This window comes from uncultured Roseobacter sp. (assembly GCF_947499265.1).
Lineage (GTDB): Bacteria > Pseudomonadota > Alphaproteobacteria > Rhodobacterales > Rhodobacteraceae > Roseobacter.
The window spans coordinates 1-57027 of record NZ_CANMNK010000001.1; the positions used below are offsets into that span (position 1 = coordinate 1).

General features: G+C 58.2%; 51 protein-coding genes and 2 pseudogenes (1 of these 53 only partly in view). 15 read left to right on the top strand and 38 right to left on the bottom strand.

The window, feature by feature from the left end:
• Positions 1-83: 83 nt before the first annotated feature.
• Positions 84-1100 (bottom strand): annotated as a pseudogene (locus Q1A63_RS00005) (IS1182 family transposase); the annotation flags it as partial.
• 351 nt (positions 1101-1451) lie between these two features.
• On the opposite strand from Q1A63_RS00005, the gene Q1A63_RS00010 reads away from it, so the two are divergent.
• The 4 genes from Q1A63_RS00010 to Q1A63_RS00025 all read left to right on the top strand — a co-directional run bounded on the left by Q1A63_RS00010 (position 1452) and on the right by Q1A63_RS00025 (position 5547).
• Positions 1452-1916 carry a GFA family protein gene (locus Q1A63_RS00010; protein WP_298968199.1) on the top strand — a complete coding sequence of 155 codons (465 nt, stop codon included), beginning with the start codon at positions 1452-1454 and terminating at the stop codon, positions 1914-1916.
• 206 nt (positions 1917-2122) lie between these two features.
• Entirely contained in the window at positions 2123-3265 is a 1143-nt protein-coding gene (locus Q1A63_RS00015; protein ID WP_299630224.1) for a serine hydrolase domain-containing protein, read from the top strand.
• A 387-nt stretch (positions 3266-3652) separates the two neighbouring features.
• Positions 3653-4414: a YHYH protein gene (locus Q1A63_RS00020; protein WP_298968203.1), complete on the top strand. Its 762-nt coding sequence runs from the start codon at positions 3653-3655 to the stop codon at positions 4412-4414.
• A gap of 113 nt (positions 4415-4527) precedes the next feature.
• Positions 4528-5547, top strand: coding sequence for an IS110 family transposase (locus tag Q1A63_RS00025; protein ID WP_298968205.1), 1020 nt, complete (start codon positions 4528-4530; stop codon positions 5545-5547).
• Between the two features lie 529 nt (positions 5548-6076).
• Here the strand turns inward: Q1A63_RS00025 and Q1A63_RS00030 are convergent.
• From Q1A63_RS00030 to Q1A63_RS00060, 7 genes are all read right to left on the bottom strand, one after another.
• A complete protein-coding gene (locus Q1A63_RS00030) occupies positions 6077-6973 on the bottom strand; it encodes an alkaline phosphatase D family protein (protein ID WP_298968207.1) in 897 nt (298 codons plus the stop codon).
• A 530-nt stretch (positions 6974-7503) separates the two neighbouring features.
• Positions 7504-8379, bottom strand: coding sequence for an isoaspartyl peptidase/L-asparaginase (locus Q1A63_RS00035; protein ID WP_298968209.1), 876 nt, complete (start codon positions 8377-8379; stop codon positions 7504-7506).
• A 701-nt stretch (positions 8380-9080) separates the two neighbouring features.
• Positions 9081-9482, bottom strand: coding sequence for a bacterioferritin (locus Q1A63_RS00040; RefSeq protein WP_298968210.1), 402 nt, complete (start codon positions 9480-9482; stop codon positions 9081-9083).
• Between the two features lie 63 nt (positions 9483-9545).
• A complete protein-coding gene (locus Q1A63_RS00045; RefSeq protein WP_299630228.1) occupies positions 9546-10196 on the bottom strand; it encodes an SDR family oxidoreductase in 651 nt (216 codons plus the stop codon).
• Positions 10197-10339: 143 nt separating this feature from the next.
• Complete coding sequence (locus tag Q1A63_RS00050; protein WP_299630230.1) at positions 10340-11656, bottom strand: aldehyde dehydrogenase family protein; 1317 nt, start codon at positions 11654-11656, stop codon at positions 10340-10342.
• Positions 11657-11735: 79 nt separating this feature from the next.
• Entirely contained in the window at positions 11736-12488 is a 753-nt protein-coding gene (locus tag Q1A63_RS00055; protein WP_298968216.1) for a hypothetical protein, read from the bottom strand.
• A gap of 29 nt (positions 12489-12517) precedes the next feature.
• Positions 12518-13312 (bottom strand): CmcJ/NvfI family oxidoreductase, encoded by a 795-nt coding sequence (locus Q1A63_RS00060; protein ID WP_299630233.1) that lies wholly within the window; start codon positions 13310-13312, stop codon positions 12518-12520.
• Between the two features lie 160 nt (positions 13313-13472).
• Between Q1A63_RS00060 and Q1A63_RS00065 the strand changes: the two genes are divergently transcribed.
• Entirely contained in the window at positions 13473-14363 is an 891-nt protein-coding gene (locus Q1A63_RS00065) for a LysR family transcriptional regulator (protein WP_298968219.1), read from the top strand.
• Between the two features lie 29 nt (positions 14364-14392).
• The gene (locus Q1A63_RS00070) at positions 14393-14890 is read left to right on the top strand and encodes a hypothetical protein (protein ID WP_298968222.1); all 498 of its coding nucleotides are present in this window, start codon (positions 14393-14395) and stop codon (positions 14888-14890) included.
• Positions 14891-15400: 510 nt separating this feature from the next.
• Here Q1A63_RS00070 and Q1A63_RS00075 read toward each other — a convergent pair.
• Together Q1A63_RS00075 and Q1A63_RS00080 are read right to left on the bottom strand one after the other, a co-directional pair.
• Complete coding sequence (locus Q1A63_RS00075; protein WP_298968223.1) at positions 15401-15745, bottom strand: copper-binding protein; 345 nt, start codon at positions 15743-15745, stop codon at positions 15401-15403.
• Positions 15745-16269 (bottom strand): DUF4142 domain-containing protein, encoded by a 525-nt coding sequence (locus Q1A63_RS00080; RefSeq protein ID WP_298968224.1) that lies wholly within the window; start codon positions 16267-16269, stop codon positions 15745-15747. Before Q1A63_RS00080 ends, Q1A63_RS00075 begins: the two co-directional genes overlap by 1 nt.
• Before the next feature lie 136 nt (positions 16270-16405).
• Here Q1A63_RS00080 and Q1A63_RS00085 point away from each other — a divergent pair, with 136 nt between their 5' ends.
• From Q1A63_RS00085 to Q1A63_RS00095, 3 genes are all read left to right on the top strand, one after another.
• The gene (locus Q1A63_RS00085; protein ID WP_298968226.1) at positions 16406-17362 is read left to right on the top strand and encodes an AraC family transcriptional regulator; all 957 of its coding nucleotides are present in this window, start codon (positions 16406-16408) and stop codon (positions 17360-17362) included.
• 109 nt (positions 17363-17471) lie between these two features.
• On the top strand, positions 17472-17840 hold the full coding sequence (locus tag Q1A63_RS00090; protein WP_298968228.1) for a hypothetical protein: 369 nt from the start codon (positions 17472-17474) through the stop codon (positions 17838-17840).
• A gap of 60 nt (positions 17841-17900) precedes the next feature.
• The gene (locus Q1A63_RS00095; protein ID WP_298968229.1) at positions 17901-18482 is read left to right on the top strand and encodes a uracil-DNA glycosylase family protein; all 582 of its coding nucleotides are present in this window, start codon (positions 17901-17903) and stop codon (positions 18480-18482) included.
• A gap of 426 nt (positions 18483-18908) precedes the next feature.
• Here the strand turns inward: Q1A63_RS00095 and Q1A63_RS00100 are convergent, their stop codons facing one another.
• Entirely contained in the window at positions 18909-19373 is a 465-nt protein-coding gene (locus Q1A63_RS00100; RefSeq protein ID WP_298968230.1) for a DUF2269 domain-containing protein, read from the bottom strand.
• A gap of 44 nt (positions 19374-19417) precedes the next feature.
• On the opposite strand from Q1A63_RS00100, the gene Q1A63_RS00105 reads away from it, so the two are divergent.
• A complete protein-coding gene (locus Q1A63_RS00105; RefSeq protein WP_298968232.1) occupies positions 19418-20032 on the top strand; it encodes a DUF4166 domain-containing protein in 615 nt (204 codons plus the stop codon).
• A complete protein-coding gene (locus Q1A63_RS00110) occupies positions 20025-21137 on the top strand; it encodes a saccharopine dehydrogenase NADP-binding domain-containing protein (RefSeq protein ID WP_298968234.1) in 1113 nt (370 codons plus the stop codon). The genes Q1A63_RS00105 and Q1A63_RS00110 overlap by 8 nt, the downstream gene beginning before the upstream one ends.
• Positions 21138-21294: 157 nt before the next feature.
• On the opposite strand, the gene Q1A63_RS00115 is transcribed toward Q1A63_RS00110, so the two are convergent.
• Positions 21295-21492 carry a DUF393 domain-containing protein gene (locus tag Q1A63_RS00115; protein ID WP_298968236.1) on the bottom strand — a complete coding sequence of 66 codons (198 nt, stop codon included), beginning with the start codon at positions 21490-21492 and terminating at the stop codon, positions 21295-21297.
• Positions 21493-22103: 611 nt separating this feature from the next.
• On the opposite strand from Q1A63_RS00115, the gene Q1A63_RS00120 reads away from it, so the two are divergent.
• Complete coding sequence (locus tag Q1A63_RS00120; protein ID WP_298968238.1) at positions 22104-24125, top strand: EAL domain-containing protein; 2022 nt, start codon at positions 22104-22106, stop codon at positions 24123-24125.
• Positions 24126-24444: 319 nt separating this feature from the next.
• On the opposite strand, the gene Q1A63_RS00125 is transcribed toward Q1A63_RS00120, so the two are convergent.
• Complete coding sequence (locus Q1A63_RS00125; protein WP_299630239.1) at positions 24445-25083, bottom strand: glutathione S-transferase family protein; 639 nt, start codon at positions 25081-25083, stop codon at positions 24445-24447.
• Positions 25084-25372: 289 nt separating this feature from the next.
• Here Q1A63_RS00125 and Q1A63_RS00130 point away from each other — a divergent pair, with 289 nt between their 5' ends.
• A complete protein-coding gene (locus Q1A63_RS00130) occupies positions 25373-25738 on the top strand; it encodes a MerR family transcriptional regulator (protein ID WP_298968242.1) in 366 nt (121 codons plus the stop codon).
• A complete protein-coding gene (locus Q1A63_RS00135; protein WP_298968243.1) occupies positions 25735-26445 on the top strand; it encodes a transporter substrate-binding domain-containing protein in 711 nt (236 codons plus the stop codon). Before Q1A63_RS00130 ends, Q1A63_RS00135 begins: the two co-directional genes overlap by 4 nt.
• 266 nt (positions 26446-26711) lie before the next feature.
• Here the strand turns inward: Q1A63_RS00135 and Q1A63_RS00140 are convergent.
• The 9 genes and pseudogenes from Q1A63_RS00140 to Q1A63_RS00180 form a co-directional block, all read right to left on the bottom strand.
• A pseudogene (locus tag Q1A63_RS00140) lies at positions 26712-27179 on the bottom strand (peptidylprolyl isomerase); the annotation flags it as partial.
• Positions 27180-27200: 21 nt separating this feature from the next.
• Positions 27201-27509, bottom strand: a complete 309-nt coding sequence (locus Q1A63_RS00145; RefSeq protein WP_299630242.1) for a hypothetical protein — start codon at positions 27507-27509, stop codon at positions 27201-27203.
• A 5-nt stretch (positions 27510-27514) separates the two neighbouring features.
• The gene (gene narI, locus Q1A63_RS00150; protein ID WP_298968247.1) at positions 27515-28261 is read right to left on the bottom strand and encodes a respiratory nitrate reductase subunit gamma; all 747 of its coding nucleotides are present in this window, start codon (positions 28259-28261) and stop codon (positions 27515-27517) included.
• Between the two features lie 12 nt (positions 28262-28273).
• Positions 28274-28978, bottom strand: a complete 705-nt coding sequence (gene narJ, locus Q1A63_RS00155) for a nitrate reductase molybdenum cofactor assembly chaperone (protein WP_298968249.1) — start codon at positions 28976-28978, stop codon at positions 28274-28276.
• Complete coding sequence (gene narH, locus Q1A63_RS00160) at positions 28978-30498, bottom strand: nitrate reductase subunit beta (protein ID WP_298968251.1); 1521 nt, start codon at positions 30496-30498, stop codon at positions 28978-28980. The genes narJ and narH overlap by 1 nt, the downstream gene beginning before the upstream one ends.
• Positions 30495-34226: a nitrate reductase subunit alpha gene (locus Q1A63_RS00165; RefSeq protein ID WP_299630245.1), complete on the bottom strand. Its 3732-nt coding sequence runs from the start codon at positions 34224-34226 to the stop codon at positions 30495-30497. The genes narH and Q1A63_RS00165 overlap by 4 nt, the downstream gene beginning before the upstream one ends.
• 69 nt (positions 34227-34295) lie before the next feature.
• Positions 34296-35903 carry an antiporter gene (locus Q1A63_RS00170; RefSeq protein ID WP_298968253.1) on the bottom strand — a complete coding sequence of 536 codons (1608 nt, stop codon included), beginning with the start codon at positions 35901-35903 and terminating at the stop codon, positions 34296-34298.
• Positions 35904-35969: 66 nt separating this feature from the next.
• Positions 35970-37619: an MFS transporter gene (locus Q1A63_RS00175; protein WP_298968255.1), complete on the bottom strand. Its 1650-nt coding sequence runs from the start codon at positions 37617-37619 to the stop codon at positions 35970-35972.
• Positions 37620-37662: 43 nt separating this feature from the next.
• Complete coding sequence (locus Q1A63_RS00180; protein WP_298968256.1) at positions 37663-38127, bottom strand: universal stress protein; 465 nt, start codon at positions 38125-38127, stop codon at positions 37663-37665.
• Positions 38128-38377: 250 nt separating this feature from the next.
• Here Q1A63_RS00180 and Q1A63_RS00185 point away from each other — a divergent pair, with 250 nt between their 5' ends.
• Positions 38378-39073: a helix-turn-helix domain-containing protein gene (locus Q1A63_RS00185; protein WP_298968258.1), complete on the top strand. Its 696-nt coding sequence runs from the start codon at positions 38378-38380 to the stop codon at positions 39071-39073.
• 76 nt (positions 39074-39149) lie between these two features.
• Here the strand turns inward: Q1A63_RS00185 and Q1A63_RS00190 are convergent, their stop codons facing one another.
• The 16 genes from Q1A63_RS00190 to Q1A63_RS00265 form a co-directional block, all read right to left on the bottom strand.
• Positions 39150-40757, bottom strand: a complete 1608-nt coding sequence (locus Q1A63_RS00190) for an isochorismatase family protein (protein ID WP_299630249.1) — start codon at positions 40755-40757, stop codon at positions 39150-39152.
• 81 nt (positions 40758-40838) lie between these two features.
• Positions 40839-41687: an N-acyl homoserine lactonase family protein gene (locus tag Q1A63_RS00195; protein WP_298968263.1), complete on the bottom strand. Its 849-nt coding sequence runs from the start codon at positions 41685-41687 to the stop codon at positions 40839-40841.
• Between the two features lie 21 nt (positions 41688-41708).
• Entirely contained in the window at positions 41709-42584 is an 876-nt protein-coding gene (locus tag Q1A63_RS00200) for an amidohydrolase family protein (protein ID WP_298968265.1), read from the bottom strand.
• On the bottom strand, positions 42584-43678 hold the full coding sequence (locus tag Q1A63_RS00205) for a VWA domain-containing protein (RefSeq protein ID WP_298968267.1): 1095 nt from the start codon (positions 43676-43678) through the stop codon (positions 42584-42586). Before Q1A63_RS00205 ends, Q1A63_RS00200 begins: the two co-directional genes overlap by 1 nt.
• Positions 43675-44556 (bottom strand): MoxR family ATPase, encoded by an 882-nt coding sequence (locus Q1A63_RS00210; RefSeq protein ID WP_298968268.1) that lies wholly within the window; start codon positions 44554-44556, stop codon positions 43675-43677. The genes Q1A63_RS00205 and Q1A63_RS00210 overlap by 4 nt, the downstream gene beginning before the upstream one ends.
• Positions 44557-44558: 2 nt before the next feature.
• The gene (locus tag Q1A63_RS00215; RefSeq protein WP_298968270.1) at positions 44559-45581 is read right to left on the bottom strand and encodes a molybdopterin cofactor-binding domain-containing protein; all 1023 of its coding nucleotides are present in this window, start codon (positions 45579-45581) and stop codon (positions 44559-44561) included.
• 1 nt (position 45582) lies between these two features.
• Positions 45583-47379 carry a molybdopterin cofactor-binding domain-containing protein gene (locus tag Q1A63_RS00220; protein ID WP_299630252.1) on the bottom strand — a complete coding sequence of 599 codons (1797 nt, stop codon included), beginning with the start codon at positions 47377-47379 and terminating at the stop codon, positions 45583-45585.
• Positions 47379-47879, bottom strand: a complete 501-nt coding sequence (locus Q1A63_RS00225) for a (2Fe-2S)-binding protein (RefSeq protein WP_298968274.1) — start codon at positions 47877-47879, stop codon at positions 47379-47381. The genes Q1A63_RS00220 and Q1A63_RS00225 overlap by 1 nt, the downstream gene beginning before the upstream one ends.
• Entirely contained in the window at positions 47879-48658 is a 780-nt protein-coding gene (locus Q1A63_RS00230) for an FAD binding domain-containing protein (protein WP_298968276.1), read from the bottom strand. The genes Q1A63_RS00225 and Q1A63_RS00230 overlap by 1 nt, the downstream gene beginning before the upstream one ends.
• Positions 48659-49102: an SRPBCC family protein gene (locus tag Q1A63_RS00235; protein ID WP_298968278.1), complete on the bottom strand. Its 444-nt coding sequence runs from the start codon at positions 49100-49102 to the stop codon at positions 48659-48661.
• 3 nt (positions 49103-49105) lie between these two features.
• Positions 49106-49543, bottom strand: coding sequence for an SRPBCC family protein (locus Q1A63_RS00240; protein ID WP_298968279.1), 438 nt, complete (start codon positions 49541-49543; stop codon positions 49106-49108).
• Positions 49543-52719: a flotillin family protein gene (locus Q1A63_RS00245; protein ID WP_299630255.1), complete on the bottom strand. Its 3177-nt coding sequence runs from the start codon at positions 52717-52719 to the stop codon at positions 49543-49545. Before Q1A63_RS00245 ends, Q1A63_RS00240 begins: the two co-directional genes overlap by 1 nt.
• A 24-nt stretch (positions 52720-52743) precedes the next feature.
• A complete protein-coding gene (locus Q1A63_RS00250; protein ID WP_299630257.1) occupies positions 52744-53568 on the bottom strand; it encodes a phosphoenolpyruvate hydrolase family protein in 825 nt (274 codons plus the stop codon).
• A gap of 5 nt (positions 53569-53573) precedes the next feature.
• Positions 53574-55712, bottom strand: a complete 2139-nt coding sequence (locus tag Q1A63_RS00255) for an ABC transporter permease (RefSeq protein WP_299630259.1) — start codon at positions 55710-55712, stop codon at positions 53574-53576.
• Complete coding sequence (locus tag Q1A63_RS00260) at positions 55705-56502, bottom strand: ABC transporter ATP-binding protein (RefSeq protein ID WP_298968283.1); 798 nt, start codon at positions 56500-56502, stop codon at positions 55705-55707. Before Q1A63_RS00260 ends, Q1A63_RS00255 begins: the two co-directional genes overlap by 8 nt.
• Positions 56499-57027, bottom strand: the 3' portion of a protein-coding gene (locus Q1A63_RS00265; RefSeq protein ID WP_298968284.1) for a branched-chain amino acid ABC transporter permease. It continues 542 nt past the right edge of the window; the window shows 529 of its 1071 coding nt (coding positions 543-1071); its start codon lies off the right edge, out of view; the stop codon is at positions 56499-56501. Before Q1A63_RS00265 ends, Q1A63_RS00260 begins: the two co-directional genes overlap by 4 nt.

Genomic DNA, 57027 nt, shown 5'->3' on the forward strand with positions numbered 1-57027 from the left:
TCAACATGCGTCCACCCGTCCCAGAAACCATTTTAGAGAAAGCCCAAATTTGTGGCCCAGGATCAGGGGGCTAGACAGTTTGGATCAGAGTAGTTCCGGCGGAACTGCTTGAGCGCTTCGCCCTCAGGGCAGATGTACTGATTGTTCTCAGCATCCCATTCGAAGTCGGCGCAGGACCATGTGCCGTCGGTACGGCCAGCCTTGTCGATGAAGGGGATGTGCGGTGCGATGTTGCGCTTCACCAGCCAGTCCAGCATGGGACCAGAGCCGTAGGCGATGTCCGCGATCAGCCGTTCCGGGTGCAAGCCGAACTTGGCTTTAACGCGGTTCAGCATGGTCTTGGTTGAACCCACCTCAGCCTACCGGATCGATCTGGTCGCCTCAACATCGACGATGACACCATGATCCGTGTCGATCAGATAATTTTCTGAATAGGCAAAGAACGCAGGGCCTTTGCGTGCTGCTGTCCATTGGCTGGCAGGATCGGAAAAGGACATGAACTTGGGCTGCACTTCGCTGGCGGTCCCAAAGGCGGTCTCATCCAGCGTGTCGAGATACTCGCGGACTGCGCGAGGGACAGCTTCCACATCAATGCGGGTGGTGTCCCATTCTTCTTTGGGTGCTGAGAACTGTTTGTTGGCATCCGCCTCTATCAGGCTGGCATCAACGGCCATGCGCTGGCCACTGACAAGACCTTCCTCAATACAGCGTACAACCGTCGCCTCAAACAGATGGCGCAACAGTTCGCTATCCCGGAAGCGGCCGTGCCGGTTCTTAGAAAAGGTAGAATGATCCGGGATGCGATCGTTCAGATCGAGGCGACAGAACCAGCGATACGCTAAGTTCAAATGCACCTCTTCGCACAGCCGGCGCTCGGATCGGATGCCAAAGCAATAGCCCATAAGAAGCATCCGGATCAGCAGCTCTGGGTCAATCGATGGGCGGCCAGTGTGGCTGTAGAAATCAGACAAATATGCGCGGATGCTACTCAGATCGACAAACCGATCAATCGACCGCAGCAGATGATCTTGCGGGACATGATCGTCCAATGAGAACTCATAGAACAATGCCGCCTGTGCTTCCTGCCTTGGTCCCAACATCGCCAATCCCTCCAACTCATTGGATGAATTGAAGCAGCTACTTAGGTCTCGATCAAGGATGAGTTTTTCAACAGAATACGCCGCGAGGTGCAGGATGACCAGTCCGCTTTGGGCTACGAGCAGCCTAATCCACCGCAGCAGCAGTAACGTTTTGCATGGAACTCTGAGCCCAAAGTCACTGATGCTGCGCATCTTACCAATGTCCGTCCTTCAAGACTAACAGCGCGTTTTTTGTCTCGCTATTTACCGATCCGGCGATGATTGCTAATATGCGACTTAGCTGGTCGCGATCTACTGCTCGAAATTCGCTAGTAGTTCCGAAACGGCCTTCCCCTAAAATGGAGACTTGGCATGCGCCAACCAAATCTGCCTGCTGGCGGCACCTGTCGCTGTTCCGCGACCCAATTTGAAATCCTAGCCCCCCCTCTAATGACACTTGCTTGTCATTGTGTGGATTGCCAAAGGATGTGCGCCAGTACGTTTTCGCTGGGGGCGATGATCCCGGCGGACGGCTTCAAGATTGTGAAAGGTACGCCGGTTGCAAGACCGTTACCCGGCTCGCCGCGGCATCATTTCTTTTGTCCTATCTGTATGACTTTGATGTTTACCAAAGTCGAAGGGGCTGAGGCGCGGGTGAACGTGCGCGCGACGCTTTGTCGGGACAGTTCTTGGCTCACGCCCTTTATCGAGATTATGACCAAAGACAAGCTGCCTTGGGCTGTTACCCCTGCCATTCACAGCTATGATGCTTTCCCGTCACCAGCGGAATTCAAGAGACTTCTTGCTGAATTTGCAGGCTGGGTTGACCTCAGCTGAGACGACTTGCTGCTTGGCAATTCCCGAGCGCTTGTTGGACTGGTGGATAGGGCCATTTTTCGTCGGGACGCCTGGGCCGTCCTCTTCGGAGCAAGGGCGGCTCATCAACAAGATGCTGCGACGCCTCCGAGGTCGGCTTGGAGACGTCCCTTGACAATTAATTGTAGGCCAGCGGAAACTCTAAAGATGGGCAGGGAGGGCCTTTTATGTCAAAAAAAATAGATGGCATTCTGCAAAGCGCTGTTGATGCAGGGGACGTCCCATTTGTCGTTGCTATGGCCGCAAACGCTTCGTCGGTGGTGTATTCCGGGGCATTCGGGCCAGCATCACAGGGGCGCGTAGCGCAGGAAAACACAGTGTTCCGCATCTTCTCAATGACGAAATCTGTTGGATCAGTTGCAGCAATGGTTCTGATCGATCGCGGTGCGCTTTCCATGGACACACCAGTTGCAGATATCCTGCCGGAGTGGAACGATCTCCGAGTTCTTGAGGGCTGGGATGGCAACACACCGATGCTTCGGACGCCAGAAGTAGCTGCCACCGTTCGGCATTTGGCCACTCACACAAGCGGTCTGGAATACGAGTTCTGGAACACCGATATGGCCAAGTTTCTCGAGGTGACAGAGGCCACGCCAATCTTATCTGGGCTAAAGGCCGGTTTGAAGTATCCGCTGATGACGGATCCCGGGACAAGATGGGGTTATGGACCAAGCATAGATTGGTTGGGGCAAATCGTAGAGAAAGTCGATGGTCGCCGGATTGATGCGTTCTGCCAAGCTGAGATTTTCGATCCTCTTGGCATGTCCAGCACGGCTTTCGAATCTGATGGCATGGAGGATCGTCTGGCCGACGTCTCCATTCGTGACGAGAATGGTAGCTTCGGTCCGTTTGAAATTGCGCCGCCGGCAAAGCCCGAGGTCTATGGCATGGGCCACGCCTTGTATTCGACTGCACCCGATTATCTAACATTCCTCCGCATGGTCCTGAACAAAGGCGCATTGAACGGGAATCGTATTCTGTCTGAGGGGGCGGTTGCACAGATGACAGCCGATCAGATGCAGGGACTGACGTTCCAAGATATGGTAACGGCTGCGCCGCCCTTGACAGCAGATGTTGCCATGCCTGAAGGCACGACCCACAGCTTTGCATTTGTGCGCGCCGAAGCCGATGTGCCGCACGCGCGGCGGGCCGGGTCTCAAAGTTGGGCAGGCGTCTGCAACACCCATTATTGGATTGATTCAACTTCCGAGCTTGCTGCAGTTATTATGACCCAGTCTTTGCCATTTGTGGAAGAACCTTACATGCGCACATACCGCGCTTATGAAGAAGGCCTGTATGCAATGGCGTAAACTCGTTCGTATTGTTGCTTCGCCAATCGAAAGGACGTGAAGCGACCGGAAGCAAATCACAATTATTGGAACTCAGGGAACCCTTGGTCCGCTGTGGACTTCCAAGCCTCAGACGATTTGTGCCTGCAGCTAAAGTCCGTCTGACGGGCGGCACCGCGGCATCACTGGTCGTTGACGGAAGGCAGCTAAGGGTCGTCCTCGCCTGAGCAACACTGAGCTGCAAATCTGATGATGCGCTTGCCCTCAGGTCGACATGAAGCCCAAATTTGACCGATGCTGTGGTGGCCATGAAGGGCATCCTTGTCGCGCCCATATCCTGCGACACAAAGAACGACGGAAATATCCTTCGCGCCCGTTAAACTCTTAACCAAGCACCCGGAGGGTATCATGAAGACACTAGGCACCACGCTCGCTCTGACGCTGTTTACCGCCGGTGCGGTTCAAGCGCATGTGACTATCACAGTGGATGGGGATCAGCGCTGTATCACATCCGATGGCGTACCCGATCACGAAACCGGTCCATGGCGGGCCGGTGCCACAGTGGAAGAGCAGCACCATAGGTTCTGCATAGATGCTACGCCCGAACTCACGGACACCATCACCCGTGACGCTCGGATCTCGGGTATAACCCTGACCGGGATTCCATTGCGTCCGGGCACCGCGGAATACTATGACCCGACGTCCGAACGCGGGTATTCGCGCGATCCGTCTTCGGGATGGAATGTCGAGGGTATGGGCGGACTCATCATGGATGCACAGAACGCGCATGTGGACGGTCAGGGCATGTACCACTATCACGGCATTCCCTCCGTAGTGACAGGCGAACTCGACAGCACGCTGTTTGGTTATGCGGCGGACGGGTTTGAAATCCACTACGTGGGCGACGAAGCGCAATCGTCATGGCAGTTGAAGAGTGGGGAGCGAGCCTCCGGTCCAGGTGGCGTACATGACGGCACCTACGTGCAGGATTACGAATTCGTTGCGGGCTCCGGAACTTTGGATGAATGTAATGGGGCAATGCTCGACGGGCAGTATGTGTATTTCGCCACCGATACCTACCCGTTCTTTCCGCGCTGTTTCAAAGGCACGGTGTCGAGCGACTTCATCGGTGGGCGTGGCGGTCGTCCCGCGTCGGATGGCGACGGCTGATCCGGAGCAACCCGAAATTCAAAAAGCTGATGGGTTGGATGGCTCCTGCTCAAACCGGCGTCGCAATGCGCCAACTGCGGATGTCCATATCTGCTTTTGATAGGAGCCACCCCATGCAAGTTACCACAATCGGCCTTGATCTGGCCAAGAACGGTTTTCAAGTTCACGGAATTACAGAAGACGAAGAGGTTGCCTTCAACCGGCCTTTGAGCCGCGGGCAGTTATTGCCGTTTTTCTCCAAGATCAAACCTTGCTTGATCAGTATGGAGACCTGCAGCAGTGCGCACCACTGGGCGCGGGAACTGACAGCGTTGGGTCATGAAGTCCGGCTAATTCCACCGATGTATGTCAAACCATACTTCAAACGCGGCAAGTCAGATGCCATCGATGAGGCGGCGATCTGCGAAGCGGTGATGCGTCCGACAATGCGCTTTGTCGCGATCAAGACAGTTGAACAGCAGGCACTCCTGTCGCTGTATCGCGCACGGGATCTTCTTGTCCGACAACGCACGCAGCTGATCAACAGCTTGCGTGGCATGGTCGCAGAGTTTGGCGTCTACATTGCCAGAGGCCTTGCCCGTGTCATCGATTTTGCTGAGAACATACTGACTGGCGAAGTTTTGGATCTGCCTGATGTCGCGCACGAGGTGATCCATAATCTCTCTGAGCATCTGATGGCATTGCATGCACGGATTCGTTGGTACGAAGACCGCTTAAAGCAAGTAGCCAAGGAAGACGCGCGGGTGGGGTTGTTGCGTACTATCCCAGGCGTCGGGGCTGTTACCGCGTCCGCGATCATCGCCGGCATTGGTGACGGACACCAATTCCGCAATGGCCGTGAGTTTGCAGCTTGGCTGGGTCTGACGCCTTCGAACAAGTCCAGTGGCGGTAAAGAGAAACTTGGACGGATCACCAAGATGGGCGATCAATACCTACGATCATTGCTCGTCGTCGGCATGACGCATCTGGTCCGACAGACCCGATCCCACCCAGAACGCGCAAGCAAATGGCTGACATCGTTGCTGGAACACAAACCTGCTCGCGTTGCCACAGTTGCTATGGCCAACAAAACCACCCGGATCGTTTGGGCAGTTTTGACCCGCAACGAGCCGTACACGCTTCGCACAGCCTGAAAAGGAATCGCCATAAAGAGTTAGCAAGACCCGCGAGATGATGGTGCATAAGTCTGCCGCCAATGCCAAGACACTCCGCCGAATGGCGCGGGCATGATAGCCCGCAAAGCTGATAGGAACTTGGTTTGCGGAACCCATCAGGGCCAGCGCTCAAAACCGCGCAAAACAGGCCGGACACATGACCGCTTCTGACAAATGCACAAATCAGTTCAAAAATGTCTCGCTATGCAGGAGCCATCCACACAGGCTATTCATCGATTGAACTCGAATGGCAGCCCCGTCCCCGGGCAGCGGCCGTTAAAACCGGAAGCATTAAAGGCAAGTTTGTCGGTACTGCCGCCGTCCGAAACAGCTGAATCGAGCGCCTGCTGCGAACGGGAGGTTCGGCGGGCCGCATCGCAGCATCTTGACAGGTCGGTGAAAGGCAGGTCTGGGCCGGGCATTCAAGAAAAGCACAGCATTGACGATTTGTGAGCGAGCCGAGCTACTATAGAGACAGCAAAAAAGTGGAAGGGACAGATTGCCGTTACTAAGTGATCACATGTGAAACCGCATCTTCTCCGAGCAAGTTCACCCTCACATGACTACGATGAATGAACAGTTCCCCCCAGTTGTTCAAGTTCCTTTTCTTATTGAATAACTTGCCCGACAAATCGCCTCGTGTGCGCCTTTGTGCAACACCTGAAGAAACCACTTCTGTACAGAAACCATGATGATAGATCCTGTTTCGGTGAATGTCGCCAGATACAAAGATGGGACGAGGACAGTTGCCGAAGCGTACCTTAAACTGATCATAGAAAGCACTGTAGTGGGAAATGCTTTCCCCCAAATCTGGATTGGCGTTTAAGGTTGAGCCACAGCATACTAGAGTAGTGTGGAACTCGTCGCCCAAAGCTCTATCAAGCTGGCCCCAGAGCCACGCCGTCTGTTTCGGCCCTAAAAGCTCAGCATTTGGATTCTGTTGCAGAGGCTCTCGGTAGAACCGGCCATCAAGGACAATCACTAGCGTCCCATCTAGGTCAGCCGCGCAATATATTTCATCGGCATCATCGTCTACCAAATTCCACTCCGGCTTTACCGTCCTGCCGATGTGACTTAGGAACAAACGTCGAGCCTCCTCACGGTGCTTCAGCCCATCATCTGATCCGCCCATCGAATTGTCAGGACCCAGATCGTGATCATCCCATGTAGCGAGGTAGTTTAGATTGTTTAGGGCCGTCCTGAAATTTTGTACAGACAGTTGCTTGCGATAGCGTTGGTCGAGATCCAAATTGTCCCACTTCTTACTGTGCGCATAGACATTGTCACCTAAGAGAAGAAGCAGATCGGGAGCAGCAAGATCAATACTCTTCCAAGCAGGTTGGGTTTTTCTTCTTTGGTATTTTGCGCATGATGCAAACGCGATATGAGCCAATATAGCTTCCATTCGATTCTCCTAAATTCACAAAGTATGATCCCAGGACATTAAATGAAATGTGGGGCGATCACTATCGCGGTTGTGTAGTGGTTGGATCAATCAGCTACCGTCACTAATCCTGTGATCGAAATTCTCCAGGCAACACATGGCAGCTGCTGGAGATGTGGCAATGCAGCATCGGACACGTCAATAAATAGCTGCTATTGACCGGGAAAGGATGGGTGGCCACTCCTCGTTAATGCCCGCTTAATGGAAGCTGCACCGCGGCATGAACCTACTGGGTGAATGACCGGTAAGGGCCGTCCTTGATGTGCCCTGGGTGCCACGCGAATGCAGATGCTGCGCCGTCTCCGAGGTTGGCAGGGGGGCCAGACCAGACCCAACCACGATCGCTCGTGATCCATGTTGGATGGTTCTAGAGACGCGGCTGGACGCTTGACCAAGGTCCGAGGCGTCGATGGACGGGACTATGAACTCTCCGGGCCGCGAGGCACGTGGGACCCTTGGCGAAGAAGACGGCACCGCAGGATAGCCAAGTTTCATTCCCCGGCAGCGTCGCGCCAGGTCGCTTCCTCGCTTAACAATCCCGTCGAATTGAAGACCGTGATGGTGTTGCCGTTTGCATCGAGTGCGATGAGCCCACCTTCGCCCGCAATGCCTCCGAGCGTCTCGAAAACCGCACCGCGCGCGGCCTCCTCGACTGATTGTCCACCCCACCGCATCCGCGCGGCAACCTCGTGCGCCAGAGCGGTCTTGAGGAAGCTTTCACCGTGGCCGGTGGAGGCGACGGCGACAAGGCCGTTTTCCGCATAGAGGCCCGCGCCGGGAACCGGTGTGTCGCCGATGCGGCCAGCCATCTTGTCCTCGAAACCTCCGGTAGACCCCGCCGCCGCGAGATCGCCGCATCGGTCCAGGGCCACGGCTCCGACGGTGCCCTTCTGTTCGAAATCGGCTTTCGGCGCGACGGACGGGAAGTAGTCGGGGTCGACCGTTTCCACGCCGAGCACGGCGAGCGTGTCGTCGGCGCTAGTCCCGAACAACAGAACGTGGGGCGTCCAGCTCATAACGAGCTTCGCCCCGCGAATGGGGTTCTTCATTCGTCGGACGCCCGCAACCGCGCCCACGTCAAGGTCGCGGCCGTCCATGATGGCGGCGTCGAGTTCGACGAACCCTTCCCGGTTCACGATCGCGCCGCGGCCAGCGTTGAAGATCCCCGCATCTTCCATGAGGACAACCGCTTCCTCGACAACCGAAAGGGCGGGCGCGCCTCGGCGCAGCCAGTCTCCGGCGCTTTGCGTGATCTCGCGGAGAAGACGGGTCCTGTTCGGGTCGTCGTCCGTACCCCAATAGGCACCGGCGTGGACAATGAGGGCGAAACGCTCGCCGTCGTCGCATGCGAGCTTCGGATTCGCCATCCGAGCCTCCATCCATGCCATGTCGGCACGCGCAGATTGAGAAAGCGACGGAAACACCACGCAACAGAGAAAGCCGAACAGAACGACTGGACTGAGTCCTTTGTTTAGGGTCATAGTAATGGAGTATCCTCGCTCCGGTCCGAGATCATCGGTGTGTACTATGTTCATCCTATGAGCGGTTATCCTTCGATCGGGAGACCTATTTTAGTGGGCAAGCCTATCCGGATCGCAAAGAACTGGCGACGAGGATGGAACCCTTTCGGAAGGCTCGCAAAGCAACCATCCCGTCTGGTCTATACATGCAAAAGTCGAATTGATTCCAGCGGGCCTTCGCCGCGCGATGCATCAAGGTAGTGTTTGGCGGATCAATCCACCCTTCTAGGGGCTGTTTGCAAAGGTCACAAAATCCCGCGTTTGTTGGTTCAAGTGGCTGCGGATATTGCACGCGCGGCGAATGTCCGGTAAGCGGGCTGCAACCGCAGAAACTTATGCCGTCGTCGAGTGACCGGTTCCGGCCGAGTTTGATTTAAGGATCTAAAGTATGTTGGGTTTGGGACCTTCGTGTCAGCACCGATACACCGTTGATCAAGGTTAAAATAGTTTTACGCTTCAGTTTACGCTTCGTCTCCCGTATCTTTTATGTTTTTCATAATGAAATTCGCTTCGCGCAGTTTGCCCAACAGAGTAAGCTGTAGGTCCAGCTACGCCATGTGGCCTTCTTCATCCAAAACAGCGCTCTCGAATACGGTGCGCGTTCCGATATCGCCGTCTTCCATCGCCTGGCGAGCTGCTTCTGAATAGAACGCAATCGCGTCCTTTTCGTCGGCAAGGTCCGCTGTGAACATCGCTTCAAGCGTCTCTGCAAGGACTGGTGTTTTTTCGGGCGTGAGGTCGGGTTTGCCGCCTAGGAACAGAATGCGATCGATAAAGCCGCTTGCATGGCCCAGCTCTTCGTTCATTTCTTCGCGCATTTTTACTGCGAGAAGGTCAAGGCCCCAGTCGTCCAGCACGTGAGAATGCAGCAGATATTGGTTGGCGGCAGTCAATTCCATCGCGAGTGCGCGCTGCAGATTTTCGAGGCTGGATTGTGTATTCTTGGTCATTGAAGTTCGTCCGATAGTTTTGAAGGTCTGATGATCTGGCAGGGTGATTTCTGTGCGTCGTATTTAGCCAGTGTCACTCGGAAACGGCGACTGAAGGGCTTCATTCGCGGGCACTTCACCATTGATGACCTCAAGTGTCTGCCTTGAGGTCGACGGGGCGTCTATCGCTGCGGCGAACAGAGTTGCCACGTCATCGCGGGTGATGGTTGCGTCCATGCCGTCAAAGGCCTCTGCGACCTCAAACAAGCCGGTTGGCGCCTCGTCGGTTAGAAAGCTTGGCCGGATAATTGTGTAGTCGAGACCCGTGCCTTTTATGAACCCATCAGCGATGTGCTTGGCGTGAAAGTAGGCGCGCAGAGCATCCGGTCCTTCGTCAGCTCGACCAGCATAAATCGAACTTAGAAGAACGAAACGTTTGACGCCCGCGGCCTCAGCCACTTTTGCACTGTTGATTGCGCCATCACGATCAACGTCGTCGAGAGCTTTGCCTTTGGAGCCTGCGACGAACACGATTGCATCATGGCCCTCAAACGTCCCGGTCAACGCATCAACGGAGGCCAGATCCGCCATCGACGCGGCCGCACCGGCATGCCGAAGCGTTTCAGCCTGCTCCGTTTTTCTCACAACACCGGTGACAGCCTGACCGTTCTCAAGACGTTGACCAACAAGCTTCGACCCAATAGCACCCGCGGCTCCCACAACAACAATTTTCATTTTCAAAAATCCTTCAGCGGCACTCTTGCTTCGCAATCTCATAAGTCTTCTGAGCGCCTAATATTTGTGCAATCATGAGCTTAGCCCAGCCGGGCAAAACAACAAGTGCGCAGCCCACCAATTACAGTGGACCGCGCTTGGTTTTAGCCAATCAATCGGACTTGGGCGAACTGTCGGTGCCCATCTGCAGACCCGTGGAAGCCAAACCCGCTCTGCTTGGCACCGACCCAAGGTGCGTCGCCCCCACCGCCGGAGCCTGAGTTGATCCCGACCATCCCGGCTTCAAGCCTGCGCCCGACTGCCACTGCTTCATCTCCGCCAAACACTGCAGCGCCGAGGCCATAGTCCGACGCATTGGCAAGCCTGACCGCTTCATCCGTGTCGCTATAGCGGCTGATTGCCACGACAGGGCCGAAGGTTTCATCACGTGCTATGTCCATTTCGGGTGTAACATCGGCTGGCACAGTGGGTGCCACGTAGTGATCGGGGTGATCCTTGCCACCTAGAAGTACGCGGGCACCTTTGACGATGGCATCGTCAATGTGATCGATCACGCCCTTGCGTTGCGTATCGTTGATGATCGGGCCGATATTGACGCCAGGTTGGTTCCAGGGGCCGATGCGGTAGCGCGCTGCGATTTCTGTGACACGCTGCTCAAACGTCTCTGCCACGCTGTCATGCACATAGATCCGTTCGGTCGAGATGCACATCTGGCCTGCGTTTTCAAAGCTGCTGGCCACGGCAAAAAACTGTGCGGCGCGGTCAATATCGGCATCCGGCAAGACGATCATGGGATCGTTGCCACCGAGTTCGATGACGAGGCGTTTCAGCGATCCGGCGGCACGGCGCATGATATCCTTGCCCGCCGCTTGCGAGCCGGTGAAGGCAATCATGTTCACGTCCGCCTCGACCAGAGCCTGGCCCAGATCGCGGCGACCCTGAACGATGTGCAAGACACCCGTGGGCAAGACCGTGTTCAAGGCATCCACAAAGGGCTGCGCAATCAACGGCGTTTCTTCGGAGGGTTTAAAGACAACGGTGTTGCCCGCAACCAATGCCGGAATGATCAGGTTGTTAGCCATGGCCAGCGGGTAGTTCCAGGGTGAGATCACCGCGGTGACGCCAAGTGGGATGTATTCGATGATTTGCCCACCCCGTCTTTGCTGTTGAATTGCGTCAGCAACCTCGCGCGCTGTTTGGACCGTGCCATAGACCACGCCCTGCACCTCTCCGGTGGAGCGTCGGATGTCCTTGCCCATCTCGCGGCTGAAAAGCTCGGCCATCTCATCGACGCGGCCGGTCAGCACGCGGCAGGCCCGTTCAAGGACCGCCACGCGGTCCGCAACGGGTCGCGCAGCCCAGTCTTTCTGTGCCGCGTGGGCCTCCGCCACAATCGCGTGGATGGTGTCGTTGGTTGTGATCGGGACAGTGCCCACGAACCTCACCATTGCTGGGATCATAGGATGTAAGTGTCATTTTCATGGTTCCTTGAAAGGGTGGCCCGTCCGCAAGAGGTGCGGACGGGAGAGATGTGTTGGCCTAGCCAAAGAGAACGTCAGAACGGATTATGTATTTCTCACCCGATGTGATCTGCTCGCTCGAATGCAGGCAATGCAGAGGGTGATGACCATGCGGGAAGACCAGCACGTCACCCTTGGTCGTGCGTACCTCCACGAGGTTCACGTCATCTTCACGTTTTGCAGGTTCGGACGGGTTGGACTTGCTCACCATGAACTGCGTCCGCCCGCCTTCGTACCCATCATTGAGAAAGTTCAGATAGGTATCCTGGCTCAACTGACCTGGATAGACATCATCCGCCAGCTTCCCGTTCACGACCCGGCTGCCGGGCCAAGCCCCGTCAGAATGCGGCTTGAAGTAATCCCCTTCATCGTGGCGATAGAAGCGGAACCGCGCGTTAATGCCGGTCGCCTTCTGACCGTTCACCTCTTCGGTTAAGAGATGCTTTGAGCGCTCCCAGAACACGCGGTCGATCTCTTCGCTGACCACCCAGTTGGCGTTCTGGTTGTGGCGCACTGAATGCGGCAGAGACACGGGCGAGTCCTGATGGAAGCCGAGCTGTTCGGCCAGCTTGACGATGTTGTCGGCCTCAGTGTCCGAGAGCACGTTGAGCAGTTGGAATGCGCCCGGCACTTCGGGCAGCTCGACGCGTGTCACCGCGTTTTCGCCCCGCTCTTCGAAGGGATTGATGGTGCCGGGCTTGTCGGTCCAGATCGGCAGTGCTTCAGGCCCAAAGCCACGTTCACGATTTACGATATAGAGATTGTCAGACATGAGATGTGTCCTTTCTTGAGAGCGCTTGATCAGGCAAATCTGACCAAAGCGCGGGTTTCGATACTTTGTCTTGGTTTGGCGTTTTCAGGGGTGACCGTCAGATCGACGGCCGAGTGCGCGACCGCAGGCGTTCCGCGACTGTCAAAGGTGGTGAACACCACCGCTTCCTCCGGCGTCATCGCTGACATGTAAACCCAGCGGTGCGCATCATTGCGTTTGAGCCCGGTGATCTGACCGCGCCTGTCCGGATAGATGATGTCCACATTCGTCCAATCCTCCGCTACGACCGCCGTAGGGTCAGCGAAGGCGAGCGGGGCGGTTTCCACTGGATAGGCAATAGGACGCCAGACATTCACAATGCCGTAATGGCCTTTTGACCATTCCGCTGCGGTCTCGTCGCCCAGAACCTCGCACAAGCGGGCGGGTCCGGATTGCGCCGAATAATCCCCGTGCACATGGCGCGCCGGACGGCGAACGGTGTCACTGTCCACACGAACCGTGTGGTCAAAGATCACCACCTCTTGCGCACCGCTGACACGTTTTATCAGCGTTTTGACTTCCGGGTCGTAGACATCGCGGAAGGACCGATCCGCATCAAAAGCTGCAACCGCCGTCGGGTCGGATACAAACTGCATCCCATGCGAGGCAAAGCTGATGTCAGCGCTATCGCGTGCGTCGTGCAGTTCAATTGTCGCGGGTTCATACGCCGGATCAATCCGTGTGTCGATCTCCCCATTTGGGTCGATCAGGATCTGCGGTGTGGCGTCATCGGCCATCTGATAATGGACAATGGCCGACGGGGTCATGTGTTCGGCGACTTGCATGGTCTTCTCCTTATCTCTGCGCCGCGTTGTGCAGGCGTTGAGCGAGAGATAGCCGGTCATTCCGTTCCGAAAAACGGGATAGATTGGAATTAATAATTCCTAATTACGCAATAATATGATCTGCTGCCTGAACCCACAGCAAACGCTGAAAGAGGCACACATGTCCGATCTCGTGCAAAACCTGCGCGTCTTTCTGAAAGTCGCCGATCACGAAAGCTTCGCCGCCGCGGGGCGCGATCTGAACATGGCCAATTCCTCTGTCACCCGTCAGATCGCGGCGCTTGAGGAGGAATTGGGTGCAAAGCTGTTCGTGCGGAGCACCCGGTCTGTGCGACTCTCTCCGGCAGGAAACGAAGTCTACGCGCGTGCGCAAAATCTCTTGGCGAGCGTCGATCGCTTGAAACGCGATCTACACGCCTTGGACGGACGGGTCAGCGGCACGCTGCGCTTGTCGGTCCCGTGGCGGTTCGCGCGTATCTACATCGCGCCTCTCTTGAACAGTTTCCTAAAGACCTATCCGGATGTGCGCGTCGAAATAGTCAGCGACGACCGCATTGTCAGTCTGCCAGACGCGGGCTTTGATGCCGCCATCCGGATCGGGCGGCTTGCGGATTCATCACTCATCGCGCGGAAACTCGATGACCAAAGCTTCGCACTCGCTGCCGCGCCTTCTTACTTGTCTGACCACCCGCCCATCGCAACCCACGCAGATCTTTCAGACCACGCGATCTTATCCTTTGCGTATACGACGAGCGCCTTCACCTGGAAACTCAGACACGACGGCCAGACGCACCGCCTCGCAACGCGGCATAGCAGGTTGTCGACAAACAACGCTGACCTCATCACCGAAGCGGCGATTGATGGGGCGGGGATCATTGTTCAGCCGGACTGGGCCATTCGCGACCATTTGGACAGCGGTGCGTTGATCCGGCTTTTGTCCGACTACGAGGTCACATCAACGGCCTTTGAAACCGGCATTTATGCCGTCTACCCTGCTGAAAACAGAAACAACCCCTGTGTCCGGGCCTGGGTCGAGCATCTGACGACATAATTCGCGACAGGACAAAAGAAGACAGTATCATGATCTGGTTGGAAGGGCTCAGCTACCTCGTCACGATACTCGGCTTCCCAGCCGCGATATTCGTTATCGTGCGAGAAGAACGATTGCGCCGCGAAAATGAAGCCAGCGAGCTTCACCGAAATCTTTCAGAGGAATATGACAACTTCCTTCGGATGGTTATAGACCATTCTGACCTTCTACTGATGAGCCGAACACGCCTTGCTGACGATCTGGACGAAGAAAAGCGAGAACGGGTCGAGATCATCTTTCGGATTTTGATCTCGCTGTTCGAGAAGGTCTTTATCCTTCTTCACCGCCAAGACATGGAAGGCAACGCGCAGCGCCGGTGGGCCTCCTGGCAGGACTACATGACCGAATGGTGTAATCGCGAAGACTTTCGATCTTTGCTGCCAAAGCTGCTGGAAGGCGAAGACGAAGAGTTTCGGCACTACCTGCTGGAACTCAGCGAACAATGCGCGGCCATGCAGGTGCCAGCTGAGAACAAGATAGGAGGATGAGATGACAGGGGAAACCGTCTACAAGACCGCCGTTCTTTATCGCATCGTGCAAGACGATTTCGTTTGCCCCTATGGCACTAAGGCCAAATTGTTCTTGGAACGGCGGGGATAAAGCGTTGAGGATCACCACCTAACCACAAAGGATGAAATCAAGGCGTTCTTGAACGAGCACAATGTCCGTACGACACAGCAGGCTTTTATCGACGGCAAGCGTATAGGAGGGCTCGAGGACATCCGAAACTTCTTCTTCCCAGATCGCGTTTCGCGAGGTGGTTCAGCACAGTATTGAAGAAGCGGCGGCAATACCGTGCAATGATAAGGTTCGAGCATGATCTAGCTCACTCATTGCGTCAAATGTCCGGTAACCGGAGTGCAAACGCAGCATTGATAGGCGTTGCCGAATGGCTGGTATGGGCCGCTGGCGTATATTGCGGTCTTTGATTGTCCCCTGCGCCGCGCAAGGCGCAGACAAGTAGTTGGTTCCAGCAAACTTGCGACCCCATTGATCGGCTAATGAGTGATCTCAATCCGCCCCTTCATGTGCGGGTGAAAGACACAGAAGTAGGTTGTCTCCATTCCGTCTGTTACCCACACTTCACCGATGGCATCCTTTTCCAAAGCACCGGTATCCCACCCAAACTCATCAGCAGTTGCTGTGTGCGGCGCAAGGTCTTTGTTGCTCCATCGGATCATATCACCAACACGGACCTGAATCAGGCCTGGGTTGAACTCAAACGATCTGATCTCGACCTCATGCACCTTTCCGATATCCGCCAGCAGGGTAATTGGAACAGGAACGGCTGCCATCGCAGCCGTTCCGACCATCACGCTTCGACGTGTGGGCCTGCGCGTCATCACTGAAGCGCCTTGACCATCATTTCGGCGTGGTGTTCGTGCGCCTTGAAGATTTCCAGACCTTGTACGAACAACGCCCGAACCTCGTCGTTGTCAATGTTGGGGATCATGGTGTTTTCGACCAGCGCGTTCACGGCCTGATGGTAGGCCAGTTCATTGGCCGCATAGGCCGCGTCGAACTCCGCCCCGCGCAGTTTGACAAAGCCGTTGATGATCTCTTCGGCATTGGCATTCAGGGTCTGGCTGACCGCATTGTCCTGGGCCGTTGCGCCTAGCTTGTCCAGCAGTTCCAACGCTGCCGCGTTCACCGCGGTATGGTCGCGGATCATGGTGTTGGCGAAGTCGTGGATGTCGGGATTGCTGGACAGTGCAAGTGCCAGATGCGCGTAACGAATGTCGATGTTGTCGGCGGTGTAGGCGATATGGGCGTATTCAAGATCACTCATGTCGGCGACATCCTGTGCAGATGCCTGAACAGCTGTCATGGCGAGCAATACGGCGAAGGTGGAAAGCAGCTTTTTCATCTTAGAGTCTCCTTTGAGGTTAGACCCCGTTTGAATAGCCCCTCATTTGCGTGTGTTTGAATGCGCGTGCGTCCCAAATGCTGTGCAGATCGTTCAGACCTCTGTACAGTTTCATGCGGTTCCATATGATTTGCGCATGCTTGACCTTCTCAGTGACATCCTGACGAACCTGTCCATGCGTGGAACGATCTATTTCCGCACGTCTTTCACCAAGCCATGGGGCGTCGCCGTTCCGCGGTACGAGAACGTGGCACGGTTTCACTTCGCGCACCGTGGCAATTGCCTCATCCGCGTCGAGGGTGTCGATGATCCCGTCGATCTGGCTCAGGGAGACTTGGTGATCATTCCACATGGCGCGCCGCACGCGCTCTATTGTGGACACGACCCCGAGCGGACGATCATGCCCCTGGATAGGGTTCTGGAAGTTTCGGGTTTCACCGGGACTGGCGTGCTGGTCTATGGCGGTGAGGAGCCACAAAGCGAAACACAGTTGATCTGCGGTCATTTTTCGTTCGAACCTCATGCGCGCCATATCCTGATGGAGCGTCTGCCACCCATCATCCATCTCAAGAATTATGGCGAGAGTGCGGGCCGTTGGATGGAGGCTACGTTACGGATGATCGGCGAGGAATCCGGCGGCCAAAAGATGGGCGGCGATCTGATCGCCCTGAAGATGTCTGAAACCATCTTTGCGCAAGCGGTTCGAACCTTCATCGAAAGCAGTGATGCCCCGGAATGGGGTTTGGGGGCGTTTGCCGACCGAAATCTGAGCCGGGCGCTGGACGCCTTTCACAAGGCCCCCGCGGACAGTTGGACGGTCGAGACACTGGCGCAAGTCGCGGGCATGTCCAGGACCAGTTTTGCCGTTCAGTTTCAAAAGGCGATGGATATGACGCCCATCGACTATGTCACCAAATGGCGCATGGAGATTGCAAAGAAAGTGCTCCTGTCGCCCGGCTCATCCTTGACGGACGCAGCGGAAAGCGCGGGCTACGCGTCGGATTCTGCGTTTGCCCGTACCTTCAAGAAAGAGGCGGGGATGTCGCCGGCTGAGTTCCGCAAAGTCATCCTAGCCGAAAGTTCAACGACCTGAACGATCTGCACAAATTTGAGGACGATCCCGCATGTATCGACCGAAAGCGCACTCCTATCTTTGTCCTGTCTAAGTTACACACAGCATCCGAAGAAAAGGACAAGCCACCATGTTTCCCCGTTTTGTCACAAAATCGATCCACGCTTATCTGGACTACCCAGTCGCCCTTGGCCTGATTGCAATGCCGTTTCTCTTTGGCCTCGGTGCCGAGAATGCACTGGCGTTCTGGCTGTCTGTTGCCACCGGCGTCGCTGCTTTCGCCCTCACCGTTTTGACCGACCATCACCTCGGTGTCATTCGGGTCTTGCCGTACGCGCTGCATTTGGCGGTGGATGGTCTTGTCGGGATCGCATTCGTGGTCGCTCCAATCGTGCTTGGCTTTGCTGGCCTCGATTTCTGGTATTACATGATCCTCGGCCTGACGGTGTTGGCCGTGGTTGGCCTGCATCAACCCGAAGATCGCCCGGCGGCGATCTGAAGTACCTCAATCGGCAGAGGGCGGCGCAGAGGCGCCGTCCATGCCATAGCGGAGGGCCGCATGCAGCCAAACCGAAACACTGATCTGATCGACAGCATTATGTCATGCGACCTCTGTGAGGATCTTCCTCTGGGACCCCGACCCATTCTACAGTTCAATGCGGCGTCCAAGATCCTGATCGCAGGGCAGGCACCCGGACGCATCACCCATCGCAAAGGCATCCCGTTTGACGATCCGTCGGGGAACAGGCTCCGGGACTGGTTGGGCGTGTCCCGCGAGACTTTCTACGATGCATCGAAGATCGCGATTCTGCCGATGGGGTTCTGCTATCCCGGGACCGGCACCAGCGGCGACCTGCCGCCGCGCTCCGAATGTGCCAAAGCTTGGCGCAGTCGGGTTTTGCAGGCTTTGGGCTCTGTTGAGCTCACCATTGTAATTGGACGCTATGCGATCAATTGGTACCTGCCCGATTACGCCAATCATTCTGTCACGGAAGCTGTGAAAGCCTGGTCAGACTTGTGGCCCAAGAAGATCGTCCTTCCTCACCCGAGCCCCAGGAACAACAGGTGGCTTAAGTCGAACCCATGGTTTTCCAATAGTCTCATCCCATTACTGCAAGACCGCGTAAGTGCCATGACCTAGCTGATCTTCCAACGAGAGAACGGGTCGACGACTTGGAAACCAGACCAACTCCAACACTGCGCGACATGCGTTGAGCCGGAATTGCCAACCTGCGCCGTCATTGCATTGGCGGCGAATGGCAGCAATGCGGGCTACTGGCGCAGCATTGAGCGGCTCTGTTCAACGGCAGGTTTGGGCCGTTCGCGAGATCCTTTGAGGCGGGGCAGGGGGCAATGCTGCACCGCCTCTGATGGCCGCTGCGAGCTCACTTTACCGTTTTTCGGTGTCGCAGCGAACGTCTAGTATCGCAAAAACGAAACGGCCGTCGAAATCTCGGCTATGGATATCGCTTACGGCACGCCAAATAGCTTTAGCCATATTTACTTAAACCTTATCGTTTCCTAGGTAATTTGATTTGCTTTCATCCTTCGACGACTTCAAATCAACTCAAAAACTCGGCTTTGCGATCATCAACCAAAATACCGCTAGAAGTGCCGGAAAAGCGAGCGAACCCAACAGCACCCATTGCCTGAAGTAGCGCCAATAGCCTGCGGGGAGCTGCGAAAGATCGGTTGCGTCATGCGCTATTTTGCGCATTTTGACCTGTATCCAAACGACCGGTAGCCAGCATGCGCCTGCAAACGCAAATAAGACTAGCGCGACCCACAACCATGTGGCGTCAAGTGTCCATCCCGCCTGCGATATCAGCAATGCGCCACTGACGAGTTGAACAAAGCCTGACGGCGTCGTGAAAATGAGATCACCCAAAACCACCATCTGCGTTGCGAATTTGATCGCGGCAAGATTTTTCACCTTGTGCGCTGCAAAATAGAAAAACGCGAGCCCAATTCCGGTCCCGAACAGCACGGTCGAGCTGACGATGTGAATCCACTTTAAGACCAAGTATTCCATACCAACGGATAACCACCTAGAACCTGTGCAGACAAGAGGTGGCCATGTCAGAAAACGAACCATTCTTCGAAAAGATCTTTGGCGAAGATTGGGCGACCATGCCCGAGGTGTTTCACGCTCACTATGCAAACCGGACACACAGAGACGACGTTGTGCGTGTCACTGGCCTGATGGATATCCGGCAAAGCTGGTTAATGCGGTTGGCGGCCCCTCTGTTTCGCATGACCAAAACCCTTGTTCCGGTTGATCGCAAAGGCGTCGACACCGAAGTGATCTTTCGCACGCACGCTGATAACGACGGTTTTTGGTATCATCGCCACTTCAGGCTCGGACCTGTCGGCACATATGAATTTGTCTCTCGATTAGAGCATATGGGCGGCAGTCAAGTGACGGAATGGACGGGGGCAGGGATCGGGTGGCACTCGACCTTCGCCTTTGACGGCAGCCGTGTCCGGTTGGAACATATAGGTTACAGGTTCAAGCTGGGTCGACTGACCATGCGGCTCCCGGTGACGTGGCTGTTTGGCGTCCCCTCCGCATGGGAAGAAGCTATCGACGACACTCATTTCCGCATGGAAATGACAATCCAACATTGGCTCTTTGGGCATCTCTATTCATACTCCGGTGCGTTCGAAATCGATGAGGTAACCCTTGGCTAATTGTGCGCTCATCCTTGGCGGTTACGGAAATTTTGGCAAACGCATAAGTGCTGCGCTGGCGTCCAAAGGCATCCCCGTTCTGATAGCGGGACGCGACTTTCAAAAGGCGAGCGATCTAGCAAAATTGATCGGTCCCATTGCCACTCCATTGAAACTCGATGTCGAAACAGGGCTTGCCCAGGCATTCAAGGAACATGATCCTTGTGTCGTGGTGAACACCGTTGGTCCGTTCCAAGGACAAGGATACGATGTCGCTCGCGCCGCGATTGATCACAAGATCCACTATATCGATCTTGCCGATGGGCGGGAATTTGTGACGGGCATCAACGAACTAGACCAGCAAGCGCAAGACGCCGGTGTTGCGATTATCAGTGGTGCAAGCACAGTTCCCGCGCTCTCGGACGCTGTTATGGCCGCCTATGCGTCGGACTTCGCGCGAATTGACCTGATGAAGTACGGCATTGCACCAGGGCAAGGGGCCGAACGTGGTCTTGCGACGACACGCGCAATTCTTGGCTATGTCGGGCGAAGGCTGGCACCGTTCAAAGGGATCAGGCCCGACATCTACGGTTGGCAGGATATATACCGCCAACCTTATCCGGGTCTTGGTGCAAGGTGGATGGCCAACTGCGATGTCCCCGACTTGGACTTGCTGCCAGATCGGCATAACATCAAAACAATCCAGTTTTCCGCGGGGCTGGAGCTTGGCCTGATGCACCTCGGCCTTTGGGCTATTTCCCACCTCGTGCGACTTGGTCTTCCCCTTCCGCTCGAACGAATGGCCCCAGCTTTGTTGTCGATTAGCAATTGGTTCAATCCCTTCGGTAGCAGAGATGGCGGCATGCATGTGTTCCTGACCGGAGATAGCGTCGAAAACCCTGGTCAGCAAATAGAGCGGAGTTGGTTCATTGTTGCACGCAACGGCTGTGGCCCGCACATCCCGACGATACCAGCCATTATCCTCGCTGCGCGTATAGCAAAAGGGGATCAGCCTACTGCAGGTGCAAGGCCATGCTTGGGGATGGTCTCCCTTGCGGACTATCTGTCAGAACTCGAAACACTGGACGTCGAAACGATCACTCATCTCCGATCAATCGCGCCCTGAAACTCGGGCTTGGCAGACTGCACATGTCGGCTTTGCCAAACATGGCGATGCGATTGCGGGCAACGCGTTGATAAATCCAGTCCCGGACTGGTCTCGGGACAAGCCAAAACACACGCATCAATTGCCCGATACCGCCGACAGCCTCCCCCGCTTTGATTCAAGCGTCAAACGACGTCCAACACACGCCGTTCGCCAGAAAAATCCAGCTGTCGGGGTCCGTTGGGTCCATCCGGTAGTGCACCAGAAGGGCACGCCCCAAGGGAGACTGGACAGGGCAAATTCGGATATTGCCGGTCTTGTCAAAGCGATCAATCAGCTGTGCGCCGAAGGTACACAGCGCGCATTCACCATCCATCACAACAACCGCGAACGTATCGTCAAAAGAAGGTACGTTTTCATCCGCTTGATAGCTAAATGGATTGCAGGTACCGCTTATCTTGTTGCGTCTCCAGATGACTGCATACTTCTTTCTAACTGCTGTATAGAAGAGAATGAAATGTCAAACCATGAAATTCATTGGACGGTCATTTTGATAGAGAAACTTATTCTTTTTCGCTGCAGCGTAGACTACGTATCACCGCCAAAACGGACATTAGCGCAACCGCAGCGAAATAGAGCTTTGTCCGCAGACTGTCAGTTTAAGGGCACTTGAAGTAGGCGGCCGCAACGAACGGCCGGTTTGACGGGCCGCGCCGCAGCATCTTGACGACTAGTGAAAGGTCCGGTTTGGGCCGTCCACGTCGATCGGTGTTACCGTCAAAGTGTAGATGCTGCGCCGCACCCGAAGTCCATTTTGAGCCCAGAGTGATCAATGCTGCGACTTCGATGAATGGCGGTTTTGGTCCAGCTTCGTTGGTGACTACACATCGCTTTAACTAAAATCGACGATTTATTCTCGCCGCAAATTAGTGCTTTCGAAGCGAAAACGAGGATGTATAGCAGCTCCTATCATTTTGCGAGAACGACATGCCGACCGGGATCCCTTCGCTAGTAGGAGAAATCGAACCTGCCGGTTCGACAAATTCGGACGTCTGCACATTGGTGCATGACGGGCAGAATGTGCTTTTCGCCAGCACAGAAATTGCAAATTTTCTCTCACTTGATCCGTCCACTCTGTCTCACGGCGCTCCGGTCCCGATGATCTTCACTGAAACAGAGGAACTGAACGAAAATTCGCTAGAACGTCAGGCCCACGAGGCCGGGTGGAGCTTGCGGTCCGAAACCGTGGAATCGTTAACAAGCATCGTCTTTCAGAAGATACGTAACCATGATCTCGGGAGGACATTCTTCGAAAAGACTTCTGGTATCATGGCTCAAGGCCTCATGATCCATGACCGTGAACAAATTCTATGGAGCAATTCCAAGGTCGCAGAGATGCTGGATCTGCCGACTTGTCTGGTCGATCCGGGAAGAAACTGGCTCGATATGGTACGTTTCGCCGTTGATCGAGGTGACTATGGAGACTCAGGAGGCGACCACATCAAGAGCCTCCGTCAAAACCTGACCCACGGAGGACCGGTGGCGGCGGAACGACGGGTTGGGAACAAGGTTATCGCCATTGCGGGCCGCTACGATGGCGGTCTCGGCGTTGTTACTTATACAGACGTAACCGATGCGCGCGAACGCGAGAAAAAACTCATCAAGGCAGAGACGCGCGCCCGGTATCTGGCGGAATACGACGGTTTAACCGGGCTTCTCAATCGCCGTAGATTTGACGAGGCGATGCTGCAGATGCTTGATGACTGGCATTCAGGACGTTTGAGTTGCAAGAAAGTTGCTGTCATTCTTCTTGATCTCGACCGGTTCAAGGCGGTCAACGACAGCCAAGGCCATGCGGCAGGTGATGCATTGCTGAAGGAGCTGTCCATGCGGTTCGGTGATGTCGTCAGCGACGGCGACTTGGCGGCCCGTGTCGGAGGCGATGAATTTGCATTTGCGGTCCCGTGTCTTTCCGACAACGACGCGTTTGAATTGGCGGAGCGTTTGCAAACCGCTGCGACAGAGCAGATCATGATTGACGGAGTGCAATCGAACGTGGGCGCCTCAATCGGGATTGCCTTATCTCAGTTTGGCGATGATAGCTCCGATCTCAAGATCGGTGCTGACTTAGCTCTCTACAAAGCAAAACGCGAAGGCCGCGGCAAGGTTGTCCTTTTTGACGTTGAAATTGCCGAAGAGGAGCGCAACCGTCGCGAGTTTGAGCGAGATCTAAGGACCGCATCGGAACGCGGCGAATTAGAGATGCACTATCAGGTGCAACACGAGCTGCACAGCAATCAAGCGGTCGGATACGAGGCATTGATGCGTTGGCAGCACCCTATTCGGGGAGCGGTGTCACCGGAAGAGTTTATTCCCATAGCAGAAGAGATCGGTTTGATCTCCGAGATGGGACGCTGGGCTCTCATCCAGAGCTGCAGCGATATTGCCGGTCTGGACAGCACCTCCCGTGTTTCGGTCAATGTGTCTCCTGTTCAATTCATGACATCTGACCTTGTCGAGGATATCATCTCATCGCTGAAGGTTTCCGGACTTGACCCGAGCCGTCTCGAGATTGAGGTCACCGAGACGGTCATGATCAAGGAAACTGAAAAAACACTGGAAACGATGGAGGCGATCGCAGCTCTCGGCGTTGCGATCAGCCTCGACGATTTTGGATCCGGTTACTCCTCACTGTCGTATCTGACGCAATTCCCTTTCAGCAAGATCAAGATCGACAAGACATTTATCGCGAGCATGCACAATGATCGTCGCTCCGAGGATCTGGTCCGATCTATTTTCGCGCTCGCGAATGCCCTTGATCTGAAAGTCACAGCCGAAGGTGTCGAAACTCAACGTCAATTCACGGCGCTGGTGAAGGAATGTTGTGACGAAGTGCAAGGCTACCTGCTTGGCAAGCCAGTCAGCTATGCGGAACTAAAGGAGAGGGAAACAGACATTCGCTCAGGGATGGGTAGTGAAAAAACTGGTTCGGGTTCGCTATTGCCCTGATTAACTATCTATCCCGTTGCACCGACGCTGGACTGTTGCAAGTTCCATTCTCCAGCTCGGTCGCTGGGGCGGGCTTTTGATCCCATCAGGATACCGCATGCTATGTTACCCAACCTCCTACCACCGAGGGCCAGAATTTCTCGCTTTGACGAAGCTGCAGCGCGGCACTTGCCCAGCTGATCAACGTCCAGAGTGGGCTGTCCACGATGGCCGATCTCATGGCATGGGCTTGGATGCTGCAAGTGCTCCAACGACAGCAATGAGCCCATCTTTACCTGGTGCTGCGCCATCCACGAACATCAGCTTTTCGACAATAGCACTAGCTGGACGGCAGGCCGGGATCAGTCTCCACGACACTTTTTCGCTCAGCTGCAAATGCCCACCAGTCGACAATAGCAGAATACTCCTTCAAGGCATTCGCGCCCTCTGCTGCCTGGACGAAATACGCAATCATCGGTGCAAGATGGCAATCGGCCAAGGTGAAAGCTTTGCCGTTAAGAACGCGCCCTTCGACTGCCAGCGCATTTAATGCACCTAAAACGGGGAGCGACGCCTCCAAGCCCTGTGACATCTCGGTTTTGTCACTGTCTTCTCCTACCGACGGGCGAAAAACACGATGTGCGAACACTTGCCGGATCATAGGTCGATAGCCATAGCTGTCTACGATCGACACGACCTGTGCGACACGACCAACTGTTTCCGCTTCAGTCGGGAGCAGGCTAGGTCCCTCGAATGCCGACTCGACATAGCGGTTGATTGCTGCCGTTTCGTAGATATCAAAACCACCGTGGCTGAGGACCGGAACGCGGCCAAATGGATGCCGCTTCAAATGGTCATGAGGTAAATTGGCTTGGAACGGGTCAATTTCTTCGATTTCATATGCGACATCCTTCTCGTGAAGCGCAACCCGCGCGATACGATTGTATACGCTAAACTGATAGCCTCGAAGTATAACCATACCGATGATACTATCTTCAAGCCATCGACGTTGAAAGTGTCCCGCTCGGCCATATGAGAAGCGAAGTGAGTGAAAGCCGACATCTGATCTCTTGGCAGAAAAGGCGGCAAATGTCCGCATATCCAACCTCTGACACCATTCCATGTGGTTGTTGGGCCCGCTGCACCGCCGCATGTCTGGATGGAGCCCATCTAGATTGCTGCTGCGCCTTGCACAAATGACTGCTTTGTTCATTTGACTTAGACCTACTCTAACCCGTTATCGACGGGTCAGAGGAGCAATCGCATAGATGAAGATTTCTGAAGTGGCTGAGGCGTGCGGGCTATCTGCACACACAATCCGGTTCTATGAAAAGTCCGGCATGCTGCCCGACATCGAACGTAGTGCAGACGGCCACCGTCACTTCACACCGCGCCATGTCGAGTGGTTGACACTTCTCTACTGGCTTCGCGAGACCGGTATGTCGCTCAAGCAGATGCGGCGGTTTACCGCTCTCGCGAAAGAGGGGGAAGTTGGGACCGCTGAGAGGCGCCAAATCCTCACGGGCCATGCCAAAACCCTCAAGGCCAAGCGCGCAAAGCTCGAAAAGTGCGAAAGCGTCCTTGCCATCAAGATTGCCAGCTATGGCCCTACGAACAACGAGGATTCTGAATGAAGTTTGCCTACCTGATCGAGCCACCCTTCAACTTTGTGGACGAACGTGGAGGAGTCACTGGATGCGACGTCGCACTCGCGCGCTACGTCATTGGCAAACTCAGGTTCGCCAATTTCGACCCTATCGAAACCGAGTTTCCCGAGCTTCTACTAGGGCTTACCGATGGTCGTTGGCGCATGACGACGGGTCTGTTCGCGACGGATGAGCGGCGCGAGCATGCCCAATTCAGCCGACCCATCTGGGCACTTCCCGACGGCTTGCTTGTTAAGAAGGGCAACCCGCGCAATCTGAACGACTACCAATCCCTAGCAGACAATGCCGACATCAAACTGGCCGTTATTCGTGACCAGCTCCAGCATCGCTCCGCAATTGAGTTCGGCGTGGACAATGATCGGATCACTATATTCGAGACTTATACTGAAGCTGCGAAAAGCGTGAGGCTGGGCAGCGTTGATGCCTACGCCAGCGTCGGGCGGGCGCATAGCGGCTTCATTGAGCGAAACCCGGACTGGGAGTTGGAATTGGTTGCCGTCCCTTTCGAAGAAAAGCAGCCTGCATTCGGCTCGTTCGCGTTCGGCCTGAGCGATACGGTACTTTTGGGCGAGGTCGATGATCTCCTCGCGAGCTTCCTTGGAACCGAGAGGCATAGGAGCATGGTTGCTGCCTTTGGATTCTCGGATTTCGAAGTCGATCTGGTGGCGCGCTGAAACACCTTGAACGGACGTTGGCCTTCAAATCACAAACGGCGGCAAAAGCCCGCAGGGCAGCCATTGATGTATCAAGCATTCAAGATCAAATCTGATCTTTGGTGCACATATTGCAGATCCGGAAAAGACAGGACATTGCCTTTGATCAAAGCGTGTCAGTTATTGGAATGCATACCATTTAGTCTAGGGATACCCGCCAGAATTCGCGGCTAACGGTGTTCCGAAGTGAAACCACCTGTGCGTCGTCAACTTTGCCCTCTTGGGTTTCAGACCACGCTCAAATCGGCTCCCTTGATGTCTGCGTCCGCGACCAACTGACCCACGAAACTCTGAGCCTGTCGCGCCCATGCGGTTTTTTCCAACGCGTCGGAAATCTTTTCGCGCACCGCGCCAAAAGGCAAAACCTGACTTTCGGCCACCGCATCCATGCGGATCACGTGATACCCATGGCGGGTCAGAACGGGGGTTTCAGTAACCTCACCCCCGTTGAGGTTCCGCAAGACGGCTTCGAACTCGGGGACGGTATCGCCCGGCCCCAGCTGACCCAAAGACCCACCAGAGGTTTTGGAGCCACAATCGCTCTCACGCGCGGCCAGCGCAGAAAAACCGTTACGCTCATCGCGGGCAAGGCCGGTCAGCTTGGTTGCGCGTGCCAGAGCCTTCTTGCGGGCTGTGTCACTGCGTGGATCGCAGGCGATCAGGATATGCGAAACCTCCCACAGGGGCGGGCTGCGGAAGCGTTCAGGCCCGCGCTCTCATTCAGCGCGAATTTCCGGCTCGCTGGGGTGCGGGGTATCGATGGCGGTCCTGAGAAGGCCCCGGATCAGGGCCTCCTCCTCTGTTTCGATCTGACCGGGAGCGACTTCCTCCGGATGCGCTTCGATCTTTTGTGCTCTTGCCTGCTGCAGCAAAAGCGTTCGGATCGCGACGGCCTTGGCGGCCTTGCGCCAAGCGATGCCCGGCTTGCCCCTGGGGCCAATGTGGTGTTGCGCTTCAGCGGCGACCATCTTGTGGGGGATGATCTCGCCATTGACGATCACGTCCGGAAAAAGCGGTGATGTCATAGCACTCACTCCGCCGGGGTGTTGGCTGAAACATCAGCCTTGGCCGAAGACAACGGCACCTGACGGCGCGAGCGCACGACCTGATACCCCGGCCGCCACAGATAGCGGATCGGGGCTGAGATCATGTGTACCAACCGCGTGAACGGAAAGAGCAGCGTGATCAGAAGCCCAAGGAAGATGTGCAGTTTGTAAAGCCAGTGCACGTCCACCACCATCGCCCAGGCGTTCAGGTTCCATGTCACCACGCTTTGTGACCAGGTCATGAAACGCACCATTTCGGCCCCATCCATATGCTGCAGCGTCTGGGTGATCGTGAGCAACCCGATCAAAAGCTGCAGCCAGATCAGGCTCAGAATACCGATATCGGCAAAGCTCGATGTGGCCCGGATGCGCGGGTCGGTGAGCCGGCGGTGCAGCAGCATCGTCGCCCCGATGAGAGCGAAAATCCCCGCCGTACCGCCCACCAGAACCGCCAGCCATTGTTTCAGCGCATAGGGAATGCCTAGCGCATCCAGCACCCAAACTGGCGTGAACAGGCCCGCCAGGTGCCCAAAGAACACGGTCAAAATGCCGACGTGAAAGAGCACCGACCCCATGATCAACTGTTTGCGTCGCAAGAGCTGGGAAGAGCTGGATTTCCACGTGTAGGGGTCGCGTTCATAGCGCGCGATGGTGCCGACCACCAATACGGTAAGCGCGACATAGGGCATGATGCCAAAGATGATGAAGTCGAGGCTGAAGTCCGAAAACATGTCTCTTTCTCCTTATTCGGCCGCAGGATGCGGAGTTTGGGGGGTGGTGGCCTCGATGCGCGACAGCATATCGCGCACCTGCGGGCAGCCTGCGTTCGGATCGGGGCCAAAGACGACCGCGCTCTCCTCCCAGACTGCATCCAGCGCATCCAGATCATTGGGATCGGTCTCTGGCTCTTCCAGTAACTCCGCCACGGCCTCTACGTCGGCGGTTGCACCCGAAAGCTGCGAGAGCCCGGCGAACACCGGCGCATAGAGGCTCTCACGACGCTCAAGTCGCGCGGCCAATGCCTGAAAAATATGCGCCGCATCCGCGAGCGTCTCGCGCGCCTCCCCAGCTGGACGGGTGGACAGGAATTCCAACAGCACCGGCAAGTGATCCGGCAGTTCCGAGGTTACGGGCTCAAAACCCGCCTCCCGGTAGGTTTCCATCAGGCTGACCATCGCGCCTCCGCGGTCCCGACTTTCACCGTGCACATGCTCAAAGAGGTTAAGCGAGATCGTGCGGGAGCGGTCGAAAAGCATCACGAACCGTTCTTCCAGATCGTAGATGTCGCTTTGCGCAATCTCCTCGATCAGCGGGCGCAACGCCCGCCGCGTGGCTGCGGTCAGCCTGCTGTCGGCGGCAAGCACACCGCTGATCTCAGGCATTGCGGCCTGCAAGTCCCGCGTAGGGTAGCTCAGTATCAGGGAAAACGCTTTCAAACTGCGGTCCATTACATCGCCTCCGGCATTTTAAGGGGTTTCTTCTTGCCACCAAACAGCGAGCCTTTGCTGATACCCGGTGAGCAGCCATTGGTATCGGTGAAGCCACAGCCACCGCGCAGATCATACGCCTCTTCGACCTGTTCGCGGTGGGTTGTGGGGATCACAAACCGATCCTCGTAATCGGCAAGCGCCATGATCTTATACATGTCCTCGATCATGGCGCCGGACAGGCCGACATGTTCTGCGATGCTCTCGTCAAGCACACCCCCGACCGTTTTCGCGCGCATATAGGCGCGCATCGCCAGCATCCGCTCCAGCGCGGTGACCACCGGCGCTTCGTCCCCGGCTGTCAGCATATTGGCCAGATATTTCACCGGGATCCGCAGCGATTGCACATCCGGCATATCGCCATCGGTGCCGATTTTACCTGCCTCGGCGGCGTTCTGGATCGGCGACAGGGGTGGTATGTACCAAACCATTGGTAACGTCCGATATTCCGGATGCAGCGGGAAGGCGACCTTCCAGTCCATCGCCATTTTCCAAATCGGACTTTCCTGCGCGCCTTTGATCCAGTCTTCAGGGATACCATCGGCACGGGCCGCCCTGATCACATCCGGATCGCCTGGATCGAGGAACACGCCCAGTTGCGCATCATACAGATCGGTTGTTTCCGGTGCATTTGCCGCCGCTTCGATCTTATCCGCATCATAGAGCATCACGCCCAGATAGCGGATACGCCCCACGCAGGTTTCCGAACAGACGGTAGGGTTGCCGCTTTCAATCCGCGGATAGCACAGCGTGCATTTCTCGGATTTTCCAGACTCCCAGTTGTAATAGACCTTCTTGTAGGGGCAGCCCGACACACACATGCGCCAACCCCGGCATTTCTCCTGATCGATCAGGACAATGCCGTCTTCCTCGCGCTTGTAGATCGCGCCCGAGGGACAGGAAGCCGCACAGGTCGGATTGAGACAATGCTCACAGAGCCGTGGCAGATACATCATGAAGGTGTTTTCGTATTCTCCGTAAATCTCCTTCTGGATGCCTTCGAAGTTGTAATCCTCCGCGCGTTTCGAAAATTCACCGCCCAGGATTTCCTCCCAGTTCGGCCCTTTCTCGATTTTCTCGATCCGCTCGCCGGTGATTTTCGAAAATGGCCGCGCCGTTGGGAAGGCCTTCATCTCCGGCGCGGATTTCAGGTGGTCGTAGTCGAAATCAAACGGCTCATAATAGTCGTCAATCTCGGGCAGATCGGGGTTGCCAAAGATGTTGGACAATATCCGCCATTTCGCCCCCTGCTTGGGCTCCAGCCGCCCCGCCTTTGTCCGGATCCAGCCCCCGTTCCAACGGTCCTGATTTTCCCAATCCGTGGGGTAGCCAAGGCCCGGTTTGGTCTCGACGTTATTGAACCAGGCATATTCAACACCGTCGCGGCTGGTCCAGACGTTTTTGCAGGTCACCGAGCAGGTGTGACAGCCGATGCATTTGTCCAGGTTCAGGACCATGCCGATTTGTGCGCGAACTCTCATTCTGCTGCCTCCATTTTGGCGGGCGTGTCGAGCCAGTCGACCTTCCGCATTTTTCTGACAATCACGAATTCATCCCGGTTCGACCCGACGGTGCCGTAGTAGTTGAAGCCATAGGATTGCTGCGCATAGGCACCGATCATATGGGTTGGTTTCAACGTGGTCCGGGTGACCGAATTGTGGATACCGCCCCGGTTACCGGTCTTTTCCGACCCCGGCGTATTCACGATCTTTTCCTGCGCGTGATACATGAAGATTGTGCCGTCTTTCATGCGTTGTGACACCACCGCCCGGGCCGTCAACGCCCCGTTGGCATTATAGGCTTCCACCCAGTCGTTATCGGCGATCCCGGCGCTTTTGGCGTCATTCTCGCTGATCCAGACCACAGGGCCACCCCGGTTCAGCGTCAGCATCAACAGGTTGTCAGAATAGGTGGAGTGGATGCCCCATTTCTGGTGCGGCGTGATGAAGTTCAGCACCAGATGCGGCTCGCCTTTGTCGGTGTGCACGTCATCGGTGATGGTCTTCAGATCGACAGGCGGACGGTACGACATCAGCCCCTCGCCAAAAGCCAGCATCCACAGGTGATCCTGATAGAGCTGCTGACGACCGGTCAGCGTGCGCCAGGGGATCAGCTCATGCACGTTGGTATAGCCTGCGTTATAGCAGACCTTTTCCGACTCCAGCCCGGACCAGGTGGGCGAAGAGATGATCTTGCGCGGTTGTGCGGCGATATCGCGGAAGCGGATTTTCTCGTCTTCCTTGGGCATTGCCAGATGGGCGTGGGGACGACCCGTCGCCTGGCCCAGCGCTTCCCAGGCTTTCACCGCCACTTCGCCATTGGTCTCCGGTGCCAGCATCAGCACAACCTCGCTGGCATCAATGTCGGTGACGATCTTCGGGCATCCTTTTGCGGGGCCGTCCGGCCATTCACCGTTCAACTCCCGCAGGTGCTGAACCTCGGTCTCGGTGTTCCAGGTGATGCCTTTGCCGCCGTTGCCGATCTTGTCCATCAGCGGACCAAGGGCGACAAACCGATCATAAAGCGCGGGGTAATCCCGCTCGACGGGCACATAGTTCGGTGCCGTCTTGCCGGGGATCAGGTCACACTCGCCTTTCTTCCAGTCCTTCACCTGATCCTGGGCAATTTCACCGGGTGTGTCGTGCAGGATCGGCAGCGCAACGATATCGGTTTCCTTGCCCAATATCTCTGGCGCAACATCCTGGAATTTCTTGGCAATCGCCTTGAAAATCTCCCAATCCGACTTGCTTTCATAGGCCGGGTCGACTGCGGCCTGCAGCGGATGGATGAACGGGTGCATGTCAGAGGTGTTGAGGTCGTTCTTCTCGTACCAGCTGGCGGTGGGCAACACGACATCGGAATAGACCGCGGTGGTGCTCATCCGAAAATCGATGGTCACCAGCAGATCGAGTTTGCCGCGGGGCGCCTCCGCATGCCACTTAGCCTCCTTGGGCAGTTGCCCGCCTTCTTCCCCCAGATCTTTGCCCAGAACGCCATGGTCGGTGCCCAGCAGGTGCTTGAGGAAATACTCATGCCCCTTGCCCGACGATCCCAGCAGGTTCGAGCGCCAGACAAAGAGGTTGCGAGGCCAGTTTTCCGGGGCATCCGGGTCCTCGCAGGACATTTCCAAATCCCCCGATGTCAACTGTTCCGCTACATAGGCCGGGATCTCCTGGCCCGCCGCCTTTGCCGCTTTCGCAACCTCCAGGGGGTTGGTTTTCAACTGTGGCGCCGACGGCAGCCAGCCCATCCGCTCGGCGCGGATGTTGTAGTCGATCATCGTCGCGTCCCAGTCGCCTTCCGGCGCCGTGGGCGAAATGATCTCCTCCGATGTCAACTGCTCATAGCGCCACTGATCGGTATGCGCGTACCAGGCCGAGGTGGAATTCATATGCCGCGGCGGACGCCCCCAATCGAGCGCGAAGGCCAACGGCAGCCAACCGGTTTGCGGGCGCAGCTTCTCCTGCCCCACGTAATGGGCCCAGCCGCCGCCCGATTGCCCGACGCAGCCACACATCACCAGCATGTTGATGACGCCGCGGTAGTTCATGTCCATATGATACCAGTGGTTCATCGCGGCCCCGATGATGATCATCGATTTGCCCTTGGTTTTTTCCGCGTTCTGCGCAAATTCACGCGCGACGTGGATGATCTTGTCAGCGGACACGCCGGTGATCTTCTCCGCCCAGGCCGGGGTGCCCGGAACCTCATCGGCATAGTCAGCGGCCACCCAATCGCCGCCCAGCCCCCGATCCAGACCGTAGTTGGCGCAGAAGAGATCAAAGACTGTGGCGACAATGATCTCCCCGTCGCCGGTGTCGATCTTGCGCACCGGAACCTGACGGGTCAGGATGTTCGGATGATCTGCATCGGTGGCGAATTCCGCCGTGGCGTCACCGCCGAAATAGGGGAAATCAACGCCGCGCACATCGTCGTGGTCCTCCTCCAGGATCAGCGACATTTTCAGCTCGGTCTCGGCCAATCCAGCGCGCTCTTCTAGGTTCCATTCGCCGTCTTCGCCCCAGCGGTAGCCAATGGAGCCGTTGGGGGCGACATAGCTGCCGGATTTGCCGTCCAGCGCGACCGTTTTCCATTCCGGGTTGTTTTCCTCGCCCAGCTTGCCATCCAGGTCATCAGCCCGCAGAAAGCGGCCCGGGATCAGACGATCATCTTTCTCCTCCAGCCTTACCAGCATGGGGAAGTCGCTGTATTTGCAGGTGTATTCCTCGAAATACGCAGTCTGACGGTCCAGGTGGAACTCCCGCAGGATCACGTGGCCAAAGGCCATCGCCAAGGCCGCATCGGTGCCCTGTTTCACATTCAGCCAGACATCGCCAAATTTCGCAGCCTCGGAATAATCCGGGCAGATCACGGCGGATTTGGTGCCGCGGTAGCGCGCTTCGGTGTAGAAATGTGCGTCCGGCGTGCGGGTCTGCGGCACGTTCGAGCCCCAGACGAGCAGGTAGCCCGCATTATACCAATCCGCACTTTCCGGCACATCGGTTTGCTCACCCCAGGTCATCGGCGAGGCGGGCGGCAGGTCGCAATACCAATCGTAAAAGCTCATGCAGACGCCACCCAGCAGCGACAGGTACCGTGAGCCCGCAGCATAAGAGATCATCGACATCGCCGGGATCGGCGAGAAGCCAAACACCCGGTCGGGACCGTGGGTTTTCACCGTATAGGCATTCGCGGCAGCAGTGATCTCGGTCGCTTCATCCCAGCTAGCACGCACGAAACCGCCCTTGCCGCGGGTCTCGACATAAGACGACCGCAGGATCGGATCGTTCTGCAGTTTGGTCCAGGCCTCGATCGGGCTCATGGTTTCCCGCATCTTGCGCCAGACCTTCATCAGCCGCCCGCGCACCAGCGGATTTTTCACCCGGTTCGCGGAGTAGAGATACCAGCTGTAGCTGGCCCCCCGCGCACAGCCGCGCGGCTCGTGATTAGGCAGGCCGGGCCGTGTGCGCGGGTAGTCAGTTTGCTGGGTTTCCCAGGTCACGATCCCGGATTTCACGTAGATCTTCCACGAACAGGATCCGGTGCAGTTCACCCCATGGGTGGAGCGGACAACTTTGTCATGTCGCCAGCGGTTGCGATAGGTGTCCTCCCAATCGCGGTTTTCGCGGGTAACCTGGCCGTGGCCATCGGAGAACTGTTCCAGTTCTTTTGACTGGAGAAAGTTCAGTCTGTCGAGCAGGTGGCTCATGTCTTTAGCTCCCTAGAGTGTGAGGTGGCGCCTGCGCGGAGGGGATCTCCGCACAGGTGGAGATCGGGTTCAGGGGTTCTTGATGTAGGCGCCGGGGCGCAGGTAGAACCACCAGTTGATGACGATGCAGAGCACGTAAAAGGCGGCAAATCCGTAGAGCGCATATTCCGGGGATCCCGCCCGCATCTGCTCACCGAAGATCTGCGGAATGAGGAAGGCGCCGTAAGCCGCTACCGCACTTGTCCATCCCAGAACGGGCCCGGCCTGTTCCTTGTTGAAGGCCACGGCAATGGTGCGGAAGGTCGAGCCGTTGCCGATGCCTGTCGCCGCGAAAAGCAGCAGGAAGATCAGCAGGAAGGGCAGGAAGTAAGTCTCTGGCGTGGCCGAGGCATAGGCCTGTTGCAGGATGTAGGCGAGCGCCAACGCACAGGCGACCATCACGATGGAGATGATCTGGGTCACTTTTGCGCCCCCGGCACGGTCCGCCCAGACGCCACCCAGCGGACGGATTAGTGCGCCAATAAACGGCCCCATCCAGGCAAACATCAAGGCAGATGGCCCGTTCGGGTTGGCCACATCATGGGTCATGACACCGTCAACCACGATGTGCTGGAAGCCAAAAACCACCTTGATGGTCAGACCCATCGCCGCCGAATAGCCGATGAAAGAGCCAAACGTCATCACGTAGATGATGGTCATCGCCCAGGTGTGTTTGTTGCCAAAGATCTTGTACTGGCGCGACAGGTTCTGACCGACCTGACCGGGGATCATCCGCAGCGCTGCGACGGTCAGCACGATGACGATGGGCAAAACGACCCATTTGGAGAGGCCAAAGCCCGAGCCCCCCACCGCGGCGGGCAGCATCAGCCAGAGGCCGAAGCCCGCGCAGGCCAGCCCGATGCCATACATAAACCCGATGATGCCAAAGGAACCGACGGGACCGGGGATGTTCGGGCTGACATGTTCATCGCGGATGTTGTTCATGCCGAACCAGCCAAGGAACGCCAGTGGCACCAGTGCCAGCAGCCAGACAAAGCCCGCGTTCTGGATAAAGGTTTCGGTGCCTGCCGGGATCTTGCCGATCAGGGTGCCGGAAGTATTCACAAGTTCCCGACCCTCGCCGCCAAAGAGACCAAAGGTCATGACCAGCGGGATCAGGATCTGCATGGTGGTCACGCCAAAGTTGCCGAGACCCGCGTTCATGCCCAGCGAGTAACCCTGCACCTTCTTGGGAAAGAAGAAGGAGATGTTGGACATGGAGGCGGCGAAGTTCCCGCCCCCGATCCCCGACAGCAGCGCCAGGATCTGATACTGCCAGAGGGGTGTATCCGGGTTCTGCAGCGCGATGCCGGTTCCCAATGCGGGGATCATCAGAAGCGCCGTGGTGAAGAAGATTGTATTACGCCCACCCGCGATGCGGATGAAGAAGGTCGCTGGGATGCGCAGGGTGGCCCCCGACAGGCCCGCAATGGCAGTCAGCGTGAAAAGCTGCGAGGTTTCAAAGGGGTAGCCCAGATTGATCATCTGAACGGTGATGATCCCCCAATAGAGCCAAACCGCAAAACCGCAGAGCAGCGATGGAATGGAAATCCAGAGGTTGCGGTTGGCAATCCCCTTGCCGGTGGCGGCCCAGAAGGCCTCGTCATCCGGTGTGTAGTTTCTGAGATCTTGTCCCACGGTAGTCTCCTTGGAGTGATGTGTCGGTGTGGGGTCCCAGGCGTGGCCCGGGCCCCCGACTTTTGATTATTCGGCTGGCGTGCGGCCTTTGGGCGGGCTGAGACGGTCCAGGGTGCTGCGCAGATCGTCTATGTCCTTGAACCTCGCGGTTACGGTCAGGCCCGCCCCGCGATCGGCAAGCCCCACCCGCTCGCTGCCCACAAAGAGGGTGGCCAGATCGGCTTCGGTTTCCTTGCGGATGCGGGCCTCGTTGGCGATGGCCTCGTCCACGGAGGAGATCACGTATTCGTCGCCAAATCCGCCTTCGGGCTCTTTCAGCAGGAAGTAGCAGACCACCCAGCTGATGAAGGCACCGGTCGCGATGATGAAGAAGAACTGCGACGGTGTGACATACATGAAGATGAAGAGGTAAAAGACGGCCCCAACGTTGCCGTAGGCCCCGGCCATGCCAGCGATCTGACCGGTCACCCGGCGTTTGATCGATGGGATGATCCCGAAGGTCGCGCCCTCTGCACCCTGCACGAAGAACGAGCAGCCGATGGTGATGGCAATGGCAACGATCAGCGGCCAGCTGCTGTCGAGCAGACCCATGAGCGCAAAGCCGAGGGCGATCCCGATCATATAGGACAGCATCACAAAGCGGCGGTTGCCCATCCGATCGGAGACAAGCCCGCCCATGGGTCGGGCGAACAGATTCACGAAGGCGAAGGACGACGCGATGATCCCCGCGGTGACCGGTGTCAGCCCCCAGGTTTCCTGAAAGAACAGGGGCAGCATCGACACCACGGCCAGTTCCGCCCCGAAGTTGGCGAAATAGGTGGTGTTGAGGGCCGCGACTGAACTGAAGGGATAGCGGTCATCCTCCGGCACGCCTTTGCGCAGGATCGGCAGGTTGACCCGCAGCACCTGCCAGACCTGATAGACCACCACCACAGCGATCGCGGCATAGCAGAAGGTTGCGGTCATGGTATCGATGTAGCCAGTGTTCCGCACGCGCCAGACGAGGATCGACAGGATCCCGATCAGCGGCAGGGTAAAGGCGATCAGCAGCCCGAGGTCGCGGTAGGTAGAAACCTCCAGCGCGGCAGCTTTGCGAGGTTTTTTATGGGTGTCGCGGGTCGGGCCATCGGTGATGGCGAACCAGTAAAACACGCCATAGGCCGCCATGATGACGCCCGATGTGGCAATGGCATAACGCCAGCCATCGTCGCCGCCATAGACCGACAGGGCGACGGTGGGGATGGTCAGGGCCGCTGCTGCGGAGCCAAAGTTACCCCAGCCCGCATAGAACCCTTCGGCAAAACCGATGTCGCGCGGTCTGAACCAAAGCGCGGTCATGTGAATGCCTACCACGAAGGACGCCCCCACCGAGGACATGATCAACCGCGCGAAAAACAGCTGCTCACGCGTGTCACCCAGCGCAAACGCGAGGGTCGGCACAGCCATGGAGACCATCAGCACCGAAAACACCCGGCGCGGCCCCCATTTGTCCAACGCCATGCCGACCACAATGCGCGCCGGGATCGTCAGCGCGACGTTGGCGATGGCAAAGAGCCGCAGATCGTCTTTGGTCAGCCAGTCTGCGGATTTGAGGATGGACGACGCCAGCGGCGCCATGTTGAACCATACGTAAAAGGTGATGAAAAAGGCGATCCAGGTGAGATGGAGCGCGCGGATTTCTCGGTTTTTGAACCGGAATACGTCTGAAACTTGCATATCGAACCTCGGTCAGGCTTGAAAACGGCAGGGCAGTGAGTGGTCACTCGGCCCCGGTTGGAATGATCAGCAGCGGGCATTGCGCCCGGCGGGCCAGAAAGGCCGAGACTGACCCGAAGGTCATGTGATCGAACTCCTCCACCAGCGCGTCGAGCCTGCGGGTGATGAAATTCCCATCCGGCTTGTGGCTGTGGCGCGCCATGACCAGCAGGTCAGGCTTGCGCTCATCGGTGGCGCGCAGGATCATCTTGCGGGCGTCGCCCTCGGCCATCAGCACCTGTGTTGGAAAGCCCGCCGCTGACAGCTCCGCCGCCGCGCTTTCGGCGCCGGCTTTCTGGTCGGCGAACTGTTCTTTGAACATCTCGTCGGCACCTGCCGTGGTGCTGCCAACCTCCTCGATCACTGAAATCAGGGTGAGGTTGGGGTGGGCGGCGGCAAACATCTCCTTGACCACTTCAAGCGTGATCCTTGCATTCCGCGAATGGTCGTATGCGATCATCACGTCCATATCAGTCCTCCTTGGTCCTTTGCCGCATCGCGTGCGGACGGTTGGCTTACAGAGGCCCGTTTTTGGGGTGTCGACGACTTGATTCAGATCAACTGAATCAAATTCCTGTTTGAAATAAATGTGTTAACCAAATTCTTCATGGTTGCCGGAAGCGAAGGTCAAATTCAGGCACCCAATCTTCAGGAGCTGCGTTTGACATTTATCAAATTTATCGACCACAATTGTTGCCTGATGCACGAGAGGGACTCCGATGCGCAAAAATGACCTGCCGGAGATTCGCTCACTCCCCCTGTTTGCGGAGATCAAGGACAATAGCTTCGAGGCGCTGATCCGGGGTGCTTATGTCCAGAATTTCCCGCCACGGGTCGAGTTGATCACCGAAGGTGATCATTCGGATTTTCTGCATGTCGTGATTGCCGGGAGCGTCGAGCTCTTTGGCACCTGGAACGGTCGCCAGACGACGATGGCGATTGTCCGTCCGATTTCGACCTTCATTCTGGCCGCAACGGTCAAAGATGCACCCTATCTGATGTCGGCGCGCACAATGGAAAAAAGCCGGTTGGTTCTGATCCCATCGATGGACGTGCGCGACGTGTTTGAGACAGACAGCGAATTCGCGCGCGCCGTCGTCACCGAATTGGCGCAATGCTACCGGGCCGTCATCAAAAACACCAAGGACCTGAAGCTGCGCACGTCGCTGGAACGGCTGGCCAACTACCTTTTACGCCAGCAAATCCGGACCGGGTCGAACGAGTTTGAGCTGAAAATGGAAAAACGCCGACTGGCATCCTTTCTCGGCATGACATCGGAAAACCTCAGCCGCGCGTTCAAAGGGCTGGAACCCTACGGGGTCGAAGTGTCAGGCAATCAGATTGCGATCAAGGATCTCGACGATCTCACCGGGTTCGCCAAGCCGGACAAGCTGATCGACAATTACGCGACATAAGCACCCGGGATCGTCTGTCCGACGCCAACCGGCCGCCGCTGCGCCTTCAGAATAGTGTTTCGCAGACCGCGTCCGATCAACTCAACGCAGCGATCACAGCATCCGCACGGGTCACCGTTGCCACATTTTGCATGGCGTAGTTGATCGATGCCCGATGCCAGTCCGCATTCATCGTTGAACAGGCGTCTTCGGGCACGATCATGCGGTATCCCTTGTCTGCTCCAGTGCGGGCGGTGTGCTCCACACTCATGTTTGTCCAACTGCCGGTGTTGATGATCGTGTCCCGCCCGCCGTGGGCAAGATAGGCATCGAGCCGCGAGGTTTCCCAGGCGCTCATGCTCATCTTCTCGACCACCAGATCACCCGCCTGCGGCTCAAGCCCCGATGCGGGTTCAACCCCCCAGGTGCCCCTGACAAGCGCATTGTGGTCTTTCAGACCACGTTGCAGCGCGGCATGCTGGCACAGATAGGGCGCGCCGGGTTCCAGCACCATCCAGACATGGATGATCATACCGCCCCGCGCGCGCAACGCATCCGCAAGACGCCGCGCATTTGTCACCACATTTTGGGTGCGCGCATGATCGGGCGAGCCGGTATCGGCAAATGCGCCGCCATCGATCATCACATCGTTCTGCAAATCCTGCAGGATCATGGCGGTGCGCGCGGGATCGATCCGAAAATCCAGACGGTCGTGCAGGAGGAGGTCATTGGTCATGGTAGCGTTTCCTTGAGAGGGCACAGCCGGGGCCTTCGGGCCGGGCGCGCGCGCCTGCATGAAAGGCTCTTCACGCCCGCGGGTTTTGGTATTGAGCGCGTAAAGCGACGTCGTGGCGCAAATATATAGGGTGGACCAGTCCGGCCCGCCCCAATGAAAATTGGCCACCAGCTCAGAGCAGAGGATTTTACCGATCAGCAGACCCTGAAAGGAATAGACCCAGATGCCACCCGGCGCGGTCACATAGAGATTGCCATCCTTGTCGGATTTCATCCCATCGGGCACCCCCGCCAGCGCGTCATCGACAATGCCGCCCGCGAAGACCCGGCCATTCACCAGACGGCCATCACCCGCAACATCAAACATCCGGACATTGGCCTGTTCGGTGTCATTGACCCACATCCACTTGCCACAGGGCGAAAAACACAGCCCGTTGGGCTGACCAAAAAGGCTGCGCTCGACCACCAACTGCGGTTCATCTCCCGGCGAGTGGTCCGGCGCAAGGCGGTACACCCCCTGAAATCCCTGCTGCAGCGGGCGGGGCACCCCAAAGTGCTCCATCCGCCCGTAAGTGGGATCGGTAAAATAGATGCTGCCATCAGCGCCCACGACGATGTCATTGGGGCTGTTGAGCTCCTTGCCTTCGAAATGGCTGCACAGCACCTCGCGCGTGCCATCGGGCCTGATGCGCACCACGGAGGAGGTGGCATGTTCGCAGATCAGCAGATTGAGATCAGCATCATAGGTCATGCCGTTGCCCTTGTTGGAGGGCCGCGCAATCTCGGTAATGCCCTGCCCAGGCACGTAGCGACGGCGCACATCCCCGGGCATGTCGGAGAAAATCAGCGATTGCTCAACCGGGTGCCAGAGCGGCCCTTCGGTAAAGACAAACCCGGTGCCCAGCGCCTGAAGCGGTTCGGCGACATCCACGATCTCGTGGAAACTGTCTGAAATGGCTTGATGCGTCATATCCGCCTCATTCCTCCGAGCAAGAGACCGCAGTTAGGACCGGCAGGAACCACCCCGCAGAGAACCAGACAACCGCAGTCATCAGACCGGGAACCAGGGCCGGTCCGGCAGGGTTTCCGTCGTCGGCCCCGGCACCTGCATCCCCAGGCGCCCCACCACGTTTTGACGCTCGATCTTGGCAGGTTTGTCGTGGATCGGCAGCAGGAAGGTATAGTTGTTCAGCAGCTTCTTGATCGCCGCCTTTTCTTCGCGCTTTGACTGCGAATGGTTGCCGGTCACGCGCGGCTCCATCCAGTTATTGGTGTAGACGTGGTTCACGATCTGATCGTTGAAATCATAGATCACGTCGCCACAAATACAGGCCAGCCCTTCAGCGGTTTCCACCACCACGTTCATCGACCCTTCGGTATGAGCGCCTGCGTGCTCGCACCAGACCCCGGGGATGATCTCCTCCGCCGTGGTGATGTCCAGATCAAGGAAACGGATCGCCTCGGGCTCATAAATCCGGTCCACCAGATGTTTGATATCAGGCTTGGGATACTGCGGAAACATGATGCCCGAGACGCTGAATTCCATCTCGCGCCGGTTCAGTACAACGGTGGTGTTCATCGGGAATTTATCGTCCTGGCCCGCGTGGTCGATGTGCAGATGGGTGTGCAGGATATAGCGGATATCACCGAGCTTCAGCCCATGTTTGGCCAGCTGCTGCTCCATCATGTTGTCATGAAATTGCAGCCCCCGCATACCCAGGCTCTCCATGATCGCATTGTCGCGGTAGCCGGTATCGACCAGCACCGGATATTCGCCCCCCGTAATCAGAAACCCATAGACCGGCACCCGCCGGGTGCGGCCGCATTCATGTCCCAGCACCAGAAAGCTGGTTTCAAGCTCAATGTCCCCATAGTCGAGAACGTGAATTTGCAAAGCCATGGTCTTACTCCCTTTTATCCGTCACAGCCGGTACACGCGGGCTGCGGTGTCGTTGAAAATCGCCGATCTCTTTTTCTTGGAGAGACCCTTGGTGGCATCTTGAAAGGCGTTAAAAAGCTCCAGATAACTGGTCCAAAGCTTCTCGATCGGGAAGTTGGAGCCGTAAAGGCAACGCTCCGCGCCAAAAATGGCTTCGGTATCGGTGATCATCTGGGTGATGAACTGACGGTCATTACGGTGAATGAACGTCCCGAAAGCCGAGAGTTTGCTCACCACATTCGGACAATCCGCGAGCCGTTTCATGCCATCGGACCAGAGCCTGTGCCCGGTCTCTGTCACGTCTTCCTTCATGCCCGCATGCTGCAGGATGAAGGTGACCTCCGGGCAGGCGCGCGCCAGCTCTGCGGCACCTTCCATCTGACTGGCAAAGACCTGCAGATCGAAGCTCCAGCCATAATCCGCCAGGCGCGCCACATTTGACTGCACAGTCGCGTTTCGACACAGATCCGGGTCCTCCGCAAAACGATAAAGTGGGTTTTCATGCCAATGAAACTGCTGCCGGATGCCCCGCATCAGCGGATATTTCTTCAGTCGGTCCAATTGGTCGCGCACGTCCTCGCCGGTGAAATCTGCGTACCCCACGATGCCGGAAATGGTGCCATGGGCGTCTGCCTGATCCTGCACCCAGGCGACCTCGTCTTCGTACCAGTTTGGCGCCCAATTGGCCTGAACATAGACGGTTCTGGTAATCCCGGTGCCCGCAAGATCGGCCAGAAATTCGCGGGGGGTATAGTCGCGCATGATGGCCTTGTAGGAGCCAAAGATGCGCGGCTGTTCCGGCCCCAAGAGCCAGGGCAGATCCTTCTGCAGCCAGATGTGATGGTGTGCGTCAATCATCAGAGCCTCGCCATGGTCAGAATGTGATCGGTTACCGCCGCGATGCTGTCGCCATCTCCCAGACGGTCGAGCACCGGCAGAATGGCAGACAGCCCTTCGGTCTGCGGTGAATAGGCCGGGTCAGCGGCCAGCGGTGTCAGCCAGTCGAGCCGCCAAGCACTGCGCGCCAAGCGCCGGGCGGCCTCAATCATCGCGGCGGGATCGCCCCGTTCCAGCCCGTCAGACAAAACAACCACCGCTGCGCCCCGGGCAAACCCGGCGTATCGCGGCACCGACAGGAATGCCGACAACGCATCGCCAATCCGCGTGCCGCCGTCAAAATCGGCGATGGCTTCACCTGCCAGTGCCAGCGCCTGCGCCGGATCGCCGGGTTTCAGCGCCTGCGTGATCCGGGTCAGCCGGGTGCCCAGCGTGAACACCTCGGCGCTATCTGCCGCCTGAACCACCGCGTGGGCCAACCGCATCATGTCTTCGGAGCGCGCCTTCATCGACCCCGAGACGTCGATCAACACCACCACCCGCCGCTGCCGTGTCTTTCGCCGGGTTTGCAAAAGCTGGATCACCTCACCGTCGCGCTTGGCCGCCTCCCGCAGGGTGCGGCGCATGTCGATCCGGTCACCACGTTTGGCGCGGCGCCGCCGATAGCTCAGCCGTCGCGGCAAAGCCCCCGCAGCCTCGCGCATCAGGCGCTGCACGGCGGCGGCATTGCCTTGGGTCAGGTCCCGCTGGCTCAGCCGCTCCGCTGTCGTGGGCTCCGCCCCGACGGGGCTGTCATCCCTGTCCGCCTCAACCTCTGTACGCGCAGATGTGGGCTCATAGGCTTCGAGCGCATCGTCCTCATCACCTTCCGCCGGAGCCTGGATGACCTGATCCAGAAAAACGGCACGGAAAAGCGCGTCATATTCAGCAACGCGCTCTGGCGGGATCGCGAAGATCGCGCGGCCCGAGCGGTAGATATCCATCATATCGCGTGGCCCCAACAGCCCCACAGAAGCAATGAAATCGATGCTCTGATCGGGCGACACCGGATGGCCAGCGCCGCGCAACACCTGCGAAAACCGCAAGAACGGATCAAGGGCGCGAGGCGCACTCATGCAGCCTCGCCCGGCAAGACCGACGACAGCCGGTCCGCCATATAGGTCAGGTCATCATGGTCCTTCAGCGCCACCCCGATGGAGCGTTTAAACGCTTCGGGCCACCGCACGCCTTGCGCATTCAGCAGGGTCGCAGCTTCCGCCCATTCCACCGTTTCCGCCACGCCAGGTGGCTTGGCCAGGGGTTCTGCACGCAGATGGCCGACGCTGGCCACAACCGCGCGGGCCGTAGCCTCCGCCACGGTGCTGGCACGGGTGATGACAATCTGCGCTTCCAGGGCTGCATCGGGATAGTCGATCCAGTGGTAGACACAGCGCCGCCTCAGGGCTTCATGCAGGTCGCGGGTCCGATTCGAGGTCAAGACAACCACCGGCGCTTGCACAGCCCGCACGGTCCCGGTCTCCGGTATGGAAATCGTGAAATCCGACAGGAATTCCAGCAGCAAGGCTTCAAATTCATGATCCGAACGGTCAATCTCGTCGATCAGCAGCAGCGATCTTGCCGGGTTGCGCAGCACCGCCAGCAAGGGCCGTTCCAACAGAAAATCCTCTGCATAGAGGTTGACGAAATCGTCGCCTGCCTGACGGATCGCTAGCATCTGGCGCGGGTAGTTCCACTCATAAAGCGCCGCCGCCGCATCGATCCCCTCAAAACATTGCAAACGCACCACATTGCGCCCCAGCACACCACCAAGCGCCTTGGCAGCCTCGGTTTTACCCACGCCTGGCGCGCCTTCGAGCAGCAGGGGTTTGCCAAGCGCCAGCGACAGGTAGGCCGCAGTCGCCAAGGCGTCATCCGCCAGATATTGCGCGTCCACCAGCGCCTTTTGCAGCCCTGCGGGATCACCGATCCCGGCAATATTTGGCGTGACCGCCATCCTTAGCGGGCTCCCTGCGGGCGGGCGCCGCCATTGGCCCGGATGCCTTTGAGCACCTTTTCCGGCGTGATCGGCAGCTGATCGCAACGTACGCCCACAGCGTTGTAGACCGCATTGGCCACCGCAGGCAGCACCGGGTTCGCACACATTTCACCCGGTCCCTTGCCGCCAAAGGGGGCATCCTCCGCAGGCCGCTCCAGTACGGCGATATGATGCGGCGTGATCTGCCCGGGACCGGGTTGCAGGTAGGTGTTGAAGTCCTCCGGCCCGTGGTCGCGCCGCGGATAATAGGGTTCGGTCGTTTCATAAAGCGCATGGGAGACCCCCATCCACGCCCCACCGATCAATTGTTGCTCCACCAATTTCGGGTTGAGCGCACGACCAACTTCATAAGCGGAGTTGATCTCTGTGACTTCCACCTCCCCGGTTTCATCATCCACCTCCAGATCGATCACCAAAGCCGCGTGGGCAAAACAGGTCACCGGGGTCATATCGCCGGTTTCCGGATCCGCTTCGCTCGGCGGCACGAGGAAAATACCCCGTCCCGACAGCGTGCGGCCCTGTTTGAATTGCGCCGCAATGGCGGTTTCAGCCACGGTGATGGACCGCCCCGGCGCACCTTTGACGTGGATATTGCCCGCGCCATCGGTGTCGAGATCGCTGGCGTTGACCTCCAGTTCTTCGGCGGCGGCCTCCATCATTTGTTTGCGCGCCTCGGCAGCGGCGCGGATTACCGCATTACCGACACGGTGTGTGCCGCGGGAGGCGAACGACCCCATGCAATGGGGGCCGGTGTCACTGTCCGCAGTGTCGACATAGACATCCTCTACCGGCACCCCAAGCGTCTCGGATGCGATCTGGCGGGTCACGGATTTCATCCCCTGCCCCAGATCGATCGAGCTGAGTGCCACCATGAATTTCCCATCCGGCGTGGAATGCACAAGCGCCTGCGACGGGTCCCCTCCGAGGTTCATCCCGATGGGGTAGTTGATGCAGGCAAAGCCGCGCCCTTTGTGAATGGTCATCTCAACGTCTCCTGAAGCCGGAGGTGAAGGGGGAGGACCCAGGCCGCCGCACCCCGCGCGAGAATTTCTCCGCCGGAGCGTAAGGGGCTGGGCTGGCGGGTGGTGTTGGCTCGGCGGGCGCAACCGGTTGCGGTGGCGCAGGTTGCGCGGATGGGCCAGCCGCCGGTGGGGCGGCTTGCGGCGCTACGGGGGCCGCTGCCGATGTGGTCGCGCCCATCTTGTGCCCGATCCGGTCGGCATCGATCTGCATGTCGGGGTTTTGAACCGGTGCCCCGGCGACCGCTTCCCGGTGGGTGCCCGCCGCGACACGCCCCGTAGGTGTCTTGCTGGGCGATGTATCCGCGACACGGCCCTGACGTCGCTCCCCGATCCTTCCGTCCTCATCAACGCTGGTTTCTGGAATGGCCACGCGCTCCGGCGTGCCACCACCGACCCGCGACGACTGCGCCGCAGCATCCGCCGATATGGGCCAGCTTGCCTTGCCAGCCGCCACCTGACAGCACTCGATCAACGCCGTGTTCTTGGCTTTGCGCCGGTGCGCTTTCATATCCCCATCGCGGTACGCATTGAGGATGCGCAGCTCCACCGGGTTCATGCCCACGGCCTCCGCGACGCGGTCCATATGGCATTCAATGGAGAAATCCACCGCCGTGATCCCAAAGCCGCGCATCGCCGTCGCAGGTGTCCGATTGGTGATGCAGCAGTAAACGTTCGAAGCCACATTTGGGATCGCATAAGGGCCCGGCAGGTGCCCGGTGGCCTTAATGATCGCATAGGGGGACAGCCGCATGTAGGCACCGCTGTCAAAGAAACCGGTGAACTCCCGCGCGACGATGCGCCCATCCGCCATCACCCCGTCCTTGATCCGCCAGCGTTCACCCCCCCGCGGCGCACCCACCTGCATTTCCTCATAGCGGTCCCAGGCAAATTTCACCGGTTTGCCGGTGACCATCGCGCCCAGAACCGCCGTTGGCTCCACAATTGAATCGACCTTGCCGCCAAAGCCACCTCCCGCGGTGCCCCCGATGAAATGCAACCGCGATGAGGCGATACCCAGCAGCTTTGCCGTGGTCCCCAGTGAAAAGAACAACGCCTGCGTATTTGTGTGGCAGACAAACCGGTCATTGGTCTCCGGCGCTGCAATTGCCCCGCAGGTTTCAATCGGCGCCTGCTCAATGGGGGACATCTGATATTCCGCCTCAATGATGTGATCGGCTTTGGCAAAGCCCGCATTCACATCGCCAAAGCGCAGCTTTTGGTGATCGTATTTCTGGTGATAGTCGAAGGTGTTGTTGGGGTAGATGTCGTTGATCACGGGCGCGCCGGGGGCAATCGCCTCTTCCACATCCAGCACATGCGGCAGCACGCTATAGTCAACGCGCACCTTGGCCACTGCGTCGCGCGCCTGACGTTCGGTATCGGCGATGACCCAGGCCACCGTCTCGCCCAGATAACGCACCTTGTCATCGGCGCAGAGCGGTTCGTCATCCCGGCCGAAGTTGATCAGTGACAGCAGCGTGTTGAGGTTATGCGGCACATCCTTGGCGGTCAGCACCCTGCGCACGCCGGGCATTGTTTCCGCCGCCGCGGTGTCGATAGATCGGATTTCCGCATGGTGATGCGGCGACCGGACGGCGCGCATGTGCAGCAGCCCGTCAAAGAGATGGTCGTCGTAATAGGGCGTGCGCCCGGTGACATGGCCCAGAATATCCTGCCGGATCGTCGGCTTGCCAATCTCTTTCAGATTGTCGTCACGCTCGTCGGCGAAGAGGTCTTTGCGAAACTCGATGGAGGACATCAGAGCGCCCCCTGTTGCAGCGCAGGCTGTCCGCGCATCTGAGCAGCGGCGCTCAGAATGGCGTCCACGATGGGCTCGTAGCCCGTGCAGCGGCACAGATTGCCGGAGATGGCCTCGATCACCTCGTCGCGGGTCGGGTTTGCATTGTGATCCAGCAGGGCCTTGGCCGCCATCAGCATCCCGCTGGTGCAGAACCCGCATTGCGCTGCAAACCCATCGATGAAGGCGCGTTGCAAGGGGTGCAGCGCGGGGCCATCCGCTAGACCGCCCGCTGTGTCCACCCGTCTGCCCTGCACGGTTTCGGCCAATGTCAGGCAAGACAGATGCGGCACCCCATCGATCAAAACGGTACAGGCGCCACAGGTCCCCTGGGCGCAGCCTTGTTTAGGGGTCAGATCCCCTGCCCCGCGCCGCAGCACGTCCACCAGTGACGCCCCCGGGTCAACGAAAAGGGCAGCCTCCGTATCATTCAGCGTGAACGTCACAGGTGTCTTGGCCATCAGGAATGCCCTCCACTTTCCAGCATCCGGCGCAGGTGGACCGGTGCCACCTCCGCCCGGTACCAGGCTGACGCCAGCGCGTCGTCCGTCGGAGACAACCCTTCGGTACACACAGCGCAGGCCGCCGCGATCGATGCCTCCGAGACACCGCCCCCCAACGCCCGTTCCGCCGCATGCGCCCGCATCGGTGCCGCGGCCATATTGCCAAAGACCACGCGAGGCTCGCCGCCACGTATCAAGGCCGCGAGGGTGATGACGGCGACGCCCTTTGGCTTCACCCGCGACACTTTGCGATAGTAAAACGCCCCCGGTTGCGGGCGCTGCAGGCTCACGGCTTCGACCAGGCCACGCATATGCTTTCGGTCGGCCAGAAAGCGCTCCATAGGATGTGTCTGCCCACCTGCCATGATCACCTGCGCGTCCAGCGCCAGCAAGGCCGCCGCCATGTCGCCATAGGGGTTTTCCGCGAAAAGATTGCCACCCACGGTCGCCATGTTGCGGATCGCCGGGCCGCCAATCTGCCCTGCGACTGGATGCAGAAAACTCAACTCCGCATGCGCGAGAATATCCGCCATGGTGGTGCCCGCTCCGATCCGCAGACCCTGCACATCATTGCCGATCCCTCGTTCCGGACGGGCCGCGCGCACGATGCGGTGAAAGCCCTGATCGCCATAGTTCACCTGCCGCATCACGATGGTGCCACCGCCCAGATACCGCGCGCCTTCACCCAGCCCGGCGGCGGCCTCGGCCACTGTCTGATAGGTCTCAACAGCTACCATCTATGCCTCCAATCCCATCTGGGCGCGGATCGCACCAAACCCCGCCTGATAAATCCCAGACCCGACCAATTCGGTCATCTCGTCGCGCTCTTCCGGGCGGGTATCGAACTGCCCTTCCCACTGCCAATAGGTGTGATCCGCATCGGTGACCGGGATCAGCCGCACGTGGCTGACGTAGTTGAAAAGCGGCACTGGCGTGTCGAGCAGACAGTAGGAATAGGCCGCATCCGCATCCGACAAGGTCAGCAACTGCTCACGCAGTTCCGCGCCATCCTCAAGTTTGAACTTCCTGACACAACCCACCCTGTCGGAGGGCTGACCACGCTCGATCTGGCTTGTGGCAATCGCCGGGTGCCACTGATCGTGCCCATTGAAATCGCGCAGAATTTCCCACACCGCTTCAATCGGGGCAGGCAATATCGTGCTGCGTAGGACGCGGACCATCACTCAGCCTCCGAAATGCCGTTTGAGCGCGTCAAACCCGCCCTGAAACACGTTTGTGGCAATGCCGTTCTGCAAATCCGTCACGTTGCCGGGATCGCAGTCAAACTCCGCAGACCATTCGGCAAAACATCTGTCACCATCCGTGACCGGCGTCAGCCGCAGCGTCGCCATATAGTCCCAGAGCGGCATCGGCCCCTCGAGCATCGTGTAGCTGTAGAACAGGTCATAATCCGACAGGCCCACCAGCTGCTCGCGGATATTGTCACCGTTCTGCAAGTTAAAATTGCGGATACAACCGACCTTGTCGCCGGGCAGCGCGTCCTCGATCCGGCTATCGCGGATCCTGGGATGCCATTTTGGCAGCCCGTTGAAGTCACGGACCCGCTCCCAAACCGCGGCAGCCTCTGCGTTGATCACGGAGGAGACAAATACCCGCGCCATCATTTGCTCCCTTTGGGTGTGCTGTTTTTGGCCGCCTGGGCCCGCGCGATTTCTGATTGGGCGCGGGTCATGTCACTGGCGTTGCGGAAGATGTCGGATTTGGAAATATTCGCGCCATCAATCCCAATGTCGTTGAGCAGGCTGTCCACAAATGGCGCCTGTACCCGGTAGCGCAGGGCCGAATTCATCACCTCATCCGTCGGGCTGCCGCCATTGCCACCGGGGCCTCCTGCACCGCCCGTACCGCCGCCGCCCGCCCAATCGAGCCCCTGCGTGCCCGACCCGCCAAGCTGCATAATCTTGATATCGTTGATCTTCTCAAGCGGCTTGGCCGAGGCGGTGACGATACCTTCGACATGTTCCAGCATCTTGCGCTTGAACAGGGAATGGCGTGCTTCGTCGGTCAGCACGTTCTCTGCCTCGTTGATAAGTTTCGCCGCTTCGGCTTCGACGGCGGCGCGGATTTTATCGGCCTCGGCTGTGATGCGTTTGCGTTCGGCGTCGAGCTCGGCCGCCGTGACGCCCACGGTCTTGGCGCGATGTGCGATCTCCATCTCTTCGGTGGTTTTGGCTTTCTCGGCGGCCTCCACCGCACGTGCCCGGGCGTTTTCGGCCTCCACCGCCGCCGCACTTTCATCCAGCGATTTCTGATAGAGCGCGATGGCCTTTTCCATGCTGGCAACCTCGACGGTTTTCTCGCGTTCGATCTCCAGCTTGCGGCGCTCGGTCTGATGCCCGATCCGCGCGTCATCCAGCCCCCGCTCAGAAGCAATTTGCGCCCGCTCGACTTCCTCGCGGCTCGCGATCTCCGCTTCGCGCAGAACCTGCACCCGCGCGATTTCGAGCTGTTCGACCACTTTCTTGCGCTCCAGTTTCTTGGCATCCAGTTCCTGCTCGGCAAGGATCTTCTCGGCATCCACCGTCTTCTCCTTGGCCACACGGGCCGCATCGATGGCCTCGTCCGCGGCGATCTGTGCAACGTCCAGCGCCTTGTTCCGCGCAATCTCCAGATTGCGGATCCGTTCATCCCGCGCGATCTTCTCGGTGGTGGTTTCTGCCTCTTTCTCGATCCGTTGCTGGTCGACCAATCGACGGCTGGAAATTTCCGCGGCCTCGATGGCTTCCTGCTTCTCGATCTCGCGCGCCCGGATTTCGGCATCCCGTGCGATCTCTGCGGCACGGGTTTTAGAATCCTCGGCGATTTTCGCGGCCTTGACGGTCTCGGATGCCTTGGCATTTGCGAGATCAACGGCCTTGTTGCGCGATATCTCCCGTTCCCGCATGTCCTGCTCATAGGCAATGCGTTCTGCGGCGAGCTTCTTCTCCATGGCGATGCGCTTGGCCTCGACGGCCTCGGCCTTGGCGGTTTCAGCAAAGGCAACGGCTTCTTCGCGCGCCAGATCACGTTCCTTGGTGCGCTCTTCGGTCTCGATCCGCTCCACCGCCGTGCGGGCCTCGGTCGCAATGCGGGCTTTGTCCACGGCCTCGCGGGAGGCAATCGCGGCCTGATCCAGCGCCTCGTTACGGGCAATTTCCAGCGCCCGCACACGCTCCTCCTGTGCGATACGCTCCTTTTCCGTCTCCTCGGAGGCCGCAATCTCCAACACGCGCACCGCCTTATCCGACGCGATGCGCTCTGCTGACAAAACCTTTTCCCGCGCGATCCGCGCCCCCTCAATGGCCTGATCCGCGGCAATCTGTGCTGCATCCAGCACCTCGCGCCGCTTGATTTCCAACTCCTTGGTTTCCCTGTCAGAGCTGATGCGCTCCGCACTCACGGTTTTTTCCTGCGCGATCCGCAACTTATCCGCGGCCTCGCGCGCTGCGATCTCTGCCTCTTCGACCGCCAGATTGCGCGCAATCTCACGCTCCCGCGTTTCCCGCTCCAGGCCGATCCGGGCCTCGGTCACCGCATTTTCCTGCGCAATCCTGGCCTTCTCGATCACCTCACGCGCCGCGATCTCTGCTGCATCAACGGTCCGCTTGCGTTCAATTTCCTGCGACTGGGTTTCGCGATCCTTGGCGATGCGCGCCTCGGTCAGCGCCTTTTCCTGTGCAATACGCGCCTTCTCCACGGCTTCCTTGGCCGCGATATCCGCGCTTTCAGTATCTTTGGTGGTCTTGATCCGCGTCTCGGTCAGCACCTTCTCCTGCGAGATACGGGCCTTTTCAATCGTCTCGCGCGTGGCAATCTCTGCCGCGTCGATCACCTGCTGGCGTTCGATTTCCTGCTGCCGGATGGTACGTTCCGAGGCGATGCGCGCCTGTGCAATCTGTTCATCATTGGCGATGCGGGCGGTTTCAATCGCTTCCCGGCTCAGCAGGGTCGCCTGCTCCGCTTCCTTCTCCCGCTCTGACCGCTCTCGTGCCAGTTCGGCACGCTGCTGCGCGCGGCGAAATTCGATTTCACGTTCCTGTTCCAGCCGCGCGGTTTCGCTTTCGCGCTCGATGTTCAGACTTTCCTTTTCCGCCTCTAGGTTCCGCGTGCGGATTTTCAGCATCGTGTCCTGTTCGATGTCATTGCGCAGCTTGCGGCGCTCCTCGACCGCAGCAATAACACTGGTCAGACCTTCAGCATCGAACCGGTTCGATGGGTTGAAATACTCAATCTCCGTCTGATCGATGTCGAGGATCGCAACGCTTTCCAGCTCCAGCCCGTTCTTGTCGAGCCCCTCCTGCGCGGTCTCGATCACCAGCGCCACATAATCACCGCGCATCTCATGCAGCTCTTCCATGGTCATTTTTGACGCCGCCGTGCGCAGCGCGGAGACGAACTTGCCATTCAGCAACTGATGGATGCGCTCCGGCTCCAGCGTGCGTCGACCCAGCGTTGCCGCGGCCAGGGTGACCGCCTGTTTGGAATGGCCCACACGGACATAAAAGGACGCTTCGACATCGATCCGCATCCGGTCCTTGGTGATCAGCGCTTCGGCCTTTTGCCGCGCCACATGCAGGTCCATCGAATTCATATTGACCGGTGTGATGTCATGGATGATCGGCCAGACAAATGCGCCACCATCGATCACGACCTTCTCTCCCAGAAACCCGGTGCGCACGAAGGAGATTTCCTTGGTTGACCGTCGGTAGAGCCAGTTCATCACCCAGTAGAGGATGAACACCACGATCACGGCAGCAATCAGCCACAGGATCAATTGTCCAATCAGTTCACCGGTCATATCGGTTCCTCCTCTCGGGCCGTCTCAACGCCCGATCTCCTTGAATTTTCTGGTCTGTGCGGTCAGCGCCACCTCGGTCGGCAGACGTTCCATGGACGACGCGCCATAAAACCCGTGGCAATACCGTGTGTTTTTCAGGACAAAATCTGCATCCTCCGGCATGGCCACCGGGCCGCCGTGCACCAGCACAATGGCCTGCGGGTTCACCTCAAGCGCAGCTTTGGCCCAGGCATCGGTCAGCGCCGGGGCCTCGGCCAAGGTGCAGCCTGTCTCCGCCCCGATGGCACCACCTGTTGTCAGCCCCAGGTGCACCACGATGATGTCTGCCCCGGCCCCCGCCATGGCCCGGGCGTCCTCCTCGCTGAAAACATATGGCGTTGTCAGCAGGCCCTTTTCATGTGCCGCCGCGATCATGTCGACCTCCAGCTGATAAGACATGCCCGTTTCTTCCAGATTGGCGCGGAAATTACCGTCGATCAGGCCCACGGTCGGGAAGTTCTGCACCCCGCTGAAGCCTGCCTCTTTCACCTGGTCGAGAAATTTATCCATCAGCCGGAAAGGATCCGACGCACAAACGCCAGCCAGTACCGGTGTGTTGCTGACCACGGGCAACACTTCGCCCGCCATCTCCATCACCACGCCATTGGCATCCCCATAGGGCATCAGCCCCGCGAGCGAACCGCGCCCGGCCATACGGTAGCGTCCGGAATTATAGATCACGATCAGATCGATCCCACCGGCCTCTTCGCATTTGGCCGAGAGACCGGTACCGGCCCCCCCGCCGATGATCGGCTCTCCCGCATCACGCATGGCGCGGAATTTCTGCATCAGGTCATCACGGTCAAACATATGCGTCAGGCTCTCTTCTGGCTGGTCGGGCGGACGTGAAAAGACCGAAAGGTCTTGATCACCAGCTCCGCAAATTCCGGGTCATTGATGTTGTGGGGCACGCGCACCAATTGGCGGTTCGCGGTGGCGCGCACCGTAGCTTCGAGCGTGTTAAACAGCGCCTTGTTCGCGGTCGGGTCCCAAAACGGCATGCCCGGCGCGTCCAGTGCTGAAACACCACCCTCCGGCAGGAAAAAGCGCACAACCCCGTTCATGTCGTTCAGTTTTTCGCCAATGAAGCGGCCCATCTCGGCATTCTCTTCCGGCGTGGTGCGCATCAGGGTGATCTGCGGGTTGTGCTCGTAGAAAAGCCGTCCGCTGTACTGTTCCGGCACGGTATCCGGGGCGTTGAAATTGACCATATCGAGCGCACCACAGGCGCCGATGTAGGGGCGTCTGTCAGCAATCATCGCATTGAAACGCGTCTCATCCGCAGCAAAGACCCCACCTGCCACCATGTCGCAAATCTCGGTGGTTGTCAGATCAATCACCGCTTCAAGCTTGCCGGAAGAGAGGAGCTTTTCCATCGCCCGCCCACCGGTGCCGGTCGCATGGAACACAAGGCAATCGTAGTCGCCCTCCAACCGCGCCGTGACCTGCTGCACGCAAGGCGTCGTCACCCCGAACATGGTGAGGCCGATCGCAGGTTTGTCGGCGACCGGCTTTGCGATCTGGCGTGCCTTGGCCATCGCCGCCACAGCATGGGCGGCGTTGCCAAGCACGTCTCGGGTGATCGAATTGATCCCCTGAACATCCGCCACCGAATGCATCATCGTGATGTCGGACGGACCGACATATTGCGATGTGTTGCCACTGGCCACGGTGGAGACGATCATCTTGGGCACCCCCACGTGCGGCACCCGAAACCCCGGGGCAACCAGCGCTGTCCCGCCCGAACCTCCGGCGGCGATCAGACCGGCGATGTCACTGCGCTGACACACCCAACGCTCAAACGCGAGGGTCATGCCCGCCACGGCGGTGCCGCGATCCCCGGTGAAAACACCGGCTGTGCCCCGCGGATGCAAGCCCGCCACAGCGTTTGGCGGCACCTCGGCACCAGACGGTTTGCCCGAGGTGGACAGGTCCACCAGCGCCACGCGCACGCCCTGCTCTTTGATGATGTCCCGCATGAAGCGGAGCTCATCGCCCTTGGTATCGAGTGTACCGCAGACGTAGACAATGCCGGAACGACCCAGATCGGCGCGAGGCACCGTGACGTGCTGAGGGGGAGACGCATCAGCTGTCACGGTGCGCGCCGATTGTGCGATGACATGCACCGGCACAGGCGCTGTCCAGCGCGTCGGAACACGCGGATTGGACAAGTAAACTTTGGCAGCGAATGAACGCTCCGGCGTCTGCTGCGGCGGCGCCTCCACATCGTCGGGCGTTTCGTCATGAGCATGCCGTCCGACACCCAGCAGCGCCTGTTGCAGATCCCGGTCAGCGGCCAGCACACCGGCATCCATCACCCGGTTGACCTTACCGTTGACCATGATGGCCACATCCTCGGCCACGGTGGTGGCCACACCGATGTTCTGCTCAATCACCAGCACGTCGATGTCGCCCTCGCGCCCCAGCTGCACCAGCATCTCGGCCACCTGGTTCACAATCACCGGGGCGAGCCCTTCGGTGGGTTCATCCATCACCAGCAGCTTGGGGTTCAGCAAGAGCGCCCGGCTGATCGCAAGCATTTGCTGTTCGCCACCCGACAGTTGCGCGCCGCCGTTGCCTTTGCGTTCCGCCAACCGCGGGAATACCGAATAAATCCGGTCCGGTGTCCAGGGCCCGTTCTTTGTGGCCACCAGCCGCAAATGTTCGTCCACGGTCAGGGATTTCCAGAGCCGTCTCCCCTGGGGCACATATCCGATGCCGGACCGCGCAATTTCAGAAGGCCCCATGCCCGCGAGGCTTTGGCCGTTGAAACTGATCGTGCCGGACCGCACCGGCACCAGCCCCATGATCGCCTTGCACAGGGTTGTTTTCCCCATGCCATTGCGGCCCACCACCGAAAGCACCCCGTGATCAAGCGCAAGGTTCACCCCCTGCAGCGCATGGGACTGGCCGTAAAAGACGTTCAGGTCGCGGACATCGAGCGTGTTACTCATCCTCTGCGCCTCCCAGATACAGGGCCTGCACTTCTGCGTCGTCTTCGATCTCGGCTGGTTTGCCTTCCTTGAAGATGCGCCCGTTGTGCATCATCGTGACCATGTCCGAGACACGCAGGGCGACATCCATGTCATGTTCGATGATGATGTAGCCGACATGGCCCGGCAGCCCGGTCAGAATGCGGATCAGTTCAGCCCGCTCGGTCGGGGACAGGCCTGCGGCAGGCTCGTCAAACAGAATGAACCGCGGCGCGCCAGAGAGCGCCATGGCAATCTCCAGCTGGCGCTGCTGACCGTAGCTGAGATCACTCACGGAGGTCGCGCGCACGTCCGCAAGGTTTACGGTTTCAACCAACTCTTCGGCCGTCTGCATGAGCGCGTCGGATTTGCGGGGTCGTTTGAAGGAAAACCGCCCGCGCGACACACCCCGGCAGGCCAGATACACATTGTCCAGCACGCTGAGACCATTGAACAAAAGCGAAATCTGATAGGTGCGGCGCAACCCCCGGCGAATGCGTTCCTGCGCGGGAAAGACGGTGACGTCCTCCCCGAAAAACCGGATCGCGCCGGTGGTTGGCGCAAAGTCCCCGGTGATGCAGTTAAAGAGCGTTGTCTTGCCCGCCCCGTTTGATCCCAGAACGGCCCGCCGTTCGCCCGGGCGCACCATCATGTTGATCCCGCCCAAAGCTTCGAGCGCGCCAAATTTCTTGGAGACGTCGCGCAGCTCCAGCGCATAGCCTGCACCACCCTGCGTGGCGGTCGATCCGGTCAGTGTCGCCGCATCGCTCATAGCGGATCCTGCCCCCGACTCTCACCGGTCAGCGGGTCGCGGTTGCGCGCCGCCTTGAACTTCTCCCAAAGGCCCAAAACGCCATCCGGCGAGAAGAACACGATGATCAGAAAGCCCAGGCCGATCACCAGCTGAAACCGTTCACCCGCCAGCCCGAGATTGACCAGAAAATCCACCGCAAAGGTCTTGAGGATCACGTAGATAAACGCCCCGATGAAGGGCCCTATGGGATGACGCAGCCCACCGATCACCGCGATGATCAGGATATCAATCGCCGGGCCGATCCCCACGGTACCGGGTGAAATCTGGCTGGACTGCCAGGTGAGCAGTATGCCCCCAATCCCCGCCAGACAGCCCGCAAACGCATAGGCGGCGACCCGGTGTGCGGTGACATTGTAGCCAAGCGCCGCCATCCGGCGCGGATTGTCGCGCACCCCCTGCAAGGCCAATCCGAAAGGCGCCCGGCTGATGTAGAGCACAAGCGCGTAGGCGCCCACGGCGAAGAAGAGAGTGAGATAGTAAAAG

What these genes read in the sequence shown, in the direction of transcription:
- Q1A63_RS00010 (WP_298968199.1), top strand. Translation starts at nt 1,452, where the DNA reads ATGCGCCAACCAAATCTGCCTGCTGGCGGCACCTGTCGCTGTTCCGCG.
- Q1A63_RS00015 (WP_299630224.1), top strand. Translation starts at nt 2,123, where the DNA reads ATGTCAAAAAAAATAGATGGCATTCTGCAAAGCGCTGTTGATGCAGGG.
- Q1A63_RS00020 (WP_298968203.1), top strand. Translation starts at nt 3,653, where the DNA reads ATGAAGACACTAGGCACCACGCTCGCTCTGACGCTGTTTACCGCCGGT.
- Q1A63_RS00025 (WP_298968205.1), top strand. Translation starts at nt 4,528, where the DNA reads ATGCAAGTTACCACAATCGGCCTTGATCTGGCCAAGAACGGTTTTCAA.
- Q1A63_RS00030 (WP_298968207.1), bottom strand. Translation starts at nt 6,973, where the DNA reads ATGGAAGCTATATTGGCTCATATCGCGTTTGCATCATGCGCAAAATAC.
- Q1A63_RS00035 (WP_298968209.1), bottom strand. Translation starts at nt 8,379, where the DNA reads ATGGCGAATCCGAAGCTCGCATGCGACGACGGCGAGCGTTTCGCCCTC.
- Q1A63_RS00040 (WP_298968210.1), bottom strand. Translation starts at nt 9,482, where the DNA reads ATGACCAAGAATACACAATCCAGCCTCGAAAATCTGCAGCGCGCACTC.
- Q1A63_RS00045 (WP_299630228.1), bottom strand. Translation starts at nt 10,196, where the DNA reads ATGAAAATTGTTGTTGTGGGAGCCGCGGGTGCTATTGGGTCGAAGCTT.
- Q1A63_RS00050 (WP_299630230.1), bottom strand. Translation starts at nt 11,656, where the DNA reads ATGATCCCAGCAATGGTGAGGTTCGTGGGCACTGTCCCGATCACAACC.
- Q1A63_RS00055 (WP_298968216.1), bottom strand. Translation starts at nt 12,488, where the DNA reads ATGTCTGACAATCTCTATATCGTAAATCGTGAACGTGGCTTTGGGCCT.
- Q1A63_RS00060 (WP_299630233.1), bottom strand. Translation starts at nt 13,312, where the DNA reads ATGCAAGTCGCCGAACACATGACCCCGTCGGCCATTGTCCATTATCAG.
- Q1A63_RS00065 (WP_298968219.1), top strand. Translation starts at nt 13,473, where the DNA reads ATGTCCGATCTCGTGCAAAACCTGCGCGTCTTTCTGAAAGTCGCCGAT.
- Q1A63_RS00070 (WP_298968222.1), top strand. Translation starts at nt 14,393, where the DNA reads ATGATCTGGTTGGAAGGGCTCAGCTACCTCGTCACGATACTCGGCTTC.
- Q1A63_RS00075 (WP_298968223.1), bottom strand. Translation starts at nt 15,745, where the DNA reads ATGACGCGCAGGCCCACACGTCGAAGCGTGATGGTCGGAACGGCTGCG.
- Q1A63_RS00080 (WP_298968224.1), bottom strand. Translation starts at nt 16,269, where the DNA reads ATGAAAAAGCTGCTTTCCACCTTCGCCGTATTGCTCGCCATGACAGCT.
- Q1A63_RS00085 (WP_298968226.1), top strand. Translation starts at nt 16,406, where the DNA reads ATGCTTGACCTTCTCAGTGACATCCTGACGAACCTGTCCATGCGTGGA.
- Q1A63_RS00090 (WP_298968228.1), top strand. Translation starts at nt 17,472, where the DNA reads ATGTTTCCCCGTTTTGTCACAAAATCGATCCACGCTTATCTGGACTAC.
- Q1A63_RS00095 (WP_298968229.1), top strand. Translation starts at nt 17,901, where the DNA reads ATGCAGCCAAACCGAAACACTGATCTGATCGACAGCATTATGTCATGC.
- Q1A63_RS00100 (WP_298968230.1), bottom strand. Translation starts at nt 19,373, where the DNA reads ATGGAATACTTGGTCTTAAAGTGGATTCACATCGTCAGCTCGACCGTG.
- Q1A63_RS00105 (WP_298968232.1), top strand. Translation starts at nt 19,418, where the DNA reads ATGTCAGAAAACGAACCATTCTTCGAAAAGATCTTTGGCGAAGATTGG.
- Q1A63_RS00115 (WP_298968236.1), bottom strand. Translation starts at nt 21,492, where the DNA reads ATGGATGGTGAATGCGCGCTGTGTACCTTCGGCGCACAGCTGATTGAT.
- Q1A63_RS00120 (WP_298968238.1), top strand. Translation starts at nt 22,104, where the DNA reads ATGCCGACCGGGATCCCTTCGCTAGTAGGAGAAATCGAACCTGCCGGT.
- Q1A63_RS00125 (WP_299630239.1), bottom strand. Translation starts at nt 25,083, where the DNA reads ATGGTTATACTTCGAGGCTATCAGTTTAGCGTATACAATCGTATCGCG.
- Q1A63_RS00130 (WP_298968242.1), top strand. Translation starts at nt 25,373, where the DNA reads ATGAAGATTTCTGAAGTGGCTGAGGCGTGCGGGCTATCTGCACACACA.
- Q1A63_RS00135 (WP_298968243.1), top strand. Translation starts at nt 25,735, where the DNA reads ATGAAGTTTGCCTACCTGATCGAGCCACCCTTCAACTTTGTGGACGAA.
- Q1A63_RS00145 (WP_299630242.1), bottom strand. Translation starts at nt 27,509, where the DNA reads ATGACATCACCGCTTTTTCCGGACGTGATCGTCAATGGCGAGATCATC.
- narI (WP_298968247.1), bottom strand. Translation starts at nt 28,261, where the DNA reads ATGTTTTCGGACTTCAGCCTCGACTTCATCATCTTTGGCATCATGCCC.
- narJ (WP_298968249.1), bottom strand. Translation starts at nt 28,978, where the DNA reads ATGGACCGCAGTTTGAAAGCGTTTTCCCTGATACTGAGCTACCCTACG.
- narH (WP_298968251.1), bottom strand. Translation starts at nt 30,498, where the DNA reads ATGAGAGTTCGCGCACAAATCGGCATGGTCCTGAACCTGGACAAATGC.
- Q1A63_RS00165 (WP_299630245.1), bottom strand. Translation starts at nt 34,226, where the DNA reads ATGAGCCACCTGCTCGACAGACTGAACTTTCTCCAGTCAAAAGAACTG.
- Q1A63_RS00175 (WP_298968255.1), bottom strand. Translation starts at nt 37,619, where the DNA reads ATGCAAGTTTCAGACGTATTCCGGTTCAAAAACCGAGAAATCCGCGCG.
- Q1A63_RS00180 (WP_298968256.1), bottom strand. Translation starts at nt 38,127, where the DNA reads ATGGACGTGATGATCGCATACGACCATTCGCGGAATGCAAGGATCACG.
- Q1A63_RS00185 (WP_298968258.1), top strand. Translation starts at nt 38,378, where the DNA reads ATGCGCAAAAATGACCTGCCGGAGATTCGCTCACTCCCCCTGTTTGCG.
- Q1A63_RS00190 (WP_299630249.1), bottom strand. Translation starts at nt 40,757, where the DNA reads ATGACGCATCAAGCCATTTCAGACAGTTTCCACGAGATCGTGGATGTC.
- Q1A63_RS00195 (WP_298968263.1), bottom strand. Translation starts at nt 41,687, where the DNA reads ATGGCTTTGCAAATTCACGTTCTCGACTATGGGGACATTGAGCTTGAA.
- Q1A63_RS00200 (WP_298968265.1), bottom strand. Translation starts at nt 42,584, where the DNA reads ATGATTGACGCACACCATCACATCTGGCTGCAGAAGGATCTGCCCTGG.
- Q1A63_RS00205 (WP_298968267.1), bottom strand. Translation starts at nt 43,678, where the DNA reads ATGAGTGCGCCTCGCGCCCTTGATCCGTTCTTGCGGTTTTCGCAGGTG.
- Q1A63_RS00210 (WP_298968268.1), bottom strand. Translation starts at nt 44,556, where the DNA reads ATGGCGGTCACGCCAAATATTGCCGGGATCGGTGATCCCGCAGGGCTG.
- Q1A63_RS00215 (WP_298968270.1), bottom strand. Translation starts at nt 45,581, where the DNA reads ATGACCATTCACAAAGGGCGCGGCTTTGCCTGCATCAACTACCCCATC.
- Q1A63_RS00220 (WP_299630252.1), bottom strand. Translation starts at nt 47,379, where the DNA reads ATGTCCTCCATCGAGTTTCGCAAAGACCTCTTCGCCGACGAGCGTGAC.
- Q1A63_RS00225 (WP_298968274.1), bottom strand. Translation starts at nt 47,879, where the DNA reads ATGGCCAAGACACCTGTGACGTTCACGCTGAATGATACGGAGGCTGCC.
- Q1A63_RS00230 (WP_298968276.1), bottom strand. Translation starts at nt 48,658, where the DNA reads ATGGTAGCTGTTGAGACCTATCAGACAGTGGCCGAGGCCGCCGCCGGG.
- Q1A63_RS00235 (WP_298968278.1), bottom strand. Translation starts at nt 49,102, where the DNA reads ATGGTCCGCGTCCTACGCAGCACGATATTGCCTGCCCCGATTGAAGCG.
- Q1A63_RS00240 (WP_298968279.1), bottom strand. Translation starts at nt 49,543, where the DNA reads ATGGCGCGGGTATTTGTCTCCTCCGTGATCAACGCAGAGGCTGCCGCG.
- Q1A63_RS00245 (WP_299630255.1), bottom strand. Translation starts at nt 52,719, where the DNA reads ATGACCGGTGAACTGATTGGACAATTGATCCTGTGGCTGATTGCTGCC.
- Q1A63_RS00250 (WP_299630257.1), bottom strand. Translation starts at nt 53,568, where the DNA reads ATGTTTGACCGTGATGACCTGATGCAGAAATTCCGCGCCATGCGTGAT.
- Q1A63_RS00255 (WP_299630259.1), bottom strand. Translation starts at nt 55,712, where the DNA reads ATGAGTAACACGCTCGATGTCCGCGACCTGAACGTCTTTTACGGCCAG.
- Q1A63_RS00260 (WP_298968283.1), bottom strand. Translation starts at nt 56,502, where the DNA reads ATGAGCGATGCGGCGACACTGACCGGATCGACCGCCACGCAGGGTGGT.